The sequence below is a fragment of the Serratia sp. AXJ-M genome, assembly GCF_046531865.1.
GTDB classification, from domain to species: Bacteria; Pseudomonadota; Gammaproteobacteria; order Enterobacterales; family Enterobacteriaceae; genus Serratia; species Serratia liquefaciens.
In genome coordinates this window covers 4711077-4768747 of sequence record NZ_CP059394.1, presented here as the reverse complement: position 1 = coordinate 4768747, position 57671 = coordinate 4711077, and the positions used below count along the sequence as shown (strand labels likewise).

Below are 57671 nucleotides of genomic sequence, written 5' to 3'. Positions count from 1 at the left end.
CAGAACAGAACCTTGATTTGCACATCGTGGTCGCGCAAGGTGCGCGGCGTGTAATCAAAAGGAACTAACGCTGATTTGGCGTCATGCGCGGCATAGGCGTGCGTAATGTTCATGGTAACTCCAGTCATCAGTGTATGGGGGGAACGGCTTCCGGCAGTAGGGTGCCGGTGGACGTGGCCTGAGCACGGCAAAGGGCCACAGAGGGAACATTGATGATAAAAGCTGAGAGCAGGGAGGGAAATGCCTGAAAATGTCTAAATCTTGCCTGTTTCTGTTCAATTTGACCGAAACGGGTAAGCGTGCGGGCCGCTACAGTAACGACCCGCCTGGCAGGGGATTATTTCTTCTTCAGTAACGGCTTAAGGAAGCGCGCGGTGTGCGACGTTTCGCAATTAGCCACGGTTTCCGGCGTGCCGGCAACCAGGATCTCACCGCCGCCGCTGCCACCTTCCGGCCCCAGGTCGACAATCCAGTCCGCGGTTTTAATCACGTCCAGGTTGTGCTCAATCACCACGATGGTATTGCCCTGATCGCGCAGTTGATGCAGCACCGCCAGCAGTTGCTGAATATCGGCGAAGTGCAGCCCGGTGGTCGGCTCATCCAGGATGTACAGCGTTTGACCGGTACCGCGTTTTGACAGCTCACGAGCCAGCTTGACGCGCTGCGCTTCCCCGCCGGACAGCGTGGTCGCCGACTGGCCGAGACGGATGTACGACAGGCCGACTTCAATCAAGGTTTGCAACTTACGCGCCAATGCCGGTACCGCGTCGAAGAAATCACGAGCCTCTTCGATGGTCATCTCCAGCACTTCGTGGATGCTTTTGCCTTTGTACTTCACTTCCAGCGTTTCGCGGTTATAGCGTTTGCCTTTGCACTGGTCGCACGGTACATAGATGTCCGGCAGGAAGTGCATTTCCACCTTGATCACACCGTCACCCTGGCAGGCTTCGCAGCGGCCACCCTTGACGTTAAAGCTGAAGCGGCCCGGGTTGTAACCGCGACTGCGCGATTCCGGCACGCCGGCGAACAGCTCACGCACCGGGGTGAAGATGCCGGTGTAGGTCGCCGGGTTGGAACGCGGAGTGCGCCCGATCGGGCTTTGATCGATGTCGATCACCTTGTCGAAGTGCTCCAGACCGGTCACTTCGCGGAACGGCGCCGGTTCGGCAATAGTGGCACCGTTGAGCTGGCGCTGGGCGATCGGGAACAGCGTGTCGTTGATCAGCGTGGATTTGCCGGAGCCGGATACCCCGGTAATGCAGGTAAATAGCCCCACCGGCAGCGTCAGCGTCACGTCCTTCAGGTTGTTACCGCGAGCACCGCTCAATTTCAGCACCTTGGTCGGGTCCGCCGGGACGCGCTGTTCCGGAATGGCAATCTCGCGTTTGCCGCTGAGGAACTGGCCGGTCAAGGACTCAGGCTGCGCCATGATGTCTTCGACGGTGCCTTCCGCCACTACCTGACCGCCGTGCACGCCGGCGCCGGGACCGATGTCGATGACATGGTCGGCGGCGCGGATGGCGTCTTCGTCATGTTCCACCACGATCACCGTGTTACCGAGGTTACGCAGATGGATCAGGGTTTCCAGCAGGCGTTCGTTGTCGCGCTGATGCAGGCCGATTGACGGCTCATCCAGCACGTACATCACGCCCACCAGGCCGGCACCAATCTGGCTGGCCAAACGGATACGCTGCGCTTCACCGCCGGAGAGGGTTTCCGCCGAACGCGACAGCGACAGGTAGTTCAGGCCGACGTTCACCAGGAACTTCAGGCGATCGCCAATCTCTTTCAGCACTTTCTCGGCGATCTTGGCGCGCTGGCCGCTGAGCTTCATGTTCTGGAAGAAGGCCATCGCATGGCCGATGCTCAGATCGGAAATTTCCGGCAGCGTGGTGTCTTCAACGAACACGTTTCGCGCTTCTTCGCGCAGACGGGTGCCGTGGCACGAGGCACAAGGGCGGTTGCTGATAAACTTCGCCAGCTCTTCGCGCACCGCACTGGATTCGGTTTCTTTATAACGGCGCTCCATGTTGTGCAGCACGCCTTCGAACGGATGGCGGCGCACGGTGGTGTCACCGCGATCGTTGATGTATTTGAATTCGATCGATTCTTTACCGGAGCCGCTGAGCACCGCTTTCTGCACGTTGGCGTCCAGGCTGTTGAAAGGCGCTTCAACGTCAAACGCGTAATGCTCTGCCAGCGAACGCAGCATCTGGAAGTAGTAGAAGTTGCGACGATCCCAACCGCGAATGGCACCGCCGGCCAGCGAAAGCTCGGGGTTTTGCACTACGCGTTCCGGATCGAAGAACTGCTGTACGCCCAGACCGTCGCACGTTGGGCAGGCGCCAGCCGGGTTGTTGAACGAAAACAGGCGCGGTTCGAGTTCGCGCATGCTGTAGCCGCAGATAGGGCAGGCGAAGTTGGCAGAAAACAGCAGCTCATCCGCTTTTTCGTCGTCCATATCAGCCACAATGGCGGTGCCGCCGGACAGCTCCAGCGCGGTCTCGAAGGATTCCGCCAGACGCTGCGACAGATCATCACGTACTTTAAAGCGATCGACCACCACTTCGATGGTGTGCTTTTTCTGCAACTCCAGCTTCGGGGGATCGGAAAGATCGCACACTTCGCCGTCGATGCGTGCACGGATATAGCCCTGGCTCGCGAGGTTTTCCAGCGTTTTGGTGTGCTCGCCCTTGCGGTCTTTTACCACCGGGGCCAGCAGCATCAGGCGTTTGCCTTCCGGCTGGCTGAGCACGTTATCCACCATCTGGCTAACGGTCTGCGCCGCCAGTTCGACATGGTGATCCGGGCAACGCGGTTCGCCGACGCGGGCAAACAGCAGACGCAGGTAATCGTGGATCTCGGTGATGGTGCCGACCGTGGATCGCGGGTTATGCGAGGTCGATTTCTGCTCGATGGAAATTGCCGGTGACAGACCTTCAATGTGGTCGACGTCCGGTTTTTCCATCAGCGAAAGGAACTGGCGTGCATAGGCGGAGAGCGATTCGACGTAGCGACGCTGCCCTTCGGCATACAGGGTATCAAAGGCCAGCGAGGACTTGCCTGAACCGGACAGACCGGTGACGACGATCAGCTTGTCACGCGGGATAATCAGGTTGATGTTTTTGAGATTATGGGTTCGAGCACCACGAACTTCGATATTGTCCATTTACACTTCCCGTCTTGATGATACACCGCGCCTGTCTGGGTGATTTACACACGATTATGTGATCGAACGCGCAAAAAACCGGCACAGCCAGTACGAAACGCATAATTATGACACAAAAAAACCTGAATGAATATCCAGTACATGAATGCAAACAGGTCGATCGAAAGGACAATTCCGGAATACAGCACGCAGTAATCAACACGGGTGTCGTTTCAGGCTGAGCGTGTTAAACTTACTCGTTTATACTGTGTAAAAATCAATCATCAGGAGAGTTCTCATGGCCAGCAGAGGCGTAAACAAAGTAATTCTGGTCGGGAATCTGGGCCAAGACCCGGAAGTCCGTTACATGCCGAATGGCGGTGCAGTGGCCAACATTACCCTGGCAACCTCCGAAAGCTGGCGTGACAAGGCGACTGGCGAGCAGAAAGAAAAGACCGAGTGGCACCGCGTTGTGCTGTTCGGCAAGCTGGCTGAAGTGGCGGGCGAATATCTGCGTAAAGGTTCCCAGGTGTACATCGAGGGCGCGCTGCAGACTCGCAAATGGACCGATCAGGCTGGCGTAGAAAAATACACCACCGAAGTTGTGGTTAACGTTGGCGGCACCATGCAGATGCTGGGCGGCCGTCAAGGCGGTGGCGCACCGGCAGGCGGTGGTCAGGCTTCCGGCGGCCAGGGCGGTTGGGGTCAACCTCAGCAGCCACAAGGCGGCAACCAGTTCAGCGGTGGCCAGCAGGCGCGCCCGGCGCAGAACAACGCACCGGCAGCCAGCAGCAATGAACCGCCAATGGACTTCGACGACGATATTCCTTTCTGATATCAGGTTGTCCTAAGCCCAAAAAAAAGCCCCTTTCGGGGCTTTTTGCTTTTCAGAACATTTAAGCCGAAAAACCGCCGTCGATGCTCAGGCTGGCACCGGTGATATAGCCCGCCTCCGGACCGGCGAGGTAAGCGACAAAGCTGGCGATCTCCTCATCTTTACCGTAACGGCTGATGGCCATCATGGCTTTTAACTGTTCGGCGAAATCACCGCTGGCCGGATTCATGTCGGTATCGACCGGGCCGGGTTGCACGTTATTGACGGTGATGCCGCGTGGGCCCAGATCGCGCGCCATGCCTTTGGTCAGACCGACCAGCGCGGATTTGCTCATGGCATAAACTGCGCCGCCGGCAAAGGGCATGCGTTCAGCGTTGGTGCTGCCAATATTGATGATTCGGCCACCGTCATTCATATGGCGCGCCGCTTCCTGGCTGGCGACAAATACGCTGCGCACGTTGACAGCCAGCGTGCGATCCAGATCTTCCAGCGGCAGCTCTTCGGTACTGCCCATCGCAAGCACGCCGGCGTTGTTCACCAGAATGTCCAGATTACCCAGGCTGTTTACTGCCTGGCGTACCGCTTGTTGCAGGGCCGCGGCATCGGCACTGTCGGCCTTGATGGCGAGCGCTTTACCGCCGGTGGCGGTGATTTCGCCCACCAGGGCGTCTGCTTTTTCGGCGGAGGCGACGTAGGTGAAGGCTACGGTGGCGCCTTCACGTGCCAGGCGCTTAACGATGGCGGCACCAATGCCGCGTGAGCCGCCCTGAATAAATGCGACTTTGTTTTGCAGAGGATGTGCTGTTGTCATGGTGCTTCTCCAGAGTGGGGTGAGGTTAAACATCTACCGGATCAGTATCTGGGAAACGCCGGGTTGCCACTAGCCACAAAGAGCTATAATCAGCTTAAACCGTGGGTTTGAAATCAACAGGGGAAACCATGCTGGGCCATCTGGAATGTTTTGTTTGCAGCGCAGAGAACGGCAGCTTTTCTGCGGCCGGACGCAAGCTGGGCATCAGCTCTGCGGCAGTCGGGAAGAACGTGACCAAGCTGGAGACGATCGTCGGGGTAAGGCTTTTCCAGCGCAATACGCGCAAATTGATCCTGACCGAAGAGGGCGAGCGTTTTTTGCAGGAGGTCAGCGGCGGCCTGTTGTCGATCCAGTGCGCATTAAAAGGAGTAAGCAGCGGCGGCGGTGTGGCGGCCGGCACGCTGAAGGTCAGCATGGGGACGGCGTTCGGCCTGCATTTTGTCATGCCGATGCTGCCCGACTTTCTGGCGCGGTACCCGGCAATTGTCCCCGACTGGCATTTCGACAACCGCAAAGTGGATCTGATTGGTGAGCATTTTGATGCTGCAATGGGGGGCGGTATCGAATTGGCGCAGGGCATGATTGCACGTGAACTGGCTCCAGCCCACGGCGTCCTGGTGGCTTCTGCAGCGTATCTGCAGCGCAACACCGCCATCCGGCAGCCGGAACAGTTGATGAATCATGCGGGCATTTTTATCCGCTCACCGCAAACCGGGCGGATCCGTAATCTGCCGCTGCGTAATGCGGAGAATGAACAGCGAGCGCCGTCGATGGAAATCAAAATGACGGTAAATGAACCGGATGCCGCAGCGCAGGCGGCGGAAATGGGGTTGGGGATCGCGCTGATCGCCATGCCGAACGCCTTGCCTTATCTGGAAAGCGGTCGACTGGTGCGGGTATTGTCGGGCTGGTATGTCGATCGCGGCAGCGTGCACCTGTATTTCCCCACCACCAAGTTTCTGCCGACCAAAACCCGAGTGTTTGTTGATTTCATGATCGAACAATTTCGGCTGCAGAAGCTGGCGGCGAGGTTTGATGCTCGCTAGAAACGAGAAAAGCCCCTTGCGGGGCTTTTTTCTTCCGTCAGTTTACTGTCTGACGATCAGTTGAAGATTTCTGCGGTGCCATACAGTTTGTTCTGGCCACCGGCGGAGATGATGCGGTAAGAGCTGGCACCGGATGCAGCGGCTTTGCTGGCCAGTTCATTTTCCAGCGTGCTCAGGTTAGAAGCGCCGCTCACGGACACCACACCGATTTTCTGGGCACCGGCCGCAGGCTGGTTAGCGGGTTGGTCAGCGGCAACGCTGGCGAAAGAAGCGGTAGTCAGCAGCAGAGCGGTAGCAAAAAATTTGATGTTTTTCATGATTCAATCCTCAGGGTATTTTTTAGGTGAGAGGCTGTTGTCTCTCGATGTGTTAGATAATAGGCCGTCATGCCCAAAGAGAAAATCGGAGAGTTTTGAGTATCTCTGTCAAATTTATTGATTTAATTTTGAGCGACAGATGACCTTGTTGGCGGGTGGGATAATTCACCACTACCCTTTAACCAGAAGCCTCGACATATAACGGGTGTGGCAACAGAGTGGAGAAGCCCCATGATTATCGTGCACCATCTAAATAACTCGCGGTCGCAGCGCATCCTGTGGTTTTTGGAAGAATTGGGAGTGCCGTACCAGGTGCAGCGCTATCAGCGCGATCCGCAAACCATGCTGGCGCCTGCGGAGTTGAAAAAGATCCATCCGCTCGGCAAGTCGCCAGTGATTGTCGATGGCGATCTGACGCTGGCAGAGTCCGGCGCCATTATTGAATATCTGCAGGAAGCCTACGATGCGCAGGGGCAGTTTATCCCCACCGACTATCATGCCCGGCAACAGTATCGTTACTGGCTACATTATGCCGAAGGGTCACTGATGCCGCTGTTGGTGATGAAGCTGGTGTTTAGCCGTTTGGGCCAGCCGCCCATTCCCTGGCTGTTACGGCCAGTGGCAGGGGCTATTGGCAAAGGCGTACAGCGGGAGTATCTGGATAAACAGATTGCTCCGCACCGCGACTATCTTGAACAGCACCTGGAAAAAAGCACCTGGTTTGTCGGCAATGAATTCAGCGCAGCGGACATCCAGATGAGTTTTCCGCTGGAAGCGATGGCGGCACGTGGCGCATTGGATGGCTGTCCAAAGCTACGCGACTATCTCCAGCGTATCCATGCGCGGCCGGCCTACCAACGTGCGCTGGAGCAGGGCGGGCCTTATGACCTGCTGAAATGAGCGAGTGGGCTATACTCGATGAGGTCACTCTTCGTCGGAGGTAGCCCATGGCTACGCAAATTTTTGTTAACCTGCCGGTGGGCGATTTGCCCGTATCCATCGAGTTTTTCACTCGTCTTGGTTTCAGCTTTAATCCACAGTTCACCGATGACACCGCCGCCTGCATGGTGGTCAGCGACAGCATCTATGTGATGCTGTTGACCCACGACAAATTCAAAATGTTCACCCCGAACCCGATCAGCGATGCCAGAAAGGCGACCGAAGTGCTGATATGCCTGTCGCAGCCTAACCGGGCAGCGGTGGACGATCTGGTGCGCAAAGCGATCGCCGCCGGCGGCAATACCTATAATCAGCCGCAGGATTATGGCTTTATGTACGGACACGGTTTTCAGGATCTGGACGGACACATCTGGGAACTGATGTACATGGATGAAAAGGCGGCCCAGGCTCAGTAGTCGTTTTGCCCTCCGAAAGGGGGGCCTTCCCATCGGATTTACCTATGAGACAAATATCGTATTTTCGATAATGATTGATCCCAGTGCTTTTCCGCATAAATTGGCGCGATCTTTGGTTGATCAGACGGTATGGAAGGCTGGATAATCGTTTGCCTTGAATAAACCACCATAAATTACCCGCACCATTCACTGTGAGTTAAACGTTTGCCTTTGATGCGACGCCCATTGGCGACGTGAGCAAAGGGCAGAAAAGCAAACGTTACCCTAATGAACATGCGTGGGCGGAATAACAAGCCTCTTTAAACGGGCTGGCAATGAAACACAGGGGACAGCAACATGTCGAATTCTCAAGCGAATAACGCCGTTAAACCAAAAGGCGGGCTTGATGGTTATTTTAATATTTCTGCGCGCGGCAGCACCGTGCGTCAGGAAGTGGTGGCGGGGCTAACCACCTTCCTGGCGATGGTGTACTCGGTGATCGTGGTACCGAGCATGCTGGGCAAAGCCGGCTTCCCGCCTACGGCGGTGTTTGTCGCCACCTGCCTGGTGGCGGGGCTCGGTTCGTTGCTGATGGGGTTATGGGCCAATTTGCCGATGGCCATCGGCTGTGCGATTTCCCTGACCGCTTTCACGGCGTTCAGTCTGGTGCTGGGCCAACACATCAGCATTCCGGTGGCGTTGGGGGCGGTATTCCTGATGGGGGTGCTTTTTACCATTATTTCGGTAACCGGTATTCGCGCCTGGATCCTGCGTAATTTGCCGATGGGCGTCGCTCATGGTACCGGCATCGGTATTGGTCTGTTCCTGTTGCTGATCGCCGCTAACGGCGTTGGCCTGGTGGTGAAAAACCCACTGGACGGCCTGCCGGTGGCTTTGGGCGCATTCACTTCGTTCCCGGTAGTGATGACGCTGCTCGGGCTGGCGGTGATTTTCGGGCTGGAAAAACTGCGCGTTCCCGGCGGTATCCTGCTGGTGATCATCACTATTTCGGTGGTGGGGTTGGTGTTTGACCCGGCGGTGAAATACCAGGGCTTATTCGCGATGCCAAGCCTGGCGGATGCCAACGGCAATTCGTTGATTTTCAGCCTGGATATCATGGGCGCATTGCAGCCGGTGGTCTTGCCGAGCGTGCTGGCGCTGGTGATGACCGCGGTATTTGACGCTACCGGTACTATCCGTGCGGTGGCCGGTCAGGCCAACCTGCTGGATAAAGACGGGCAAATCATCAACGGCGGCAAGGCGCTGACTTCGGACTCCCTGAGCAGCATTTTCTCTGGTCTGGTCGGTGCGGCCCCGGCGGCGGTGTATATCGAATCCGCAGCGGGCACGGCTGCGGGCGGTAAAACCGGTCTGACAGCAACCGTAGTCGGTTTGCTGTTCCTGCTGATCCTGTTCCTGTCGCCGTTGTCTTATCTGGTGCCGGTTTACGCGACCGCACCGGCGCTGATGTACGTTGGCCTGCTGATGCTGAGCAACGTCACCAAGCTGGACTTCAATGATTTTGTCGATGCCATGTCCGGCCTGCTGTGCGCCGTGTTTATCGTGCTGACCTGCAATATCGTCACCGGTATCATGCTGGGCTTCAGCTCATTGGTGATTGGCCGCATCTTCTCCGGCGAATGGCGTCGGCTGAATATCGGCACCGTGCTGATCGCCGTGGCGCTGGTGGCATTCTATGCCGGCGGCTGGGCAATCTAACCGCTATGTCGTTTCCCCCGTCGCTCTGGCGGGGGATGTTTGCCCTCATACCCTATTCAGATAAATCTCCTTCTGCCGATGCTGCATTTTGAAAGGCACAACAAGCTTTAACCGCCGTAAAAAAAGTGATCTACTATCGGGTATACATCAGAGATGTAGTCTGAACCCAAGAGTCTAAGGAAAGCATGGAAATCTTTTTTACAATCCTCATTTTAATCCTGGTGGTCTCCCTGTCCGGGGTGGTGACGCGCATGTTGCCGTTCCAGGTGCCGCTGCCGTTAATGCAAATCGGTATCGGGGCCCTGTTGGCCTGGCCGCATTTCGGGTTGCACGTCGACTTTGACCCTGAACTGTTCCTGGTGCTGTTTATCCCGCCGCTGCTGTTTGCCGATGGCTGGAAAACCCCGACGCGGGAGTTTTTGCACCACGGTCGTGAAATTCTTGGCCTGGCGCTGGTATTGGTGCTGATCACCGTGGTCGGCGTCGGTTATCTGATTTACGCCATGGTGCCGGGCATTCCTCTGGTGGCGGCGTTTGCGCTGGCGGCGGTGCTGTCGCCAACGGATGCCGTGGCGCTGTCCGGCATCGTCGGTAAAGGGCGTATTCCGAAGCCGATCATGGGCGTGCTGGAAGGCGAGGCGCTGATGAACGACGCGTCCGGCCTGGTCTCACTCAAATTCGCTATCGCGGTGGCGATGGGCACCATGGTGTTTACCGTGGGCGGCGCGACCCTTGAGTTTCTCAAGGTGGCGATCGGCGGCCTGCTGGCCGGTGTAGCGGTCACCTGGCTCTACAGTAAATCTTTGCGGATCATGAGCCGCTGGAGCGGCGATGACCCGGCGACGCAGATAGTCTTCCTGCTGCTGTTACCTTTTGCTTCTTACCTGATTGCCGAACACATTGGCGTGTCCGGCATCCTGGCGGCGGTGGCAGCGGGGATGACCATCAGCCAGTCCGGCGTGATCCGCAACGCGCCGCTGGCGATGCGCCTGCGCGCCAACAGCGTCTGGGCGATGCTGGAGTTTGTGTTCAACGGCATGGTATTCATCATGTTGGGCCTGCAGCTGCCGGGGATCCTGGAAACCTCCATCCTGCAGGCGGAGCTGGATCCGACCATTCAGACCTGGTACCTGTTTGCCGACGTAGCGATTATCTACGCGGCGCTGCTGGTATTGCGTTTTACCTGGCTGTGGCTGATGAAAAACGCCAGCCGTCGCTTTATGAAAAAACGGCCGTTGCAGTTCGGCGATTACACCACCCGCGAACTGTGGGTAGCGTCGTTTGCCGGGGTACGCGGGGCGATTACGCTGGCCGGTGTGCTATCAATTCCGCTGTTGCTGAGTGACGGCACCGCCTTCCCGGCGCGTTACCAGTTGGTGTTTATCGCCGCTGGGGTGATCCTGCTTTCATTGATTGCCGGCGTACTGGCGCTGCCGCTGTTGCTGCGCGGCGTTCAGGTGGCGGATAAGAGCGTCAGCAAAAGCGAAGAGCGGATGGCAATCGCCATGGCGGCTGAAGTGGCGATCGAAAGCATCAACAAAATGGAAGAGCGGTTGGCGGTTGATACCGAGGAAAACCTCGATCCGCAGGTGCTGAAAGAGATCAGTTCGCGAGTGGTGGGGACGCTGCGGCGCCGTATCACCACCAAGGACGATATCGAGAATGCGCTGATGCTGGAGAACCTCGAGCGACGTTTCCGCCTGACGGCGCTACGCGCTGAGCGTGGGGAGCTATATCACCTGCGCGCTACGCAAAAAATCAGCAACGAGACGCTGCAGAAGCTGTTGCACGATCTCGACCTGCTGGAAGCGCTGTTGATAGAGCGAGAAGGATAATACTCACGGGGCCGCATATGCGGCCCTGATTTGATGACAAACACCCGAAAAGCGTGGTTTTCGGGTGTTTGGGGTAAAACTGAAGACATCATCCTTTGTTTTTATCAGCACACAATCCATGACTTTTAAGTACAAAGGAATTATCAGCAGTCTGGGGCCGCATATGCGGCCCTTGTTATTTGTGGTGACTGGTACTGGCTGCGGGCCAGTAGTCGCGGCAGCAGGCTATCCAGGCCTGTGCACTGTGCGACAGGTAGCTGCCCTGCCGCCAGATCAACCCGACTTTCCATTCCATACGGGGTTCCAGCGGCAGCCAGATCAGGTTTTCCTTATCCAGCCATTGGCAGACCGGCTCCGGCAGGGTGGCGATGCCGACCCCGGCCTGTACCATCGAAGCCAAAAAATCCCACTGTCCGCTGCGCACCGCAATCTGTGGCTCAAACCCGGCGTGACGGAACGCTTTCATCAGCATTTTGTACAGCGCGAAGTCCTCGTTATAAAGCAGGATCGGCCAGTTAGCCAACTCGGTGATATTGATGCTGGTGCGATTAAGCCAGTGTGGCGTGCGCGGCGCAACCACGCACATGGGGTGGACGAGTAACGGCAGGAAGGTCAGTGGTTGATCCGAATCGACCGGCAGTATGGTCATCGCCAGATCCAGCTCGCCGGACATCACCGCCTGCTCCACCGACAGCCCACCCAGCTCGGAGATTTTCAGTTCGATGCCAGGGTAGGTTTGGCGGAATTGACGGATCAGATCGGCAATCTGCCGGCCGACCATGGGGGGAATACCCAGCCGCAGCACGCCTTTTTTAACCGAACTGATGTCTTCCAGCTCCGCCTCCAATTGGCGGAACTCATCAATGATCGCCAGCCCGCGCTGGTATACCGCTTGCCCGCTGTCGGTCAGGTGCAGTTTGCGGCCTTCGCGGATCAGCAGCGTGCATTCCAGTTCTTCTTCCAAATGGCGCAGCATCTTGCTGATGGTCGGTTGGGTGACGAACAGTTTCTCCGCCGCGCGGGTAAAGCTTTGCTGGCGCACCACTTCCACGAAGTAGCGCAGGGTGCGGACATCCACGTTGGATTCTCCTGGGGGAAGTACCGTCGGGAAACTATTCCCTGATGGCATGATGTCGATAATTTTAATTCATTTCAGGCGAGGTTTCCTGGCTGCGTATACTGTAAACCGTGAATTTTTTGTTTAAGGCCTTCCCCCATGTTATTGGCGTTCCGCCACGCTGCTCCCTCTTTGTTGAACCGGCTGCAGGTGCCGATCCAGGTTGCTTTATATGCAGTGTTATTTTTGATTGCTGACCGATTGGTGCAGCAGTTCCATCTGCCGCTGCCCGCCAACATTGTTGGCATGTTGATGTTGTTGGCGCTGATCCTGTTGCGCATTCTGCCGCTGAACTGGGTCAAGGCCGGTTCGCGCTGGTTGCTGGCCGAGATGCTGCTGTTCTTTGTTCCAGCGGTGGTGGCCGTGGTGAACTATGCCCAGCTGTTAATGGTGGAGGGCTGGAAAATTTTCCTGGTGATTGCCATCAGCACCATGCTAACGCTGGGCGCGACCGGATTGGTGGTCGATCGCGTCTATAGACTGGAAGTCTGGCTGCAACGGCGTAAACAACGCGATGAATGATTTTATCCTTAGCCTCGCCTGCTTTCTGGCAACCCTGGTGTTGTACTTCGCCAATAAAAAACTCTACCGGCGCCGTCGTACCCTGCTGCTGATGCCATTGGTGTTGACGCCGATGATCCTGGTGCTGCTGCTGGTGGTGACCCATATTTCCTACCAAGACTACATCGGTGAAACGCACTGGCTGCTATGGCTATTGGGGCCGGCGACCATCGCCTTCGCGGTGCCGGTCTACGAAAATCTGCATATCATTCGTCGCCATTGGTTATCGCTCAGCGCCGGGGTGCTAACGGCGGTGTTGGTGGCGGTTTACAGCTCGGTGTGGCTGGCTCGCCTGCTGACCTTGCCGGAAGAAGTGCAACGCAGCCTGGCGGTGCGATCCATCACCACGCCGTTTGCACTGGAGGCCGCCAAACAGATGGGCGGCCAGCCGGATCTGGTGGCGCTGTTCGTGGTGATCACCGGAGTATTCGGTATGGCGGTGGGGGACATCCTGTTTCTGCGGCTGTCAGTGCGCAGCAGTCTGGCGAAAGGGGCCGGGCTGGGGGCTTCGTCGCACGGCGCCGGTACCGCGAAAGCCTATGAGATGGGGCAGGAAGAAGGCGTCGTCTCCAGCCTGGTGATGATGCTGGCGGGGATTATCACGGTGATTGCCGCCCCACTGATAGGGCAACTGATGTGGTGAGCCTGCGGCACAAGCGCCGCAGGCGGGGGAACGTTAACGGATACCGGTCGATGCGGCGGGCGCTCGCGTAGACTCGCGCAGAACACGACCGATTTCCTCATGGCTGAAAATAATAGAGTGGTGGTTACAAGCCAGAGGCTGTATCTGCAAAGACGGGCTGATGGATGACAGCCCGTTGTCGGCAATCGCCAGCAGCTCGCGCCCATCCCCTTGGTCGCTCATACTCAAATTCACGTCTTCCGTGGCTTTGAATAGCGTGATCCGTGCGTGCCTCAATGGCGCACTGAGCCTTTCCTTATTCAAAGATAACTCCGTAGGCTCCGCCCGTAGCGCTCTGGCGGCGGCCTCGCCATCAATGCCCAGCATCGCCAGCATGGCCGCCAGCAGGCCCGGTTCGCTGCGGAGCTGGAAGGCGGTTTGGTAGAAGGTATCCAGCAGGAAGACCTGCACGTCACTAAAGCCGCGACTTTCAAGCTGCGCCGCCATTTCAAGCGCAATCAGCCCCCCTAGCGACCACCCCAAAAGGCGCACGGGGCGGCTGGGAGCCAGTTTCATATGGCCGAGATAATATGATGCCAATTCGCGTAATGACGTGATGGGCGTTGGCATAAACAGGTTGTAATTGTTAATGCCAAAGGCGTTAAACTCACCCTCCAGCGAACTGGCCAGATCGTGGTAAATATCGCAGCCGGTGACCGCAGGATGAACCATCCAGATATCGTTGGCGGCCTGGGTGCGGTTAAGCCGCAGTACCTGCTTGAAGGCCAGGCTGGTTTGGTTCAGTCGCGCCAACAGCTGTTGTAGCGGTGCTGCCGTAATCGGTGCATCAATGTCAGAGTCCTTCTCGCTGGCCAGTGCTTGCGCTTGGGCGCGTAACGACGGATGAGCGAACAGCGTTTTTATCACCACCGGGTAGCCACGGCGTTTCAGTTTGACCAGCAGTTGAATGGCATGCAGCGAGTGGCCGCCGAGCTCAAAGAAATCATCGTCCAGGCCAATTTGCGCAACGCCCAGCAGTTCGGACCAGAGTTCGGCAAGCTGTTTTTCCAACGCAGTTTGGGGCGCTTCATAGCGCAGTGAAACTTGCGTAACCGGTGCGGGGGCAGGCAGGGCTTTGCGATCCAGCTTCCCATTAGGCGAGAGGGGTAATGCTTTCAGCCTGACAAAGCTGGAGGGCACCATAAAATCGGGTAACTGCTGTTGCAACTGCTGACGCCACTGTGTCGAATGGACATTCTCGTCCGGTGCCACCACGTAGGCTATCAGCCGTTTTCCGCCCTGTCCGTCTTCCTTTGCCAGTATTGCAGCATCTTCCACACCTGTGCACTGCCGCAGTTGCTGTTCGATTTCACCCAATTCAATACGTACCCCATGGATCTTGACCTGGAAATCATTTCTGCCAAGGTACTCAATGTTGCCATCCGGCAGCCAGCGGGCGAGATCGCCGGTTTTATACAAACGTGCATCGGACTCGGGGCTAAAGGGGTCGGCAATAAAACGCTCGGCGTTCAATTCCGGGCGGTTAAGGTAACCGCGGGCGACCTGGATACCGCCGATATGGAGTTCGCCGGCGACGCCGGGTGGCAGCGGCTGTAGCTGATGGTCCAGAATATGGAGCTGCGTATTGGCGATGGGTTTGCCGATCGGCACCAACGGCCGTTCGTCATTGGGCAGACATTGCCAACTCGAAACATCTACTGCGGCCTCCGTCGGTCCGTAGAGGTTGTACAATTGCGCCTGAGGCAACTGTTGCAGGCAGCGTTGCACTGTCGCCAGGGGCAAGGCTTCGCCGCTGCAGAGTATGCGACGCAGGGACGCGCACTGTGTCATTTCGCCATGCCGCAGGAATAATTGCAGCATCGAAGGGACAAAATGCAGCGTGGTGACGCGGTTTTGTGCGATGCAGGCGCTCAGATAGTCGGGGTCCTGATGGCCGCCGGGTTTGGCAATGACCAGTTGCGCACCCACCATCAGCGGCCAGAAGAATTCCCAAACTGAAACGTCGAAACTGAACGGCGTTTTTTGCAGTATCACGTCGTCATGCGTCAGAGGATAGGCTTGCTGCGTCCAAAGCAGGCGGTTGATCACGCCCCGATGTTCATTCATCACGCCCTTGGGTTTTCCTGTCGAGCCTGAGGTATAAATCACATAAGCCAGGCTGCGTTGCGGATCGGATGCCAAAGGGGCAAGGTTTTCCGTGGCTCCCTGTTGCCAGCGATGACTATCATGCTGCAGGTGCAGACGCGGAATAACGACGTCATGGATCGAATGCAGCGCCTGCTCACCGGCCTCGTCAATCAGCACGAATTTCGCGCCGCAATCCTGCAGCATATGGCGCAAGCGATCCTGCGGGTAGTCAGGATCGATTGGCACATAGGCGGCCCCCGATTTTAAAATGGCATACAGCGCCATCACCATCTCCGGGCTGCGGTTGACGCAAACCGCGATGCGATCGTCCGGCTGTATCCCTTGCTGACGCAAGAATCCGGCAAACTGGTTCGCCTGCTGATTCAACTGCAGATAGCTTACCTGTTGTTGCTCATAGCACAGTGCCGGGGCGTTAGGCGTGCGCAGAACCTGTTGCTCTAAAAATTGATGAATGCCCTGCGGCATGGCCCAGGATTGCTGCGTATGATTCCATTCGCCAAAAATCTGTTGCCGTTCAACGGGCAGTAACAGCGGCAATTGACCCAGGGGCAGGTCAGGATCGCCTTCTAACAGGCTATCGAGCATTTGCAGGATGCGGCTGGCGATACGTTCACCGTCTTTATCGCTAAACCAGGCTTGGTTGAGGTTGAACTCCAGCAGCGGATCGTCACTCGGGTGGTAATGGCGCAGATAGATACCCAATGGCAGCTGTTCATAGCCATGATGGATGTTTTCTACCTTGAACTGGCTTCCCTCCAGCTCGATATCGGTTGGGAAGGCCTCAAGCGAAAAGCTGATATCAAACAGCTGGCGTCTTCCCTGTTGATGCAGGTTCAACTGACGGTTCAGTTCGGCAATGGGAAAGCGCTGGTGGCGATAGCATCTGCGCAGCTCGCTGCCCACTTGTCGCAGCAGGTGGTGAAAGGGCTGCTGCAGATCCACGTCGATATTGAGTGGGATCATGGAGGAGAACATGCCCAGCGTTTGTTTATGATCCTGAGTGCTGCGGTTATGCACCGGGACGCCCAGGGTGACATTATCCATCTGCCAAATTCGGGCGAACCAACTTGCCAACAGAGCCACCATAAAATGCATGGCCGAACCGCCGTGCTGAGCTGCATATTGCTCCAACCGCAGGAAACGTTCACGCGGTAAACGCTTGATGATTTGACTGCTGGGATAGGCTTGCTGCTCTGTGTAATGTGGTCGCCGCTCCAGCACAGAAGCTGGTGCCGTTGCAAAACGTTCCAGCCACCAGTCACGGTCGCGTTGATAACGTAACGACTGGAGATAAGCCTGATCGCTAACGACGAAATCCCCGTAGTGTGACTTGCTGGCCTCACTTTTATCCCCAGCTTTTAATTGCTTATAGCGATCCATGATCATACGGCTTAATAAAGAGATCGAGGTGCCATCGGCAATCAGATGGTGCGAGGCCAATAACCATAGCGTAGTTGAATCATCGATTTTGGTTAAATGGCAGCGCCAGAGCAGGTCTTCATAGAGTTGATAAGGTTGGATAAACATGTCACGCAGATGGTTCTGCGCCAGGCTGGCGGCATCTTCTTGCTGCGAAAAGTCGGTGTAGTGAAGTTCAATGGATCTTTGAGAAAGAGGTTGCTGAATGATGCCTTGCGGTGTTTCCTTCAGGGTGGTTTGCAATGCATCATGCCGTTGCTGAACCTGTTGGATGGCTTCTTTAAACAGAGGGAAAGAGATCTCCCGCTCCACTCGCCATAAACACCCCACATTATAGAGAGGAATATCAGGATTTAATGTCTGGTCGAGCCATACGGCCTGTTGTACCGTCGTGAGAGAATAAGCGGACACGGAACCACCTCCATAAAAATAGGAAAGAGTCGACTTAAATAGGTGCGTAGTCGGTAAGTACTCGAACATTATAAGAGGTGATGGTAAATTCGCCCAATTTCACATTAACTATTTTAAATTGTTTGTTTGAATAATTTAAATTGGATTTGTTTGCGATTGAATTGTTTTGTGTTTAATTTATTTCTTTGTGTATCGTTAGTAACGATATAAATAGATATTTTCAATTGTTTGACGAGAAAAAATAAGGGGGGTTATCAAGGGGGTTTCTGAGGTCTTGATGGGTTTTTTATGTGTAATGTATTGATCTTAATTGGTTTATTTTTATTGTGTTGTCGGCGTTTTTTTTCTGAAAAATTTATGAGGGGATGTTGTCGTTGTAATGATGGCTTCATTTACTTCTGATCTCCTATCAAAAATGACAATAATTTATTGCTATTCTTGCTACTTCAGATTTATCGCCAGGTTCTCCGCGAGTACAATTTTTGCATCAAACTGCAGGGTTTCTAATGATATATTATTTAGTAATAAATAAGAGCATTATCAGATTATTGTCGGGTCGGCGTGTGAAAATATGGCATGCGCATGACGGAACAATTAATTTGGAATGAATTAAGTTTCTTTATCACAAACCAGCTTACGCTATCTTATTTTCCTGGCCCTGTTTGGAATTAAGGCAAGGAGGGCCATTATGCCATGACCCTCCCAGGGGCTATCAGGCCGTTGCCGCGGTCCTGATCAGTTCCACCACCAGTGGCGAAAGCTCGTTTCGCAATGCCGCACGTTCGGACTGAAACAGCGTGGCCGCGTAAAAACGGTGTCCCGGTAGCTCCACCGAGCGAACGTCACCTTCACCGTCGTGGCCGCTGATTATCAGCGGGTGCCGTTGCAGATCGGCGACAAACTCCGGGTTGACGCCAAAGTTGCAGTGGTAGCCTTCGTGCGTTTCCAGCTTGCCGTAGACACGGGCTGCCAGCGTATTGGATTGGAAAATAATGACCCCGCTTTTTTCAACCAGCGAACAGCTCAGGGGAGCTATTACCAACCGACCCCCGCTGTCGGTTTCCGCATGCCCGGCATCGTGCCAGCCCATCACGTTACGGGCGTACTCTACGATCGCATATTGGAAACCACCGCAAGAGCCCAGGAAGGGAACGTTTTGCTCGCGCGCATGGCGGATAGCCATAAAGGCACCATCGTCATGATTATACGGGCTGCCGGGTACCACCCAGATGGCATCGTAGTCCTGCAGAACCGACGTGTCGGTAATGGTTTCTGTGGGCAGCCAGTGGGATTGAATGTCGACGTTAAGATGGGAGGCGGTGAGCTGGAGAGCAATGGGGATGGCCTGGTGAGAAATGGCCTGAGGTTGGTAGTCACCGACCAGAGCAATACGGACTTGAGCTTTCATCATTTCCTTTTCCTGTGCGGGTAAAAAAGGAGGTTACAGCAAAGATCGGCGCTCATCCGCAATTTTTTAAATCCGGCGCACAAAAAAGCCCGGCATTGGCCGGGCTCAGACTGTGGAGGGAATTCTGTGTGACTAAAATCATGATGATGATTCGGTTAAAAACAAAGGATTATGCCTTCGGTTTCCCCCAAACATCCGAAAATCCCATTTTTCGGGTGTTTGCCACTAAACTAAGCCCGGCATTGGCCGGGCTGATAAATATGGTTTTTGGGCTCAGTACAATGACGGAGCCCCGATTGGCCGGGTTTTAAAGCGACGATGCAGCCACATGTATTGCTCAGGTGCGCGCATGATCTCTTTTTCCACCACTTTATTCATGTAAGCCGCCGCGGCAATCTCATCGCCGATAGGATAATTTTCCAGCGCAGGTTGGATCAGCAGGTCATAACCCCGACCTTTTTCGCGGCGGATCAGAACCACCGGCACCAGCGCCGGCTTGGCCATGCGCGCCAGCATAAAGGTACCGCTGGTGGTGGCAGCCTGATCGACGGCGAACAGTGGAGCGAACACGCTACCGCGTGGGCCGTAGTCTTGGTCCGGGGCGAACCATACGGCCTCGCCGCGCTTGAGGGCATGAACCATGCCGCGCAGATCTTTGCGATCGAGCATCGCCTTGTTGGAACGCATGCGACCTTTGGTCTGCGCCCATTCCATCGCTTTATTGTTATGTGGGCGGTACATCGCCATCATTGGCTGACACAGGCCCATGGCACGGCCACCCAACTCCAGCGACATAAAGTGCACGCCAATCACCAACACACCGCGCTGGTTCTGCTGCGCCATTTTCAGGTGGTTGATGCCGGAAACGTTGAACCAACGTTTGACGCGCTTATCTGACCAGAACCAGGCCATGCCGGTTTCCAGCAGGCCCATGCCGAGGGATTCGAAGTTGCCGACCACTTTACGCTCGCGCTGAGCCTCGTCCATATCCGGGAAGCACAGTTCCAGGTTGCGGCGGGTGATGGAAACGCGGCGCTTCAGAAAGCGCATCGAGGTGCGGCCCATCCACACGCCGAGCTTGTGCAGCACCGGGTAGGGGAGTTGGACCAACAGGAATAAGCAGGCCAGGCCGAACCAGGTAAACCAGTAGCGCGGATGCAGCAGGGCCGATTTGAATTTTTGCGGACGCTTCATATGAACTCATTTATGCGTTTAAGGGGGCAGCAACCTGTAACGCATAAAGATCCACTCAATTGCGATACAACCACTCAGACACCCAGATACCACTATGGTTTAGCCAGATTCCATAATTGACTAAATCTTTACACTCGAAGGGCGGTTCGCGCTGCTATCAGGCTTCGGGAGGAGGGCTGTAGGCCAGCGAAGGCGGTCCAAGACGGGGCATTTTACCACACAACATCAGGGGGAGGATCCGAATATTCCGATTCCCATGGGAAGAGAACGACGCATTTTCGTTGGTTTGCTTTTGTGCAAAACATGCGAGAGAAGATCAAAAAATAAGCATGTAAATGCGCGGAAATACGGTGGGATATAAAGTTTGATCTTTGTTTTATATCATGGCGAAGTCAGTTCATATGCATTATGCGTTTGTGGATTTTTTCCCCTGCAACAGAAGGTGTTAGTACTATTGATTTTTAATGGTCATCTTTTCTCAAAATTTTGTTTTTATTGTTTTTTTTATTAAAATAAAATCAGAGGGAAACTTTTTGATACAGGGTGATACATTTCATTTTATTTTAATGCCCATTTAAAATTCTCAGCCAGTAAAATTGCGTCTGTGGATTCTTGCACTGGATTTTTATCTCAAGAGGGAATATTGTTTTTGGCGTAGTGCTGGTGGTCAAAATGAAATTTTCAAAAACTCAGTGGGATCGCTCACTGCTACTGCATTGGTAAAACGCCAACTTGTACTCTGACTAGACCCAATCTCGATAAATACCCTATCCAAACTCCTGATAACGCCTGGGGATTATTTCCTGGCGAAAATAGCCATCTGATCAATGAAAACTAATGTGCTTATTCAGCTTTGTTCCTAAGAACAATGGCTGCGGATGGCTATTTCCATTCGCCTGATAAGCAATGGATTGGTTTTCCATCACAAGCAATGAAATGAATAAGGGGCAGAAATGTACTCATGGTATCTCATTTGCTATCGTTCCAGATTACATGCGAAGGTTATTGATGAAATAGAACGTATTGGTGTTGAATGTTATATGCCAATGAAAACCAGGTTAACATTACGTGCCGATCGGAAAAATTCGTTTAGAACTCACACCACTCCATTGTTCCCCGGTTATTTATTTGTGCGATTCTCACCAGAGATCACTCATACCACTTTAATTGCTAAGCAAAGTAGCGTGCAGGGGTTTGTTCGTCTTGGAAGAGAGATTTGCACCGTCCCTCAAAATATTATTGATGCTATCAGACGTCTTTCTTTTCGATTAGAGAATAAGGATGAAAGATTAAGCTATATAGAATGTAAAAATGTTTCTCCTGGCATGTTGAAAGAGATAGAGAAAATAATAAAGGTGGAAAAGCCAGAGGTTAGAACACAAACATTATTGCAATATCTCTCTTATTCAATACAACATCCAACGGCTTTATTGGCAAGCGGTTAATGAACCTCATGGGCATGGCTTGAAATGCCACCTGATATTGGCAGGTGTTATCTCTGGCGCTGTTTTAACCCCGCAATGCTTGAAGTTGCTTCAGGGTTGATGAATGTGTTTATCACCTTGATGCAATGCTCATTATTTGGGGTTTTATTCAATAATAAGGAGTTCTCTAATGAGCGTAAGAACAAGGTTTGCGCCCAGCCCAACGGGTTTTTTACACGTAGGCGGGGCAAGAACAGCTCTCTATTCCTGGCTTTATGCACGCCATAATCACGGCAAATTTATTCTGCGTATTGAAGATACCGACGTGGAACGGGAAAAGGAGGGTGCAGTCGACGCCATCCTGGACTCGATGAAGTGGTTGGGTATGTATTGGGACGAAGGCCCCTTCTACCAGACTAAACGCCTGGAGCGTTACAACGAGGTGGTCGATCAACTGTTGGCGTCTGGGCAGGCCTACCGCTGCTACTGCAGCGAGGAGCGCTTGAATGCACTCAAGGCTCAGCAGGAAAAGAACAAAGAGAACTTCATTTACGACCGCCACTGTCTGCATCATCTGGGGCACGATCCCAGCCTGCCTCACGTGGTGCGTTTGAAAAGCCCACAGCAGGGTATTGTGGCCTGGGACGACATGATCCGCGGACGTATTGAATTCAGCAACAGCGAGTTTGATGACTTTATTATTCGCCGCACCGACGGTTGGCCAACGTATAATTTTTGTGTGGTGGTCGATGATATCGACATGCAGATGACGCATATCATCCGCGCCGAAGAACATATCAATAATACACCGAAGCAAATTTATGTTTACCGGGCGTTGGGGCTGGAGCCGCCTGTGTTTGCTCATGTTTCGCCAATACTCGGGGATGACGGTAAAAAACTCTCCAAGCGCCACGGTGCAGCCAACGTTATGCAATACCAAGAGGAAGGTTTTTTACCTGAGGCATTGCGTAACTATTTAGTGCGTTTGGGGTGGGGGCATCAGGATAAGGAAATTTTCTCTTTGGATGAGATGATCTCTCTTTTCGATATTAACAATGTCAGCAACTCACCGAGCGCGTTCAATACAGAGAAATTACTGTGGCTCAACAAGCATTATATCGCTGCCGCTACGGCCGAACATTTATTACCCGATTTGCAATGGCAACTCCAACGGCTGGCTATCAGTACGGAGGACGGCCCACCGCTGGAACGGGTTGTCATGCTGTTAAAAACCCGAGCCAGAACGATGAAGGAAATGGCGGAAGCCTGCCGTAGTTATTACGGTGAATATCAGTGTAACAACCAGGAAACTTACCAGCAGTTGCTTGCCTCGGCACATCCGACGGTTTTCTGTGAAATCTATCAGCGCTTCTCCGCGATAAACGACTGGCAAAGTGCCGAGATTAACCAAGTGATTGGCGATATTTCCAAGGAATTCGGCACGTCGTTAAAAGACATCAATATGCCGTTGCGATTATTTATTCTCGGGGCGAAAGATACACCATCGTTAAATGATTGTCTGGCCGTATTGGGAAAAGAAAAAACGTTGAATCGCTTACATGCGGCAATAGAGAATATGTCGTGTAAATAGCAGGTAATAGGGCCGGCCATCGTAAGATTAATCACGATGGTCGGAATGTATAAGGCTGGGATGACAACCAATATTAATTCCTTAAGGAGGTAAGTCGAAGCGTAATTATTAGCGGTTTCCACGGCAACTTTCATGAAAACACATCAAATAAAAAGAGGTGATTTATTATGACTAATCAATATATGCCTATCTATTCCACTGAGGTGGCTCAACACACTTTATCTGAGGGAAAGATCCCAGAATCATCCAGCTGCCCGAGTTCTGTTTTGAATTTGATTAAAGATCGTTTAATGCTAGACGGCAATGAAAAACAGAATTTGGCGACGTTCTGCACCACCTGGTCAGAGCCCGAAGTCGACGAACTGATGAAGCTGGGATCGGTAAAAAACCTGATTGATAAAGAGTTGTACCCAGAAACGGCAAAAATTGAAGTGTGCTGTACAAAAATGCTGGCGGGGTTGTGGCATGCGCCAGACGTGAATAATTCGATTGGTACTTCCTGCGTGGGGTCCAGCGAAGCGGCAATGTTGGGCGGTTTGGCGTTGAAACGCAACTGGCAGCAAAAACGCAAGGCAAAAGGGCTGGACACTTCCAAGCCAAACTTGGTCACTGGCCCGGTACAAATTTGCTGGAAAAAATTCTGCACCTATTTTGAGATCGAGCACCGCGAGGTGCCCATCCGCGAAGGCGCCCTGTGCGCCCACCCCGACGACATGGTTAATTACATCGATGAAAATACCATCGGTGTGGTGCCGACTTTCGGGACGACCTTTACGCTGGTGTACGAAGACGTGCTTGGCCTGTCCAATGCGCTGGACAAGCTACAGAAAGAGCGTGGCCTGGATATTCCGATCCACGTTGATGCGGCATCCGGCAGCTTTATTGCGCCTTTCGTCGAAGAGCAAAGCCACATCGTTTGGGACTTCCGTCTGCCGCGCGTAAAATCCATCAACTCTTCCGGCCATAAATACGGCCTGGCCCCGCTGGGTCTGGGTTGGGTGGTATGGCGTGAAAAACAAGACTTGCCTGACGACCTGGTGTTCTACGTTAACTATCTCGGCGGCAACATGGCGACTTTCGCCCTCAACTTCAGCCGTCCCGGCGGTTCCGTCATTGCTCAGTACTACCAACTGCTGCGTCTGGGCAAAGAAGGTTATTCCGAGATCCAGCAGACCTGTGTGGATACCGGCAAGTTCCTGGCGCATAAATTGGCCGACTTCCCAGAATTTGAAATGCTGTACAGCAGCGAAGGGGGGTTGCCTGGCGTGGTCTTTACCCTGAAAGACGATGTAAAAGGCTTCACCCTGTATGATTTGCAAAACCAGGTGAAACAGCGCGGCTGGCAAACGGCGGCATATCCGCTACCGAGCAACCGTCAAAACACCATCATCATGCGCGTTCTGATCCGCTACGGCGTCAGCACCACATTGATGAACCTGCTGGCGCAGGACATTCGCAACATTGTTGACCAGCTAAAGGCCAACGCCACTACCCATGAGTCCGTGCTCTGCTGAGCGCTTCCTGACGGCATTCACGCCGTATCCCAATGGGGACGTCAAACACACTGACGTCAGTGCTCAGCGTGCCGGCAGGCCCCGTTGCTGCCGATGTTCTGAGCTACTCCCGTCTTTGCTTTGACAGACCTTCTTACTGAGCGTCCGGGCACCTAATGCTGGTGCCTGGGCGCTTTGTCTCGCAAAGGTGAATAATGAGCACTCAAACAACGACCTCGGGCAAAATGAAGTTCGGGACGATAGTCCTGTTCGGCATTAACTGCCTGCTGGGGGCAGGGATCTTCATCACCCCCGGCAAAGCTTATTCTGAACTCGGTATGAACCTGTTTCCGGTACTGGTGGTCTGTGCCGTTCTGGCGCTGATCATGGCATTGGCTTTTGCCGAAATGGCCGGGATTTTTACTAAAACCGGCGGGGTGTACGTTTACGTAAGCGCCACTTTTGGTCCTTTCCTGGGATTTAACATTGGCTTTATGCGTTTTCTTGCCGCCTGCGTAGCATTGGCAGTACAGGTGGCCGCATTGCCGGGGATCATTACGACCGCGTTAGGTATCCATTTGGCGCCAGCCAACTCGGCGATGATCAGTATCGCTTTTGCCTGCGTGCTTTGCGGTATCAACCTGATCTCGGTAAAAGTGATGTCGGTGTTTACCCGCGTGAGCAGTTGGCTGGTATTGGCGGCATTAATCAGTTGCATCCTGGTCTCTTTCAGCCATTTCGACCTGGCTAATTTTACCGATGTGCCAGGGTTGGTGGCACAGTCGACCGGGGTTGAAGTGCCCGCGTTTGGCCATTTGACCTCGGCAGAATTTTCAGGCGGCTTCCTGCTGTTGTTTTACGCGATGGTGGGTTTCGAGAATATTGGCGTGGCCTCGCAAGATATGGAAAACCCTACTCGCGATATCCCAAGGGCGATCATTCTGGTGCTGTTATCGGTCACGGCGCTCTATTTCCTGCTGTTTGCTTCCATTATCGGGTCTATGGGGGGCGAGCATCTGGCGTTTTCCGATAACTCCGTGGCGGACAGCGTGGGGATGGTTCTGGGCAATGGCGCTCGTGCGATCATGTCCTTAGGGTCGGTGGTTGCCCTGTTTGGTATCGGTCTGGCCATGTGCTTTGCCGGGCCGCGAAATCTGGTGCCGCTGGCGGTGGATGGCTTTCTGCCAGAGTCAGCCGGTGCCAATAACAAACGCGGCGTACCGGCCAAGTCGATCATTGCGATGCTGGTGGTGACTATCATCTTTATCGTCTTGGCGAATGCGATGTCGAAAGAGTCCTTTGTACTGCTGGTGGAGGTCGCAACGGTTTGTCGTCTGCTGCAGTATCTGGCGGTGATTGTCGGTATCTTTGTGGTGCGCAAGAAAAAGATGCAAGGGACTTACCGCATGCCGTGGTTCAAGGTACTGGTGCCTATTTGCGTATTGGTTTGCCTCTATCTCGGTTCATGCACCCCGCCAACCGTGCTGTTGATTACGCTTGGGTTGATAGTGATTTCCCTGCTGGTGTACTTCCTGTACGCGCAACCGCGAGCAAAACGGATGGATGAGTCGGGAGATGACGGCCACCACCACGGCCATCATCACGCGGTTTAATAAGGCTTAATAAACACAAAGGCGCTGCTCCTGAGGGAAAAGCGCCTTTTTTGCGTTCTGATGGGACGGCCCACAAGAAAAAGGCGCCGCCTCTTGCGAGGTTGCGCCTTTTCAACATGCCAACTGACTAGTATCAGTTCATGCCGTATTTTTTCAATTTCTTACGCAGCGTACCGCGGTTGATGCCCATCATCAGGGCTGCACGGGTCTGGTTGCCACGGGTGTATTGCATCACCATGTCCAACAGTGGCTGTTCAACTTCAGCCAATACCAGCTCATACAGATCGTTAACGTCTTGACCATTCAGTTGAGCAAAATAGTTCTTCAGTGCTTGTTTAACCGAGTCACGCAGAGGCTTTTGAGTCACTTGATCCTGTGAGTTCACGGTTGAAACGGTCAGTACGTCAGAATTTACGCGTTGTTCGAACATAGTTCTGTCAGCTCTTTTTTGTTACGCAAGATTTTCGAAATATGCCTCCAACGCCTCCAGCTGTTCGCTGGCATCCTCTATGGCGTTGAATGTGCGCCGAAACTGGTCATTCGGGGCGTGCTCCTGGAGATACCAGGATACGTGCTTACGAGCAATCCGGAATCCCTTGCCTTGGCCGTAAAAGCCGTGCAATTCCCGAATATGCCCTATCAACAAACGCTTAACCTCGCCAAGTGGCAGAGGGGGCAGCAGTTCCCCAGTGTCCAGATAATGCTGGATTTCCCGGAAGATCCAGGGTCTCCCCTGAGCAGCGCGGCCTATCATCAGGGCATCAGCCCCAGTGTAGTCGAGCACTGCTCTGGCTTTATGCGGGTCAGTAATGTCACCATTCGCGATAATCGGAATGGAAACATTCTGCTTAACTGCCCGAATGCTGTCGTACTCCGCGTTGCCGTTGAACAGGCAGGCGCGGGTTCGGCCATGAATAGTCAGGGCCTGTATACCACAGTCTTCGGCCAGTTGGGCAATCTCTACACAGTTACGGTGTTCTGGCGCCCAGCCAGTGCGGATCTTAAGCGTTACCGGCACATCCACGGCGTTAACCACCGCGTGGAGGATCTGTTTAACCAGATCCGGGTACTGCAGCAAAGCAGACCCTGCAAGTTTCCGGTTCACTTTCTTGGCCGGGCAACCCATATTGATGTCGATGATCTGTGCACCGCCGGCCACGTTAATACGCGCCGCGGCGGCCATATCATCCGGATCGCATCCGGCAATCTGCACGGAGCGGATCCCTGGTTCATCGCTATGGACCATACGCAGACGCGACTTATCCGTCCGCCACACCTCCGGATTGGAGGAGAGCATTTCGGATACAGCCATCCCAGCACCCATTGCATGACATAGGGTCCTAAATGGGCGATCTGTAATGCCGGCCATCGGGGCCGCAATCAGGCAATTTGTAAGCTGGTGGTGTCCAATGCGCATAGACAAAGAGTAACCATACTGTGTCCGCAAGGGCGCGTATATTACGCATTTTTGCGCTGAGATGAAAGGCCAAACTTTGACCAATTGGCCGCTATTCGCCATTAAAAATGCGGTTTGTCGGGATTCATAAAAATATTATATATACTTAACAATGGCTTGCCTGATTTTGGTTAATTAGTGCGCTATAAAATATTCCCAATACAACAGGATTTTATCTGTAATGAGTCTCGATTCAGCTCGAGAACGGCAGTGATTTAAGTCGTTTGTCAGGGTTTTTCATTGAGAATGGGCTGAATTATGCTGAAATCGCGTGGTGAAGGCTTAGGCAGAAAATATTCAGGGTCACGTGAATTTGGCATGGCGTTTCAAAGGCGCGGGGTGCCGACGTCGCGTAGACAGGAAAACAAAAAACCACCGCCACGGGCTACGTTGGCGGTGGTTTTTATCAGGGCAGTAAGGGGATTACTTGCGCTGACCGGTGATGCGGCACCACTCTTCACGCTCTGCGACCGGATCCAGCGTGAATTTCTCTTCATAGGCTTGCGCCACGCTTGCCGCCTGTGTTGCCAGCACGCCGGACAGGCCCAGATAACCGCCGGACTTCGGCAGACAGCCGATCAAGGGGGCCAGCTCACGCAATGGGCCCGCCAGGATGTTGGCGACGACCACGTCGGCCTGCAGATCGGCAGGCTGGTCTTTTGGCAGATACAGCTCCAAACGCTCTGAAACGCCGTTACGCTGCGCGTTGTCGCGGCTGGCCTGAATGGCCTGGGGATCGATATCGATGCCGATAGCGCGCGCTGCACCGAGCTTCAACGCGGCAATTGCCAGGATGCCGGAACCACAGCCGAAGTCGATAATGGTTTTACCGGCCAGATCGAGGCCGTCTAGCCATTGAAGGCACAGTGCAGTCGTTGGGTGAGTGCCGGTACCAAATGCCAGGCCCGGGTCCAGCATGACGTTGACCGCGTTCGGGTCGGGCACGTCGCGCCAGCTTGGGCAGATCCACAGACGTTCGCCGAAGCGCATCGGGTGGAAGTTGTCCATCCACTCGCGCTCCCAGTCCTTGTCTTCCAGCTGTTCAATTTTATGGCGGAAGCCGGCGCCGAGCAGCGGGTGCTGTTCCAGCATGGCGACCACGTCGGCCATGTCGGTTTCGGCATCGTACAACCCGATCACATCAGTGTCGCCCCACAGCAGGGTCTCGCCCGGCAGCGGTTCGAACACCGGATTGTCGTGGGTGTCCTGGAAGGTGACCGATACGGCGCCGCTTTCAACCAGCGCGTCGCTCAGGTCTTCCGCCTGGCTGCCGGTGGTGTTCAGTTTTAGTTGGATCCAAGGCATAACAATTCTCTTTAAGAGGCTAATGATGACGCCACTCGGCGCTTTTCGCCAATGACGTTACCGATATAAAACGCCAGCAGGCTAAGCAGCAGCGAAGGCACGATAGGGTGCAACCCCGCTAGCTGCAGATTGAAGCTGGCCAATAGCGTATAGCATACCGCACCCGTCACCATTGAGCTAAGTGCTCCCTGCGCATTGGCGCGTTCCCAGTACAGGCCCAGCACCAGTGGCCACAGGAATACCGCTTCCAGGCCGCCAAATGCCAGCAGGTTCAGCCAGATGATCATTTCCGGTGGCCGCCAGGCTGCCAACAGCACCAGCAAGCCCAAAATCAACGTGGTCAGGCTGGAGAAGCGTTTGATCAGGCGCTCGTTCTGCATGTGCTGTGGGCGTACGCCAAGGTAGAGATCTTTGATGATGGTGGCGGAAGATTGCAGCAATTGGGCGTTAATGGTCGACATGATTGCCGCCATCGGCGCCGCCAGGAAAATACCGGCGGCATAAGGCGGCAGCACGGTGATCATCAGCGTCGGGATCACCTGATCGGGGATCTTCAGGTCCGGCAATACCGCACGGCCCAGCGCGCCAGCCAGATGCATGCCAAACATCAGCACCGCGACCACCATGGTGCCGAGGATGATCCCGCGATGCACCGCCTTGCTGTCCTTGTAGGAGATGCAGCGCACCGCCGTGTGCGGCAGGCCAATCACGCCAAAGCACACCAGGATCCAGAACGATGCCATAAACGGCAGGCTGAGGATCTGTTCACCGCCCTGCGGTGATACCAGCGCGGGGTCAATCTGTTGCAGCTTATCCACGGCGCTGTGCAGGCCGCCGGCGGCGTGAATCACCGCAACCAGCAGCAGCACGGTGCCGATCAGCATCACCAGCCCCTGCATGGCGTCATTGAGCACGCTGGCGCGGAAGCCGCCAAAGGCGGTATACAGCGCGATGCTGATACCGAAGATCAGCAAACCGGTGTCGTAAGGAATACCGGCGGCGGTTTCCAGCAGGCGCGCGCCGCCGATAAACTGCACCGTCATGGCACCCAGGAACGCCACCAGCAGGCTGAGGCTGGCCAGCCAGACCAACAGACGACTTTGATAGCGGCCGTAAAGCATATCGTTCAGGGTAATGGCGTTGTAGCGGCGAGCCAGAATGGCAAACTTCTTGCCCAGCACGCCGAGTGAAAGCCAAACCGCCGGCAGTTGGATCATCGCCAACAGCACCCAGCCAAGGCCGTATTTATAGGCGGCGCCGGGGCCCCCGATAAAGGAACTGGCACTGATATAGGTGGCGGTCAAGGTCATGGCCAGTACGAAGCCGCCCATCGATCGGTTGCCCAGAAAATATTCGCTGAGGAAGTTGCCGCTCTGGCGTCGGCTATAGGCGTAAACTGACAGCCCGAACACCAGCACCAGATAGGCGACCAGCGGCAGAATGACTTCAGTTTGCATCGCCGTCCTCCAGCGAAATATCACGGAATATGCCGCGTACCATTAGCCAACACAGGCCGATGAACAGCAGCGGAACCAACAGGCAGGCCATTTCGAACCAGTGCGGCAGACCGGTAATACCGGATGCGCTGTCCGGCAGATAGGCTGCCAGCGCCCAGGCCAGCAGATAAAGCAGCGTCAGGCCCAGTGCCCAGCGCGCCTCGCGGTGAGCTTGAATAAAACGTGTGTCCATCCGTTTCTCCAATATACCCGTCATACTTGAAGCTGCCTCTGTGTTGGCTGCGCTCACTTACCCGAATCACTTACTACAGTAAGCTCATCGGGATGCGCTCCTTTGCCGCCTTGATGCAACTCCAATTATTTAGGGTATACAACTATTATGGATTTGATCATCCATTGAGTGACCCAAAGCAGTAAAGAAAAAGGCCGGTGATTAACCGGCCTTCTGTCAGGCGATGCGAATAGCCTGCCTTAGGTTTCCTGCAGACCGAGCTTTTTCTCCAGATAGTGGATGTTGGTGCCACCGTGCTGGAAGTTTTCGTCGCTCATGATCCGCTGTTGCAGTTCAACGTTGGTTTTGATGCCATCGATGATCAGCTCAGCCAGGGCGTTCTTCATGCGGGCAATCGCCACGTCACGGTTTTCACCGTAGGTGATCAGTTTGCCGATCATGGAATCATAGTACGGCGGTACGGTATAACCGGCGTAAATATGAGATTCCCAACGCACGCCGAAACCGCCTGGCGCGTGGAAACGGGTGATCTTGCCTGGGCTAGGCAGGAAGGTGTTCGGGTCTTCGGCGTTGATACGGCATTCTACCGCGTGGCCGTGAACCTTCACTTCTTCCTGTTTGATCGACAAAGGCTGACCGGCAGCGATACGCAGCTGCTCTTTGATCAGATCCACGCCGGTGATCATCTCGGTAACCGGATGCTCAACCTGAATACGGGTGTTCATTTCGATGAAATAGAACTCGCCGTTTTCATACAGGAACTCGAAAGTGCCCGCGCCGCGGTAACCGATTTCCACACAGGCCTTCGAGCAACGCTCGCCGATATAACGGCGCATTTCGCTGGTGATGCCCGGTGCCGGAGCCTCTTCAACCACTTTCTGGTGGCGGCGCTGCATGGAGCAGTCGCGCTCGGCCAGATAGATGGCGTTACCCTGACCGTCCGCCAACACCTGAATTTCGATATGGCGTGGGTTTTCCAGGTATTTTTCCATGTAAACCATGTCGTTGTTGAAAGCCGCTTTGGCCTCCGCCTTGGTCATGGAAATGGATTGCTCGAGGTCTTTGTCGCTGCGCACTACGCGCATGCCACGACCGCCGCCGCCGCCGGATGCCTTGATGATAACCGGGTAGCCGATGCGCTTGGCGAAGGCACGGTTTTTATCCATGTCGTCGGTCAGCGGGCCATCAGAGCCAGGTACGCAAGGCACGCCTGCTTTCTTCATGGCATTGATGGCAGAAACCTTGTCGCCCATCAGGCGGATAGTTTCGGCTCTCGGGCCAATGAAGATAAAGCCGGAGCGTTCGATCTGCTCGGCGAAATCGGCGTTTTCAGACAGGAAGCCGTAGCCCGGGTGGATCGCCACTGCGCCGGTGATTTCAGCCGCAGAGATGATTGCCGGGATATTCAGGTAACTTTTTACCGATGGCGCAGGACCGATACACACGGTCTCGTCAGCCAGCAGTACGTGTTTCAGATCGCGATCGGCTGTCGAGTGCACGGCAACGGTTTTGATGCCCAGCTCTTTACAAGCACGCAGGATACGAAGCGCGATCTCGCCACGGTTGGCGATAACAATTTTATCAAGCATGTTCGCCTCGTTATTCGATGACGACCAGTGGCTCGTCAAATTCTACCGGTTGGCCGTTCTCTACCAGGATGGCTTTCACCACGCCGGATTTGTCCGCTTCGATCTGGTTCATCATTTTCATTGCTTCAACGATGCACAGAGTGTCGCCGGCGTTCACTTTCTGGCCGACTTCGATGAAGGCTTTCGCATCCGGGCTTGGCGTGCGGTAGAAAGTACCGACCATTGGGGAACGAACGACGTGGCCACTCATGGCCGCTGGTGCTGCAGGCGTTTCGGCTGGCGCGCTGGCAACGGCGGTAGCCAGTGCTGGCTGCGGCTGTGCTGGCATTGCGTATGCCTGTGGCATCATTGGGTAAGCCTGCGCTGGAGCAGCGCGGCTGATGCGAACTGACTCTTCGCCTTCAGAAATTTCCAGTTCAGAAATACCTGATTCTTCAACCAGTTCGATCAGTTTCTTGATTTTACGAATATCCATGAGTGTGATTCCGTACTCTTTTGCGTAGCAATTAGTGGGTTTTCGACAGACGGTTAACCGCTGCCTGTAAAGCAAATGTGTAGCCATCCGCGCCGAGGCCGCAAATCACGCCTACCGCAATATCGGAAAGGTAAGAGTGATGGCGGAAAGGCTCTCGGGCATGCACGTTGGAGAGGTGGATCTCGATAAACGGGATCTGCACCGCCAGCAATGCATCACGCAGCGCCACGCTGGTATGCGTGAACGCGGCAGGGTTAATCAGAATAAAATCTGTGTTGCCGCGCGCCTGATGTATGCGATCGATCAGCGCATGTTCGGCGTTAGACTGCAGATGGCTCAGGGTAATATCCAGTGCGGATGCCTGGTTTTCCAATCCGTTAACAATCTCTGTTAACGTCGTGCTGCCGTACTTCTCCGGCTCACGCGTCCCCAGCAGATTCAGATTGGGGCCGTTCAGAAGCAAAATGTGAAACTTATCCGCCATTGTGCTGGTATCTCCGGCAATAAAACCATCATCGTAGAAAATAACCCGACGTCACAGATTTGTCACCTGTTAAGGGGAAAATTCACCCTGAGAACAGGAACAAGGTCGGGCATTATAACGATATCGTAGCAATTCGCAGCTAAATACTGGTCTTATCAGCGAAGATATTCAACCCTAAATCAGTAAACTGGCCAGGGCGATATTGCATTATGAGGGGTAGAACACAGAAAAGTTCCGGCTTTTAACGCCACCAATTGCGGAATTTCTTGTATCGCAGCGCCAGTAGCGCGACGGCCAGCAGAGCATAAATGAAGGGCTGCGGCGAAAAGGTTTTTACCGACCACAGGTAGTGAATCGGTGCCAGAATCGCCACCAGATAGACCAGATTATGCAACGTCTGCCATTTGGCCCCCAGTTTGCGCATCGCCCACAGCGTGGAGGTTGCGGCCAGCGCCAGCAGGATCAGCCAACTGACAATGCCGAGCGTCAGGTAAGGGCGGGTGACAAGTTCACGCCCCAGCAGGCCGATATTGCTCAGCCCCAGCTCCAGCGTCGAATAGCTTATCAGATGCAGCGTGCCCCAGGCAAAACACCATAGTCCCACCAGACGACGACAGCGAATCAGCAGCGGTTGCCGGGCATAGCGCGCCAGTGGCGCAATCATCAAGGTCGCCAGCAACAGTTTCAACGTCATTCTGCCGGTAAAGTGTTGAATGTCTTTGGCCGGATCGGCGCTGAACCAACCCTGGTCCACCGACAGCACCAGCCAGAGAAAAGGCAGGAATGCCGCCAGATAAATGGCGACCTTAATCCACTTGATATGAGCCGGAGTTAAACGCACCTAAAAATTCTCCCTTAGATCCAGGCCGCGGTACAGCGACGCTACCTGTTCGCCATAGCCGTTAAACAGCAGCGTGGGTTGGCGTTTAACGTCCAGAATGCCGCCGGAGCCGATAAAGCGTTCGGTGGCCTGTGACCAGCGTGGGTGATCGACGTTCGGGTTTACGTTGGCATAGAAGCCGTACTCATTCGGCGCAGATTCATTCCAGGTGGTGGGCGGCTGATCGCGCACCAGACGGATATGGACTATCGACTTAATGCCTTTAAAGCCGTATTTCCAGGGGGTGATCAACCGCAGCGGCGCACCGTTTTGCGGCGGCAGCGTTTTGCCGTATACGCCGACGGTCAGCAGGGCCAATGGGTTCATGGCCTCATCGAGACGCAGCCCTTCAACATAAGGGTATTTCAGCCCGCCGCCGATAAAACGATCCTTCTGGCCCGGCATCTGCTCCGGATCGTACAGCGTTTGGAAAGCGACGTAGCGGGCATTGCTGTTCGGCTCCGCCAGCTTGATCAGCTTACCCAGCTCAAAGCCAATCCAGGGCACGACCATCGACCAGGCCTCCACGCAGCGCATACGGTAGATGCGTTGTTCCAGCGGGAAGCGTTTGATCAAGTCATCGATGTCCAACGTGATCGGTTTGGCGACCTCGCCGTCGATACGCACTTTCCAGCCTTCGGTTTTCAGGCCGCCGGCATTCGCGGCAGGATCGGCTTTATCCAGACCGAATTCGTAGAAGTTGTTGTAACCGGTGACTTTGTCTTCCGGCGTCATGTCCAGTTGCGCCTGCCAGGCCGCAGGCTTGCTGAATGACAGCGGTTTACCGGCGGGGGCCTTGGGCCGATCGTTGCCTTTGAACCATGACAGCAAACCGGCCTGCGTATTAAGCGGCAAGGCCAGCGACGCGGCGGTGATACCCAACGCCTGCAGCACTTTGCGCCGCTGATGGAACACGCTCTCGGGCGTGACATCGGCTTCGGTCAATTTAGGGGGCTTTCTCATGGTGTGTTCTCCGCGTTTCATCCCCGCCGCCTTTCAGGTGCGGGTACTCAAACCTGCTCCCGTCAGAGTGACTGTAGGAGGTAACCTTCTGAGCCCGATTAACGCGGACGCAGCATGCAACGCCCCTACAGTATGCTGGGGTATCTGTGTTGTAAGCATGGCGTGAAATCAGGCTATATGCGAGAGGGCGCGGGAAAATATGAAATTTCGCAGGCGAATGTTCCCCCCGTTGCCGGGGGGCGATTTAAGCTTTAGCGGATTTTAACCAGAGTGCGTCCGGTCACTTGATGATTCAGCAGCGCGGCGGCGGTGGCCGGTGCCTGTTCCAAAGTGATTTCCTGGGTGGCCTGTTGGTAGAAACTGTCCGGCAAAATACCGGCTAGCCGTTCCCAGGCGGTTTGGCGGCGATGCAGCGGCGTATGAACCGAGTCCACGCCCTGCAGGCGAACGTTGCGCAGGATAAACGGCATCACCGTGGTGGGCAGGTGATAGCCACCGGCCAGGCCACAGGCGGCGACCGTGCCGTTATAATTCATCTGTGACAGGACTCGCGCCAGCAGCGTGTCGCCAACGGTATCGACCGCCCCGGCCCACAGTTGCTTTTCCAGCGGACGCGGGGCTTCCAGGTAGCCGTCGCGCGACAGGACTTCTTTGGCGCCCAGCGCTTTCAGATACTCGGTATTGCTCTCGCGGCCGCTGATGGCGGTGACGTGATAGCCCAATGCCGCCAGAATCGCGATGGCCGTGCTGCCCACGCCGCCGCTGGCACCGGTAACCAGAATATCGCCGTCATCCGGGTGTACGCCGCCTTCTTCCAGCGCCATCACGCACAGCATGGCGGTAAAGCCGGCGGTACCCAGGATCATCGCTTTGCGTTCATCCAGCCCGTTCGGCAGCGGCACCAGCCATTCGCCTGAGACTCGTGCCTGTTCGGCCAGGCCACCCCAGTGGTTTTCACCCACGCCCCAACCGGTGAGCACCACGCTTTGGCCTTCTTTAAAACGATCGTCGCGGCTTTCGCGTACCGTACCGGCGAAATCGATGCCTGGCACCATCGGGAAGTTACGCACGATCTTGCCTTTGCCGGTGATCGCCAACGCATCTTTATAGTTAAGGCTGGACCAGTTGACGTCCACCAGGACATCGCCGTCGGGCAGCAGATCGCTGCTGATATCCTTGATGTGAGCCAGAGTTTGATCGCCTTGTTGTTCCAATAACAGTGCACGCATGTCACTCTTCCTCTTGTTTGCATTTTTGCCATGGATGGCTGAACCAGATTTAATTGACTATATGCATATAAGAAATTTATGTCCTGATAAAAGACAAAAAAGGGTGATTGAAGGTTTTCTTCGTTGTCGAGGCTTGGTAGCTTGGGTGGCGTGAACCGACAACGGGTATCGCCGGAGCGGTACCCGCTATTCATTAAAAAAATCAGGATATTGTGTTGGATTCATTTGAGCGGATTCGGGGCCTTTATACTTCCAAAGGTGAAAACTCACGTAACCATACCGGACAAGGCACAGGGATGCGATTCACCACCAAACTCTCTGCATTGATCACCTTGCTTGTTGCTTTGGCGATGTTTTTGATGCTGATGGGCTGCTCATACAGCTTCTTTTACGTCACTCAGGAGCGTCTGGATCGCCGCTTCGAGTCGCTGATGACCTCACTCGACCAAGCGATGCTGCGCGAATCCCCAGAGGAACAGAAACGCTGGTTGCCGTTGGTGATGCGTCCACTGGGTATTGTGGCGGTCAGCGTGGATACCAGCCACAGTAACCTCCTTTCCTATAAATTGCCGACGCTCAACAAACAGCCCTGGGATCCGCTCAACGGTTACAGGCAGGTGACTTTGCCGCTGATGCAGCATCCCGGCGCGGCACTGCAAATTACTTATATCGATCCTTTCGCCAGCGACGTACGCTCGTTGCAATCTACTGCCGCCGTGACGCTTTCGATCGTTGTGATGGTGTTGATCTTGCTGTTTAGCCTGCGCTGGCTTCGCGATCAGGCCGACGGAGAGGATCGGCTGGAACGCCGTGCACGACGCATTCTCAACGGCGAAAGAGAGAGCGTGATGCAGGGCGATATGCGCGAATGGCCGGCGAACGTCAGTGGCGCGCTCGATCGCTTGCTGGCAGATTTGGCGGAAGCGCGCGAGGAACGCAATCGGGTCGATACCTTGATCCGCGCCTTTGCCGCTCAGGATGCCAAAACCGGCCTGAATAACCGCCTGTTCTTCGACAACCAGCTAACCACCCAACTGGAAGAAGAGGGCTCGCACGGTATTGTGATGATGGTGCGACTGCCCGATTTTGACACGCTGCGGGAAATTCACGGCAACGGCGCGGTGCAGGAACTGATGTACTCGCTGGTCAATCTGCTGTCGACCTTCGTGATGCGCTATCCGGCGGCGCTGCTGGCGCGTTATTTCCACAGCGACTTCACCGTCCTGCTGCCGCACCGTACGCTGAAAGAGGCGGACGGCATTGCTTCACAGCTGGTCCACGCGATTGACGCCTTGCCTTCAACGGCGCTTATCGATCGTGAAGCATTCCTGCACATTGGCATCGTGGCGTACCGCAGCGGACAAACCACCGAGCAGGTGATCGATTACGCGGAGCAGGCAACGCGCCATGCTACGTTGCAAGGCGAAAACGGCTGGTATGTTTATGACAGCCAGGTGCCGGAAAAAGGGCGCGGCAGCGTCAAGTGGCGCACCCTGCTGGAACAGGTGCTGGCGCGGGGAGGCCCGCGTTTGTATCAGAAACCGGCGGTGACGGTAGAAGGGGAAGTGCATCACCGTGAGATCATGAGCCGGATCTACGATGGCACCCAGGAACTGCTGCCATCGGAGTATATGCCTCTGGTACGGCAGTTAGGGCTGGCGGAAAGCTACGATCGTCAACATCTGAGCCGTATTCTTCCTTTACTGACGCTGTGGCCCGAAGAAACATTGGCTTTTACGCTGAGCGTAGACTCACTGTTGCAGCGTAGTTTCCAGCGTTGGCTGCGTGATAGCCTGTTACAGTGTGAAAAAAGTCATCGTCGGCGAATTCTGATTGAACTTGCAGAGGCAGACGTGTGTCAACATATCGACCGTTTACGTCCGGTACTGAAGTTACTGTCAGGGCTGGGCTGTCGTCTGGCGGTGTCCCAGGCCGGGTTAACCGTGGTAAGTACCTCCTATATCAAGTCCTTACCGGTGGAATTGGTTAAGCTCCATCCGGGTCTGGTGCGGAGTATTGATAAGCGTGATGAAAATCAGCTGTTCGTTCAAAGCCTGACCGGCGCCTGTGAAGGCACCAGCACTCAGGTTTTCGCCGCCAGCGTGCGGACGCGTAATGAGTGGCAGACGCTGAAAGAGCGGGGGATCCTCGGTGGACAGGGCGACTTTTTCGCGTCGCCGGAACCGATAGACGTCGGGCGTAAAAAATATTCGCGTCGTTATCGTGTTTAACCTGAATACCGAACAAAAATTAACGTAGAATGAGCGCCAATTCATCTGGGCTTTTTTCTCTGTCATTTTGGGATAACCCCCAAACTGCCTGCGACAATGACGCCTATTTGATATAGGCTCTTGTCAGTCCTTTTCTGTTGAACGTTGGTAGGTGCTTACCACCAGCGGCAATCAGGGAATATGTTAGATTTTATGAGCTGTGTTACGCCGTTTCGTGCGCTGACAGGGTGGTAAACTGAGCCTTTGTTCAGGGAATTCAGGCCTCATCCAATTTCCGTGCATTCGAGCAGAAACAATACAGACTATTTTTCACCGAAGTAGAACGTTTTTGCGCCTTGTCGCTGCTTCGTGTGGTTGGTAAAGTAGGCGGATTTTATTTTCCGCCCCCAGCTTGCAGGATTATCCTTTAGTTATGTTTAAGAAATTTCGTGGCATGTTTTCCAATGACTTGTCCATCGACTTGGGTACCGCCAATACCCTGATTTATGTTAAAGGGCAAGGCATTGTACTGAACGAACCGTCGGTGGTTGCCATTCGCCAGGATCGTGCCGGTTCACCCAAGAGCGTTGCGGCCGTGGGTCATGAGGCTAAACAAATGCTGGGGCGTACGCCCGGCAACATCGCGGCTATTCGTCCGATGAAAGACGGCGTGATCGCCGATTTCTTCGTGACCGAAAAAATGCTGCAGCACTTTATTAAACAGGTTCACAGCAACAGCTTCATGCGGCCAAGCCCGCGCGTGCTGGTGTGTGTGCCGGTTGGCGCAACTCAAGTTGAGCGCCGCGCCATCCGCGAATCTGCCCAAGGGGCCGGTGCGCGTGAGGTGTTTCTGATTGAAGAACCTATGGCTGCCGCAATCGGTGCCGGCCTGCCGGTTTCTGAAGCGACAGGTTCCATGGTGGTGGATATCGGTGGCGGTACCACTGAAGTGGCGGTGATCTCACTGAACGGTGTGGTCTACTCTTCTTCTGTACGTATCGGTGGTGACCGTTTCGACGAAGCTATCATTAATTACGTGCGTCGTAACTACGGCTCACTGATCGGTGAAGCAACTGCCGAACGTATCAAGCATGGCATCGGTTCCGCTTATCCGGGCGATGAAGTGCATGAAATCGAAGTTCGCGGCCGTAACCTGGCTGAGGGCGTGCCACGTGGCTTTACCCTGAATTCCAATGAAATCCTTGAAGCGCTGCAGGAGCCGTTGACCGGCATCGTCAGTGCGGTGATGGTGGCGCTGGAACAGTGTCCGCCAGAGCTGGCTTCCGACATTTCCGAACGCGGCATGGTGTTGACCGGCGGTGGCGCATTGCTGCGCAACCTGGATCGCCTGCTGATGGAAGAAACCGGCATTCCGGTGGTCGTGGCAGAAGATCCGCTGACCTGCGTAGCCCGCGGCGGTGGCAAGGCGTTGGAAATGATCGACATGCATGGCGGCGATTTGTTCAGCGAAGAATAGTCAGCCCCAAGAAGGAGGAATCGTATCGGGTGAATGCGCAAAGCGAAAATCAGGTACGGTTCCTCTTTCTGTTGTCGAGGAACACGCATAATTTATGAAGCCGATTTTTAGCAGGGGGCCTTCCCTGCAACTACGACTTTTTTTGGCGGTGATCGTGGCCATTGGCCTGATCGTTGCCGATAGCCGTCTCGGTACGTTCGTGAAAATACGTAACTACATGGACACGGCCGTCAGCCCTTTCTATTTTTTGGCCAATGGGCCACGTAAAGTTTTGGACAGCGTTTCAGAAACGCTGGCTACCCGCCAACAGCTGGAGCTGGAAAACCGGGCTCTGCGGCAGGAACTGCTGCTGAAAAACAGCGATATTCTTCTTCTTGGCCAATTCAAGCAGGAAAACGCCCGCTTGCGTGAGCTGTTAGGCTCGCCGCTGCGCCAGGACGAACACAAAATGGTCACCCAGGTGATCTCTACCGGCTCGGATCCTTACAGCGATCAGGTAGTGATCGACAAAGGATCGGATAACGGCGTTTATGAAGGCCAGCCGGTCATCAGTGATAAAGGCGTAGTGGGCCAGGTGGTGGCGGTGGCTAAAGTCACCAGCCGCGTGCTACTGATCTGCGATGCTTCACATGCGCTGCCAATTCAGGTGCTGCGCAACGATATCCGGGTGATTGCTGCAGGCAGCGGCTGTGCCGACGATTTACAGCTTGAACATCTGCCGAACAATACCGATATCCGCGTGGGTGATGTGCTTGTCACATCCGGCCTTGGCGGCCGCTTCCCTGAAGGCTATCCGGTGGCGGTGGTGTCCTCGGTAAAAGTGGATAATCAGCGCGCCTATACCGTGATTCAGGCTCGACCAACCGCAGGGCTACAGCGCTTGCGCTATCTGCTGCTACTGTGGGGGGCCGATCGTAACGGCGACATGCCGTTGCCGCCCGATGAAGTTCATCGCGTCGCCAATGAGCGTCTGATGCAGATGATGCCGCAGGTTCTGCCGCCGGCTGATGCGGTGGGGCCGCAACTGCCTCTGCCTGCTCCGGCAACCGGGGCCGCGGTACAAACCGCTGCTCCTGCCGCGGGAGTCACGCAATGAATCGTTACCGCAGCAACGGGCGCTGGATAATCTGGCTGTCATTCCTGGTGGCGCTGGTGCTGCAAATCATGCCGTGGCCGGAACAGATCTACATGTTCCGTCCCTCCTGGCTGGCTTTGATCCTGATCTACTGGGTGATGGCGTTGCCTCATCGGGTTAACGTCGGCACCGGCTTCGTGCTGGGGCTGATTATGGATCTGATCCTCGGTTCCACGCTGGGCGTACGCGCACTGGCGTTAGGTATTATTGCCTATCTGGTGGCGTTCAAATTCCAACTGTTCCGCAATATGGCGCTCTGGCAACAGGCGCTGATCGTCGTGCTGCTGTCACTGGCGATGGACGTTGTGGTGTTCTGGGCCGAGTTTTTAGTGATCAACGTTTCTTTCCGCCCAGAGGTGTTCTGGAGTAGTGTGGTAAACGGCATCCTGTGGCCATGGTTGTTCCTGTTGATGCGAAAAATTCGCCGTCAGTTCGCCGTACAGTAAGGGTATAACAATGACTTCGCTTTATCTGGCCTCCGGCTCTCCCCGTCGACATGAATTACTGACCCTGTTGGGCGTCCCCTTTGAAGTTATCCTGACGGATACCGAAGAGCAGCGGCAGGAAGGGGAATCCGCGGAAGCCTATGTGCGCCGTCTGGCGCAGGATAAGGCCAAAGCCGGCGTGGCGCTGGCACCGCAGGCGTGGCCGGTGCTGGGTGCCGATACCATAGTGGTGCTCAATGGCCGGGTGTTGGAAAAACCTCAGGACGAGACGCACGCGGCGCAAATGCTGGCGGCGCTGTCGGGTAAACAGCATCAGGTGATGACTGCGGTGGCGATCGCCGATCGCCATGACGTTCTGTGCCAACTGGTGGTGACGGACGTGACATTCCGCAACCTGTCACAGCAGGATATCTGCGACTATATTGCTACGGGCGAGCCGATGGATAAAGCGGGCGCCTACGGAATTCAAGGAAAGGGTGGTTGTTTCGTCAGAACGATAACCGGGAGTTATCATGCGGTGATGGGCCTGCCGTTAGTCGAAACACATGAGCTGCTCAGTAATTTTGTCGCATTACGTGATGTAAGAACCGGTTGATGGGCGCTGCCATTATCGACCGGCTCTGAGGAGAAGGCATGACAGCTGAGCTACTGGTTAATATCACACCGTCTGAAACGCGGGTTGCCTATATTGATGGCGGCATCCTGCAAGAGATCCATATCGAACGCGAATCCAAGCGCGGCATCGTCGGCAATATTTATAAAGGGCGCGTAAGCCGCGTGTTGCCGGGCATGCAGGCGGCATTCGTCGATATCGGCCTGGATAAAGCGGCCTTCCTGCACGCTTCCGATATCATGCCGCACACGGAATGTGTCGCCGGCGATGAGCAGAAAAATTTCCACGTGCGTGACATTGCCGAACTGGTGCGCCAGGGACAGGATCTGATGGTCCAGGTGGTGAAAGATCCGCTCGGTACCAAGGGCGCACGCCTGACCACCGACATCACTTTGCCTTCGCGTTACCTGGTGTTTATGCCGGGGGCGGCGCACGTTGGCGTTTCGCAGCGTATAGAAAGTGAAGCCGAGCGCGATCGCCTGAAAAAAGCGGTGGCCGGTTACTGTGATGAGCTGGGCGGCTTTATCATCCGCACCGCGGCTGAAGGCATTGGCGAAGAAGAGTTGGCGCAGGACGCCGCTTTCCTCAAACGCCTGTGGACCAAGGTGATGGAGCGTAAAAAACGCAACCAGACCAAATACAAATTATACGGTGAGTTGGCGTTGGCGCAGCGCATTTTGCGTGACTTCGCCGGCGCGGCGCTGGACCGGATCCGCGTGGATTCCCGCCTGACCCACGATCTGCTGGTGGAGTTTACCGGTGAGTACATTCCGGATATCACCGCCAAGCTGGAGCTGTACACCGGCAGCCAGCCAATCTTCGATCTGTACGACGTCGAAAACGAGATACAGCGTGCGCTGGAGCGCAAGGTCGAGCTGAAGTCCGGCGGTTATCTGATCATCGATCAGACCGAGGCGATGACGACCGTGGATATCAATACCGGCGCCTTTGTCGGCCACCGCAATCTCGACGAAACCATCTTCAACACCAATATCGAAGCGACCCAGGCCATTGCCCGCCAACTGCGGCTGCGCAACTTGGGCGGCATTATCATCATTGACTTCATTGACATGAACAATGAGGAGCACCGTCGCCGGGTGTTGCATTCGCTGGAGCTGGCGCTGAGTAAAGATCGGGTAAAAACCACGATCAACGGCTTCTCTCAGCTAGGCTTAGTGGAAATGACGCGTAAACGTACGCGGGAAAGCATTGAACATGTGCTGTGTAACGATTGTCCTACCTGTCAGGGACGCGGCACGGTGAAAACAGTGGAAACCGTGTGCTACGAAATTTTGCGTGAAATTGTGCGCGTGCACCATGCTTATGATTCAGATCGTTTCCTGGTTTACGCCTCTGCGGCGGTGGGTGAGGCGCTGAAAAGCGAAGAGTCCCATGCGCTGGCCGAAGTGGAAATCTTTGTGGGCAAGCAGGTGAAGGTACAAATCGAACCTTTATACAGCCAGGAACAATTTGACGTTGTCATGATGTAGTTCGCCCGTTGGTGGCTAAAGTCAGACATGAGTGGGGCTCAGCATACTGAGCCCCATCGTGCATAGATATTCCCGTTGCCAGGCAGCGGAAGCAAGGAGAACTGCGTGAGGCGACTGCCTGGGATTTTGTTAGCTACAGGCGCCACTCTGATTGTCATCGTGGCGTTGCTGATCAGCGGGCTGCGTCTGGCGCTGCCTGAACTGAACAACTATCGCCCTCAATTGCTGGCAAAGGTTGAAAGCCTCTCCGGCGTGCCCGTACAGGTCGATTTCATCCAGGGCAGTTGGGAAACTTTTGGCCCACAGCTTGAAATGCGCAACGTGCGCGCCACGCTGCCCAAAAGCAATCTGAAGATTGAACGCGTGACCTTGGCGCTGGACGTGTGGCAATCGCTGCTGCATTTGCGCTGGCAGTTCCGCGATCTTACCTTTCACCAACTCCAGTTCGATCTTAACACCACGCTGGGCGGCGATGAGCACCAGGGTAGCACCATCGAACCGGGTAAAATCACCGATTTGCTGCTGCATCAGCTGGATCATTTCGACCTGCGCGACAGCCGCATCTCATTCCTGACGCCCGCCGGTGCACGTGCTGAATTCGAAATCCCGCAGTTGACCTGGCTGAACGGCCGCGATCGTCACCGGGCAGAAGGACAGATCAGCCTGTCGACGCTGAACGGTCAGCATGGCGTGGTGCAACTGCGCATGGATCTGCGTGATAACCAAGGGCTATTGAATACCGGCACTGTCTATATGCAGGCCGACAATATCGATATGAAGCCCTGGTTCACCCGTTGGCTGCGTGCCAATACCGGGCTGGAAAGCGCAGACTTCAGTCTGGCGGCCTGGCTGCAGATCCAAAATGGTGAAATCGCCACCGGCAGTGCATTACTGAAACAGGGGGCGGCCAACTGGAACGTGGGGACTCAAGCTCATCGGCTCGACGTGGACAACCTGGCGCTGACGCTCAGCCGTCAGGGTACCGGCTGGCAGGTGGACGTTCCGCAGTTGAACCTGGCCACCGACGGCCAGGCCTGGCCACAGGGTAAGCTGTCTGCGCTGTGGTTGCCGGAAAACACCGAGTTCCTGGGCCCAGGGCAAACCGAAGAGCTGCGCGTGCGCGCCACTGACATTCAGCTTGAGCGCCTGGCCGCGCTACTGCCGACCTTCTCTTTCCTCAGCCCGGACGTGCTGGATCGCTGGAACGATCTGCAGCCGCAAGGCAAGGTCAACGCGCTGGCGTTGGATATCCCGCTGAAACAACCGGAAAAAACGCGTTTCCAGGCCCTCTGGCAGGACGTCAGCTGGCAGCACTGGAAACTGTTGCCCGGCGTGAATCACTTCTCCGGCGCACTGAGTGGCGGTGTGGAAAATGGTCGTCTGCAGCTTGATCTCAAAAACAGCACCTTGCCGTATGGCGATATGTTCCGGGCACCTCTGGAAATCAGCAGCGCGCGAGGGGCTCTGACCTGGCAGAACAATGACCAGGGCTGGGAACTGGCGAGCCAAAACCTGGATGTGAAAGCCAAATCGCTGTGGGTTAACGGTGACTTCCGCTATCAGCAGCCGGCCAAAGGCGAGCCGTGGCTGAATATTCTGGCGGGTATCCGTCTGTACGATGGCGCGGACGCCTGGCGCTACTTCCCTGAGCCCCTGATGGGCAAGCATCTGGTGGATTACCTCAGCGGCGCCATCCAGGGTGGGCAGGTGGATAACGCCACGCTGATCTACAACGGCGATCCGCAGCATTTCCCATACCGCAAAAACGAAGGTCAGTTTGAGGTGTTTGTCCCGCTGCGTCATTCCACCTTCCAGTTCCAACCGGATTGGCCGGCGTTGACCGATCTGGCTATCGATCTCGACTTCGCCAATGAAGGGCTGTGGATGAATGCTCCGCAAACCAAATTGGGTAAAGTCGATGGCAAAAATGTCAGCGCCGTCATTCCGGACTACCTGAAAGAGCGTTTGTTGGTGGATGCCGAGGTCGCGGGCCAGGGGGGGGAAATCCATGACTATTTCAAACAGACTCCGCTGCACGATTCATTGGGCTCGGCCCTGGACGAACTGCAGATTGGTGGTAATGTCAGTGGGCGCTTACACCTCGATATTCCCTTGAACGGCGAGCTGGTGCGCGCCACCGGTGAAGTTGCACTGAACAATAACTCACTGTTGGTGAAGCCTATCGATAGTGAGCTGCAAAAGGTCAGCGGCAAGTTCCGTTTTGATAACGGCAACCTGAGCAGCGATACCCTGTCTGCCAATTGGTTTGGACAGCCGGTGGCGGTGGATTTCAACACTCAGGAAGGGAAAAACGATTACAAGGTCAACGTTGGCCTGAAAGCTGACTGGCAGCCGGGCAAATTCCCTGGCATCCCGCAGGAAGTGAGCGATGCACTGAGCGGCAGCACCCCTTGGCAAGGCCAAGTGGCTATTGTCTTGCCTCATCAGGGCGCGGCCAGCTATGACATTGGCGTTGATGCGGATCTTAAGAAAGTAAGTAGTCACTTACCTTCGCCATTAGATAAAACGGCGGGTGAGCCATTGCCGCTGAGCGTAAAAGTGAAAGGTGGCCTGAATGGATTCATGCTGACCGGCAGTGCTGGCAAACAAAACAAATTCAACAGCGAATGGACCTTCGCCAAACAGCAGGTCACGCTGGCACGGGCGGCCTGGCAGACCGCTGGTAGTGGAACCCCACCGTTACCGAACGGAAAATCGCTGACGCTTAACCTGCCGCCGCTGGACGGTGAGAAATGGCTGGGCCTGATGGCACCGGCGCTGAAACAAAGTGGCGGTATGGGCAAGGTGGGCGGATTTAACTTCCCGACCACCGTCGCACTAAAAACGCCACAGCTGCTGCTAGGCGGTCAGGCGTGGCATAAGCTGACGCTGTCGGCAGAGAAGCAGCTGGGGGCCACGCTGGTCAGCGCCAAGGGCGATGAGGTTGATGGCAGTTTACGGGTGGCGGACCGGGGGCCGTGGCGCGCCGATATCAATTATCTCTATTACAACCCGCAGTTTGACGCGGCTAAGAGCACTCCGACGGCGACTGCAGCTGCGCAGGTGGCCGCAGACAAGGTTTCCTTCCGCGACTGGCCGTCGCTGATGCTGCGCTGTAAGTCGTGCTGGGTGATGGGGCAGAACCTCGGCAAGGTTGAGGCGGATTTGACCAATCAGGGGGATACCCTCCTGCTGACGCACGGGTTAGTCGATACCGGCAAAGGGCGCATGACCGCCAGCGGTTTGTGGAAACAGAATGCCCAGGAAGAACGCAGCTCGCTGAAAGGTAAACTGCTGGGTGCCAAAATTGATGAAACTGCGGCTTTCTTTGGCATCACCACGCCGCTGAAAGGTGCACCTTATGACGTCGATTTCGATCTCTACTGGCGCGGCCAGCCGTGGAAACCGCAGTTGAATACCCTGAGTGGCGCGCTGAAAATCAATATGGGCAAGGGCGAAATCGACAGCATGGGCGGCGGTCGTGCCGGCCAGCTGTTGCGTCTGGTGAGCTTCGATGCCCTGTTACGCAAGCTGCAGTTCGATTTCAGCGATACCTTCGGCAAAGGCTTCTACTTTGACTCCATCCGCAGCACCTCGTGGTTGAAAGATGGCATAATGCATACCGATAACCTTTTGGTTGACGGGCTGGCAGCGGATATTGCCATGAGCGGGCAAATTGACCTGGCGCGTCGGCAGATTGATATGGAAGCGGTGGTGGCGCCGGAAATTTCAGCCACCGTCGGCGTGGCGACGGCATTCGTGATTAACCCGATTGTCGGTGCTGCGGTGTTTGCCGCGTCCAAAGTGCTGGGGCCGCTGTGGAACAAGATTTCGCTGATTCGTTACCATATCGGCGGCAGCCTGGATCAGCCGAAGATCAATGAGGTGTTGCGTAAGCCAAAGGAGGATAAGGCGTCATGAGAAATGCTAACGTTGCGTTGTTACAGTTGTGCAGTGGCGATCGGGTGCGTGACAACCTGGCCCAGATTGAACAGCAGATTAAGCAGCTCAATGCCGGGGTAAAACTGGTAATGACGCCGGAGAATGCGCTGCTGTTCGCCAACTCTGCGGCCTATCGTGAGCATGCGGAGCAACAGGGCGACGGGCCGTTGCAAAACGCGGTGCGTGAAATGGCGCGACGCTATGGCGTGTGGTTGCTGGTCGGTTCCATGCCGCTGGTCAGCCGCGAAAATCCTGCGCTTATCACTACCAGCAGCCTGCTGTTTGACGATCAGGGCGAGATCCGGGCGCGTTACGACAAACTGCACATGTTCGACGTGGACATTAACGACTCCCACGGCCATTATCGTGAGTCGGACACCTATCAACATGGCCAACAGCTCACGGTAGTGGATACCCCGGTCGGTCGGCTTGGCATGACCATCTGCTACGATTTGCGCTTCCCGGCGCTGTTCCAGGCGTTGCGAGCGCAGGGCGCTGAACTGATTTCCGTGCCTGCAGCCTTTACCCGCGTGACCGGCGAAGCGCACTGGGAAATACTGCTGCGCGCAAGGGCGATTGAAAACCAGTGTGTGATCCTGGCGCCGGCGCAGGTCGGCAGCCATGGCCCGACTCGCCGCACCTGGGGTCACTCGCTGGCGGTAGACGGTTGGGGCAAGGTGCTGGCCGAAAACGCGGATGCGGTCTCGGCGTTGAAAGTGCGGGTTGACACTACCGGCCTCAAAACGATTCGTGAGCAGATGCCGGTGTTGCAACACAACAGATTCCAGATGTCGCTGACGGCGCCGTTTGAAAAAAACTCCTCCATTAAAGAGTGAAAAAATTATGAGCCTGACGTTTGTCAGTGAGCAGTTACTTGCTGCGAATAAGTTGAGCCACCAAGACCTGTTTTCCGTCCTGGGGCAACTGGCAGAACGCCGCCTCGATTATGCCGATCTCTATTTCCAGTCGAGCTACCATGAAGCCTGGGTGATTGAAGACGGCATTATCAAGGATGGTTCTTACAATATCGACCAAGGGGTCGGGGTACGCGCCGTCAGCGGCGAAAAAACCGGCTTCGCCTATGCCGATCAGATCACCCTGAACGCTTTGCAGCAGAGCGCTCAGGCGGCGCGCAGCATCGTACGTGACAAGGGCAACGGCCAGGTACATACCCTGGGCGAAATCAGCCATAAGGCGCTGTACCCGCTGCTTGATCCGCTGCAAAGCCTGCCGCGTGAAGAAAAAATTGCCTTGCTGCATCGCGTTGATAAGGTGGCCCGCGCTACCGATAAGCGCGTACAGGAAGTCAGCGCCAGTATCACCGGCGTATATGAGCAGATCCTGGTCGCGGCTACCGACGGCACCCTGGCGGCGGACGTGCGCCCCTTGGTGCGTTTGTCCGTCAGCGTGCTGGTGGAACAAGACGGCAAGCGTGAGCGCGGCTCCAGCGGCGGCGGCGGTCGTTTTGGCTATGATTATTTCCTGGAAATCGTCGAGGGTGACGTTCGCGCCGATGCCTACGCCAAAGAGGCGGTGCGCATGGCGTTGATCAACCTGTCTGCCGTTGCGGCGCCGGCGGGCAATATGCCGGTGGTGTTGGGCGCAGGCTGGCCAGGCGTACTGCTGCATGAGGCGGTAGGCCACGGCCTGGAAGGTGACTTCAACCGTCGCGGTACGTCGGTGTTCAGCGGTCAGATGGGCCAACTGGTGGCCTCCGAGCTTTGCACCGTGGTGGATGACGGTACTCTGCAAGGGCGTCGTGGGTCACTGGCTATCGATGACGAAGGCGTACCGGGTCAGTACAATGTGCTGATTGAGAACGGCATCCTGAAAGGCTACATGCAGGACAAGCTCAATGCGCGCCTGATGGGCGTTGCACCGACCGGTAACGGCCGCCGCGAGTCTTATGCGCACCTGCCAATGCCGCGCATGACCAATACCTACATGCTGGCGGGTAAGTCGACGCCGGAAGAGATCATCGCCAGCGTCGAGTACGGGCTGTATGCGCCTAACTTCGGCGGCGGTCAGGTGGACATCACTTCGGGCAAGTTCGTGTTCTCCACCACCGAAGCCTATTTGATTGAAAATGGCCGCATCACCAAACCGGTGAAAGGCGCTACGCTGATTGGCTCCGGTATCGAGGCGATGCAGCAGATTTCAATGGTCGGCAACGATCTGGCGCTGGATAAAGGCGTTGGTGTATGTGGCAAAGAGGGGCAAAGCCTGCCGGTGGGCGTCGGCCAACCGACCCTGAAGCTGGACACCCTGACCGTTGGCGGTACCGCGTAACCGTCTCCTGGGGCCGGATCCCGGCCCCTATCAAACGCCATTTTGCGGCCTGCATCGCATTAACGGCAATGAGTTGGCTTTGCTTAAATTAAGAGCGATTCACTGTTTTTCCCGGCCTCCGTAAATCAATAAATTAGATTTAACTATTTGAAGCTATTTTCTGCGGTTTTCCCTAAGAGCTTTCTGTATCGATTGCCTTGATTGCCTCTCCAGCTAATGATTCACAGCTTGTTACATTCTTCCTTCCGTCGTTAAAATGCTGAAAAAACACACGGATGATCTTCTGAATGGATTCAGTGACTCAACGGCTTTCGACAGCTTTGCTGTGCATTTTCTTTTCCTCCGCGGCGTGCGCTAACCTGCTTAGCCCGGCAGATCGTGACACCATTCAACAACAGCAGCGCGAATTGCTGGAGCAAAACCAGCAGCAGCGGCAGGAGCTGCAACGTAGCCTGACGCCGGCCTTGCCGCCCCCTGCATCACCCAACGCCAACGCTGGCGGACCTTGTTTTAGCATCACCCATATCCGGCTGGAAGGCGCGGATCATCTGCCCGCCAGTGCACAACGTAAACTCACGCAGCCTTATCTGCAGCAATGTCTGAATCTGGGCCAAGTCCAGACGCTGGTGCAGCAAATCTCCGATTGGTATATCAACCGTGGCTATATCACCAGCCGCGCATTCCTGACCGAACAGGATCTGTCGCGCGGCGAGCTGCGGTTGCTGGTGCTGGAGGGCAAGCTGGAGAACGTTCTGCTGGAGCAACGAGACGATCGCATGCTGAAAATGGCCTTCCCGGGCCTGCAGGGCAATATTCTTAATCTGCGTGATATCGAACAGGGCATGGAACAGATCAACCGACTGCGTCAGCAGCCGGTACAGATAGAAATTCTGCCGGGTAGCCGGCCGGGTTACTCGGTGGTCAATCTGAGCGCCAAACCTGAGTTTCCTCTGACGCTGGGGGCAGGGTTCGACAACAGCGGGCAAAAAAGTACCGGTGCCGGTCAGATCAACGGATCGCTGACCGGCAATAACCTGCTGGGGCTGGCGGATCAATGGTTTGTCGCCGGTGCCCGCAGCAGCGATTTCGTCAACGATCACAATGCGCGCAGCGTGCAGGCCGGCCTCAGCTTGCCTTACGGCTACTGGACGCTGGATTACAACTATTCCTACAGCGACTACCTGGCTACCCTCAACAACCAGGGCTTTGACTGGCGTTCCAGCGGTGACAGCCAGATCCATCGGCTGGGCGTTTCGCGGGTGTTGTTCCGTGACGGCGAAATGAAAACCGGCCTGTCGCTGGGGGTCACGCACCGCATCAATCGCAATTATCTCAATGACACCCGGCTGGAAAGCAGCAGCCGCAAACTGACCAGCGTGACGCTGGGTGTTAGCCACAGCCAAAAGCTGTTGGGCGGTTTCGCCACCCTGAACCCGGCTTACAGCCGCGGGGTGCCGTGGCTAGGGGCAGAGAACGACAGCGGCAAAATCAAGGAAGCCCCCCGCGCCGAATTTCATAAACTTTCGCTTTCCGGCAGCTACTACCTGCCGCTGGCGCAAGATTGGACTTATCTCACCAGCCTGTACAGCCAGTGGAGCAATCACCGCTTATACGGCAGCGAACGTCTGACCATCGGTGGTGAGAGCTCGGTACGTGGTTTCAAGGAGCAGTATCTTTCCGGTGACAAGGGCGGCTACTGGCGTAATGAAGTTAACCGGGCGCTGGTGACCTTGCCGTATGTCGGCAGTGTTAACGCCCTGGTGGCGGTGGACGGCGGCTATCTGCACCGTGACGCGCTGGATGCCAATGCCTCGGGGACGCTGTGGGGCGGCGCCCTGGGCCTGGGGAGCCGTAGCCGCTATTTCAGCAGTCAACTGACCGTCGGCTGGCCACTGGCTTACCCGGATGGAATGAAGCCGGATCGTGTTTCGGTCTATTACCGGGTCAATATCGTAATTTAACGCTAACGCACAGGAAGGTTTCAAGGATGAAACATAATGATAATCAAAACCTTAATACCACGCAGCGCCTGCTGAGTTATACCCTGTGCACATTGCTGGCAGGGCAACCGTTGCTGCCTGTACTGGCCGAGGGCATTAACGTAGCCGAAGGCAATACCCGAGTGGATCAGGCCGCCAATGGTGTGCCGGTGATCAATATTGCCACGCCGAACCAGGCCGGTATTTCGCATAACAAATACAACGATTTCAACGTTGGCAAAGAGGGGACGATCCTCAACAACGCCACTGGCCAGCTCAATCAGAGCCAGCTTGGCGGGCTGATCCAGAACAACCCCAACCTGCAGGCCGGCGGGGAAGCGCAGGGCATCATCAATGAGGTGGTGGCACCGAACCCCTCACAGCTGCGCGGTTACCTGGAGGTCGCGGGCAAGCAGGCCAGCGTGATGGTTGCCAACCCCTATGGCATCACCTGCGACGGCTGCGGCTTTATCAATACCCCCAACGCGACGCTGACGACCGGCAAGCCGGTGCTGGGTGCTGACGGCAAGCTGCAGGCGCTGGAAGTCACCCAAGGGGCAATCACCATTCAGGGTAACGGGCTGGACGCCGGCAAGAGCGAAAAATTTGCCTTGATCGCCCGCGCAACCGAGATTAACGCGCAACTGCACGCCAAGGACCTCAGCATCACGCTCGGGGCCAACCGGGTAGATGCTACCGGCAAGGCCACGGCGATTGCAGGCAGCGGCGACGCGCCCAAGGTGGCGATTGATACTGGTGCGCTTGGTGGCATGTACGCCAACCGCATCCACCTGGTCTCCAGTGAAAAAGGCGTTGGGGTCAACCTCGGCAACCTCAACGCGCGTGAGGGCGATATTCAATTGGATGCCAATGGGCAACTGCGGCTGAATAATACGCTGGCAGAGGGGAGCCTGAATGCTACGGCGGCAGGAATGACGCTGAGCGGCAACCATAAGGCCGCCCAGGCGATGAACCTGAACAGCCGGGGTGAACTGGCCCTGGACAAGGCCGTGTTGAACGCCAAAGGCGATATGCAGCTTAGCGCCGCAGGCAAATTGCAGGCGGGCAAAGCCAGTACTGACGGCAAACTGCAGTTGACCGCAGACACCCTGAGCAGCGCTAAAGACAGCAGCCTGACTGCCGAAGGCGACATCAATATGACGCTTAACGGTGACGGCGACTGGCAGGGCGTTCTGACCGCCGGGCGCGATCTGCACCTGCAAGCCAATAACCTCAGCAGCAGCGGCCAGCTGGCCGCCAACCGCGACAGCCACATTCAGACACAGGGCCTGGACAACAGCGGGCGGATACAGGCACAGGGCACGCAGACGCTGATCGGCGAACGGCTTGATAACCGAGGGCAGTTGCAAGCGGGCGGTGTTCAGCGGATTACGGCTAAAAGCGTCGGTAACCAAGGGGCCATCGGGGCCAGGCAGCAGCTTGAGCTGCGCGTGCGCGACAAGCTTAACGTGGCAGGTTCCCTGTCTGCAGATGGCCCCTTAACCGTACAGGCCGGGGAATTCTTGCTGGCGGGCCGCGCCAGCGGCAAACAGGGCATCACCCTCAACGGCGGCATACTGAGCACAGCTGCAGGCTCATCGCTGCTGAGTGATAGCGATATTGTCATTCAGGCTAATGACGTGCGGTTGGGCGGGCTGCTTTCCAGCGAACTCGCCCTGACGATGGACAGCCAGAATTTGTCGACTACCACAGGCGCCCGCACCCAGGCCAAACAGGGCATGGCGTTAAAAATTACGCAGGATGCGCAGTTGGCGGGCGTGTTTAACACCTTGGGGAATTTGAACTTTTCCGCTGCGACGGCCGATAACAGCGGCCAAATCAATGCACTTAACATTGACTGGCGCGGTGGTTCACTGCGCCAGCGAGGGCATCTGCAGGCCGATAATGGCTTCACGCTGAAGGTAAATCGGCTCGATCAACAAGGCGAACTGCTGGCCGGCAAACGGCTGACGGTGAATGGCACTACCTTGGTCAACAGTGGGCAGATCGGCGCCTCCGGGGTGGAGCTGAGCTTTAGTGAAAAGGTGGACAACCAGGGCAAGCTGGTGGCGGACAATACGCTGACGTTAAAGGCTCCAACGTTGAACAATACCGGCACCCTCGCGGCAAACAGCATGAAGCTCACGGCGCAAGACGTGGAGAACAGTGGGCTGATACAGGCCAAGGGGCTGGCGGAGATTACAGCGAAAGATCTGCAAAACCGCGTGGCAGGGCGAGTGCTGGCCGGGGGGGCGTTGGCGCTGCAGGGGGAACGGTTGAATAACGCCGGTAAGCTACAGGGACAGAACATTGATATCGGCGTACAAGGTTGGGCCAACACTGGCAGCACCCTGGGGGAAAATGGGCTGACGGCAACGGTTGAACAGACGTTGCACAACAGTGGGCAAGTGCTGAGCCAGGGGCCACTGAAACTGACGGCTGCTACGCTGAATAATGACGGCAAGGTATTGAGCGAAGGCGCATTACAGCTTTCGGCCGACAGCATCAGCAATCAGGGGGAAGCGCAGGGTGCGGCGACCACCGTCACGGCCAACACGGTGAACAACAGCGGCAATCTGATTGGTCTACGGCAGTTGGCGTTGCAGTTGCAAAAGGATCTGAACAACACAGTAAGCGGCAAGTTGCTCAGCGAAGGGGAATTGACGGTAGGGGCGGCGACCGTCGATAACGACGGAGTATGGCAGGGCGACAGCATTAGGCTGGCGGCTCAGCAGTTGGATCATAAAGGCGTGTTGCAGGCGGGCACGGGAGGGATCCATTTGGATCTCAGTGACAGCCTCAAGACGGAAACCAGCAGCAAGATCTTCTCCAGTGGGAAAATGGATCTGACGGCGCAGACCTTGAACAATCAGGGCCATGTACAGGCGGGCGAGTTGACGTTAAAAGCCGCTGAACTGACCAACACCGGCAGGCTGCAGGGGCAGAAAAATCTGGAGGCCAAGCTGAGCGGCATATTCCATAACCTGGCTGGTGGCACGGTGCGCAGCCTGGGAACCCTGCGGGTAGAGGCGGCAGAGCTAAACAACGCTGGGGATCTGCAGGGAGATGGCGGCAGCGTATTGCGGTTGGATCGCCAGTTGATCAACTCAGGCAAAATGATCGTCGGCGGCGCACTGGATCTTCAAGCGCCTTCGCTGAATAACCTCGGCTGGCTGCAGGCCAACAGCCTGACGCTCAGGGGCACCCGGTTGGATAACAGCGGCACATTGAGCGGTATCGGCGATACCCGGTTTACGCTCGATGTTCTGAATAATATGGGAACCCTGCAGGGCGGCAATTTAACGCTGCAGACAGGCAGCCTGGATAATACCGGCACGCTATTGGCGACAAGCCAGATGAGCGTTAACGCGCGGCAGATTGATAACCACCAGAACGGCAAGCTGTTCAGCGGTGGCGATGCGACATTGGTGAGCAGCCTGCTGAATCAGTACGGTCAACTGGTGGCGCTGGGCAATATTACGCTGACGTTAAAGGAAGCCTTCACCCAGAATGGCACCTTGGCGGCAGGTAAAAAGCTGACCCTGAGCAGCGACGGTGATGTTGTGCTGCTGGGTACCCTTCAGGGCCAGAGCATCGATGTGCGTAGCGCTGGCCAACTGACCCATGCCGGTACCCTGCGCGGCGGAAGCGGCGACGTGCGGATCGAAGCCGCCGGCATCACGCAAAACAGCACCGCCAGTCTGCAGTCGGGGGGCTGGGTACAGTTGCTGAGCCGTGGCGATATCAACAATAACGGGTTTATCGGTACCGCCGGCAATTTGCTGCTGAGCGCGGCTAACCATTTGCTCAACACCGGCATGTTGTACGGCGGTGGCGATGTGCAACTGTTGGCGGAACGTATCACTAACCAGCGTGGCGACGTCCTGGCGGGCAACAACCTGTGGATGCAAAAAGACGCGGCCGGCAATGCCAGCAGTGAGATCGTCAACACCTCCGGCACCATCGAGACCGAAAATGGCAATATTCAGATCAACACCGCGCATTTGCTCAATCAGCGTGATGGCTGGTCGGTGAGCACCGAAAAGCAGACGACGGCGAAAGATCCGCTGTGGAATGGTCAGACGCTGGTCAATATGAAACTGGGGGATTTGGCTGAAAGCGAGCTCGGTTATTACATCAAAACGGTGCGCACCGGCGGCAGCATGGGGCATGGCAACGGTTCCGTTGATGATTACTATTATTTAGCGCCTAAAGCGCCTGCCGTTGATAAAAAGATCCTGGTTGAATCATCCAGCGTAACCGTCACTGCGAACGGGGGCGCTGGGCGAATTGCCGCAGGAAAGGACATTGTCGGCACCATTACGCGTTTTGACAATATTGCCAGCGACATGCTGGCCAATGGTGATATTTCGCTGAGTGGCGGCTCGCTGAATAATGAGAGCACCCAGGCAGGAAGCCAGAATAAATACCTGAATTACCGTTATGACGGCGAAATCGCACAGTATGATTTCGACAAGCACCGCTCGTTGGCTGACTTCAAAAAGAGCGGCCATTACATCCGTGATAACGTCAATACCCCCATTCAGTACCGCTTAACCGGACAGCCAGAGTACCAGAACGAAAACACCGCTGTTTATCGCAGCGTGATCCAGGCCGGTGGTGCCGTTAACGTCCATTTTACCGACGATATCAGCAACAGCATGGTGACACCGAACGCCGGCAGCCTGAGCCATACCCTGGCTAGACCAACATTGGACAGCCTGCAGCAGCCGGAGGCTATCAGCGGTGTTCAACAGCAGGATCTGGCGGCGGATCAGAGCGTTGCCTTCGGTTCAGCGGAGTGGAAAGACAACCTGCAGGCGGCCCTGGGCTCGCTGGGGAATAACGCCGTAGCCTTGGCGGACTACCCACTGCCGGGCGGGGATAGCGGCCGTTTTGTCGTCAGCGCGGATCCCAATAGCCCATACCTGATCACCACCAACCCGAAACTGGACGGCCTGGGGCAGTTGGATAACAGCCTGTTCAACGATCTCTACGCCATGCTGGGCCAACAGCCGGGTGCCGCTCCGCGTGAAAACGACCGCCGTTTTACCGATGAAAAACAGTTTATCGGTTCGGCCTACTTCCTCGATCGACTGCGACTTAATCCGGACTACGACTATCGGTTCCTGGGGGATGCGGCGTTCGATACCCGCTATATCAGCAACGCCATGCTCAGCCAGACCGGCAAGCGCTATCTCAACGGTATCGGCTCCGATTTGGCGCAGATGCAGCAGTTGATCGACAACGCCGCACAAGTGCAGAGCGGCCTGAACTTGCAGTTTGGCGTTAGCCTGACGCCGGGCCAGGTTGCGCAGTTGGATAAAAGCATCGTCTGGTGGGAGAAGGTAACGATTAACGGCCAGACGGTGTTGGCGCCAAAACTCTATTTGGCCAAAGGTGACGCAGCCCAGCTCAATGGCAGCGTGATCACCGGCAATATCGTTAACCTGAACGGCGGCAGTATTCGTAATGACGGCAGCTCGCTACAAGGTGGTGAACGGCTCAACGTTAATAGTAAAACGGGTATCAGCAACCTTAACCAGGGGCTGTTCGACGCCGACGGCAATTTGCAGCTCAGCGCCATTGGCGATATCAGCAATATCGGCTCGACCATCAGCGGCAAGCGGGTCGTGATTGAAAGTCTGGATGGCAGCATTATCAATAAAACTCAGGCTCGCCAGTGGGATGCCACAGGGACTCAGGGCGGCCAGACGTTGTCGCTGTCGCGTACCGAAGTTGGCGATACTGCTGTCATTAGCGCAGAAGATGCGTTGATCATGCGTGCCGACAAAAATATCGATGTTATCGGCGCGAGGATCGCCTCTGATGGCACGATGAATCTGCAGGCGACGGGTGATATCAACCTGCTTGTCAATCACACGGAATCCATTGATAAAACCAGTAATAGCGAGCGCATCAGCAGCGGTGCCGATCGCAGCATCATCACCAG

At 55.5% G+C, this 57671-nt stretch carries 42 protein-coding genes (2 of these 42 cut by a window edge); 23 read left to right on the top strand and 19 right to left on the bottom strand.

Annotated features, from left to right (window positions below):
• Positions 1-113 carry the start of an NAD(P)-dependent alcohol dehydrogenase gene (locus H0S68_RS22210; protein WP_020837152.1) on the bottom strand. The gene continues 940 nt to the left of window position 1, outside the view, so only the first 113 of its 1053 coding nucleotides appear in the window; the start codon lies at positions 111-113; the stop codon falls past the left edge of the window.
• Between the two features lie 224 nt (positions 114-337).
• A complete protein-coding gene (gene uvrA / locus H0S68_RS22205; protein ID WP_142816294.1) occupies positions 338-3169 on the bottom strand; it encodes an excinuclease ABC subunit UvrA in 2832 nt (943 codons plus the stop codon).
• A gap of 277 nt (positions 3170-3446) precedes the next feature.
• Between uvrA and ssb1 the strand changes: the two genes are divergently transcribed.
• Positions 3447-3983: a single-stranded DNA-binding protein SSB1 gene (gene ssb1, locus H0S68_RS22200; RefSeq protein ID WP_020837150.1), complete on the top strand. Its 537-nt coding sequence runs from the start codon at positions 3447-3449 to the stop codon at positions 3981-3983.
• A gap of 61 nt (positions 3984-4044) precedes the next feature.
• Here ssb1 and H0S68_RS22195 read toward each other — a convergent pair whose 3' ends face one another.
• Complete coding sequence (locus H0S68_RS22195; RefSeq protein WP_410529027.1) at positions 4045-4794, bottom strand: 3-oxoacyl-ACP reductase family protein; 750 nt, start codon at positions 4792-4794, stop codon at positions 4045-4047.
• A gap of 128 nt (positions 4795-4922) precedes the next feature.
• Here H0S68_RS22195 and H0S68_RS22190 point away from each other — a divergent pair, with 128 nt between their 5' ends.
• Positions 4923-5840, top strand: a complete 918-nt coding sequence (locus tag H0S68_RS22190; protein ID WP_130015865.1) for a LysR family transcriptional regulator — start codon at positions 4923-4925, stop codon at positions 5838-5840.
• A gap of 56 nt (positions 5841-5896) precedes the next feature.
• On the opposite strand, the gene bhsA is transcribed toward H0S68_RS22190, so the two are convergent.
• Positions 5897-6157 (bottom strand): multiple stress resistance protein BhsA, encoded by a 261-nt coding sequence (gene bhsA / locus H0S68_RS22185; RefSeq protein WP_020837147.1) that lies wholly within the window; start codon positions 6155-6157, stop codon positions 5897-5899.
• A gap of 231 nt (positions 6158-6388) precedes the next feature.
• Between bhsA and H0S68_RS22180 the strand changes: the two genes are divergently transcribed.
• The 4 genes from H0S68_RS22180 (at position 6389) to H0S68_RS22165 (ending at position 11045) form a co-directional block, all read left to right on the top strand.
• Positions 6389-7057, top strand: a complete 669-nt coding sequence (locus tag H0S68_RS22180) for a glutathione S-transferase family protein (RefSeq protein WP_128864510.1) — start codon at positions 6389-6391, stop codon at positions 7055-7057.
• 47 nt (positions 7058-7104) lie between these two features.
• Positions 7105-7512 (top strand): VOC family protein, encoded by a 408-nt coding sequence (locus H0S68_RS22175; protein WP_020837145.1) that lies wholly within the window; start codon positions 7105-7107, stop codon positions 7510-7512.
• 336 nt (positions 7513-7848) lie between these two features.
• Positions 7849-9210, top strand: coding sequence for an NCS2 family permease (locus tag H0S68_RS22170; RefSeq protein WP_020837144.1), 1362 nt, complete (start codon positions 7849-7851; stop codon positions 9208-9210).
• Between the two features lie 185 nt (positions 9211-9395).
• The gene (locus tag H0S68_RS22165; RefSeq protein ID WP_020837143.1) at positions 9396-11045 is read left to right on the top strand and encodes a Na+/H+ antiporter; all 1650 of its coding nucleotides are present in this window, start codon (positions 9396-9398) and stop codon (positions 11043-11045) included.
• Between the two features lie 175 nt (positions 11046-11220).
• Here the strand turns inward: H0S68_RS22165 and H0S68_RS22160 are convergent, their stop codons facing one another.
• Positions 11221-12123 carry a LysR substrate-binding domain-containing protein gene (locus H0S68_RS22160; protein ID WP_410529026.1) on the bottom strand — a complete coding sequence of 301 codons (903 nt, stop codon included), beginning with the start codon at positions 12121-12123 and terminating at the stop codon, positions 11221-11223.
• A gap of 138 nt (positions 12124-12261) precedes the next feature.
• Here H0S68_RS22160 and H0S68_RS22155 point away from each other — a divergent pair, with 138 nt between their 5' ends.
• Together H0S68_RS22155 and H0S68_RS22150 are read left to right on the top strand one after the other, a co-directional pair.
• Entirely contained in the window at positions 12262-12684 is a 423-nt protein-coding gene (locus H0S68_RS22155; RefSeq protein WP_115060649.1) for a CidA/LrgA family protein, read from the top strand.
• Entirely contained in the window at positions 12677-13366 is a 690-nt protein-coding gene (locus H0S68_RS22150) for an LrgB family protein (RefSeq protein WP_020837140.1), read from the top strand. The genes H0S68_RS22155 and H0S68_RS22150 overlap by 8 nt, the downstream gene beginning before the upstream one ends.
• Before the next feature lie 33 nt (positions 13367-13399).
• Here the strand turns inward: H0S68_RS22150 and H0S68_RS22145 are convergent, their stop codons facing one another.
• The 3 genes from H0S68_RS22145 to lpxP all read right to left on the bottom strand — a co-directional run bounded on the left by H0S68_RS22145 (position 13400) and on the right by lpxP (position 19946).
• Entirely contained in the window at positions 13400-17344 is a 3945-nt protein-coding gene (locus H0S68_RS22145; RefSeq protein ID WP_410529025.1) for a non-ribosomal peptide synthetase, read from the bottom strand.
• A gap of 712 nt (positions 17345-18056) precedes the next feature.
• On the bottom strand, positions 18057-18752 hold the full coding sequence (locus H0S68_RS22140) for a CTP synthase (protein ID WP_410529477.1): 696 nt from the start codon (positions 18750-18752) through the stop codon (positions 18057-18059).
• 273 nt (positions 18753-19025) lie between these two features.
• Entirely contained in the window at positions 19026-19946 is a 921-nt protein-coding gene (gene lpxP / locus H0S68_RS22135) for a kdo(2)-lipid IV(A) palmitoleoyltransferase (RefSeq protein WP_128864512.1), read from the bottom strand.
• 953 nt (positions 19947-20899) lie between these two features.
• Between lpxP and H0S68_RS22130 the strand changes: the two genes are divergently transcribed.
• The 4 genes from H0S68_RS22130 (at position 20900) to H0S68_RS22115 (ending at position 26067) form a co-directional block, all read left to right on the top strand.
• The gene (locus H0S68_RS22130) at positions 20900-21391 is read left to right on the top strand and encodes a transcription termination/antitermination NusG family protein (RefSeq protein WP_122080325.1); all 492 of its coding nucleotides are present in this window, start codon (positions 20900-20902) and stop codon (positions 21389-21391) included.
• 169 nt (positions 21392-21560) lie between these two features.
• Positions 21561-22961 carry a glutamate--tRNA ligase gene (gltX, locus tag H0S68_RS22125; RefSeq protein WP_410529024.1) on the top strand — a complete coding sequence of 467 codons (1401 nt, stop codon included), beginning with the start codon at positions 21561-21563 and terminating at the stop codon, positions 22959-22961.
• Between the two features lie 167 nt (positions 22962-23128).
• Positions 23129-24475, top strand: a complete 1347-nt coding sequence (locus H0S68_RS22120; RefSeq protein ID WP_122080323.1) for a glutamate decarboxylase — start codon at positions 23129-23131, stop codon at positions 24473-24475.
• A 194-nt stretch (positions 24476-24669) separates the two neighbouring features.
• Positions 24670-26067: an APC family permease gene (locus H0S68_RS22115; RefSeq protein WP_122080322.1), complete on the top strand. Its 1398-nt coding sequence runs from the start codon at positions 24670-24672 to the stop codon at positions 26065-26067.
• Positions 26068-26200: 133 nt separating this feature from the next.
• On the opposite strand, the gene fis is transcribed toward H0S68_RS22115, so the two are convergent.
• From fis to H0S68_RS22060, 11 genes are all read right to left on the bottom strand, one after another.
• Positions 26201-26497 (bottom strand): DNA-binding transcriptional regulator Fis, encoded by a 297-nt coding sequence (gene fis, locus H0S68_RS22110; protein ID WP_000462905.1) that lies wholly within the window; start codon positions 26495-26497, stop codon positions 26201-26203.
• A 21-nt stretch (positions 26498-26518) separates the two neighbouring features.
• Positions 26519-27484: a tRNA dihydrouridine synthase DusB gene (dusB, locus tag H0S68_RS22105; RefSeq protein WP_044553902.1), complete on the bottom strand. Its 966-nt coding sequence runs from the start codon at positions 27482-27484 to the stop codon at positions 26519-26521.
• Between the two features lie 462 nt (positions 27485-27946).
• On the bottom strand, positions 27947-28828 hold the full coding sequence (gene prmA / locus H0S68_RS22100) for a 50S ribosomal protein L11 methyltransferase (protein WP_046372537.1): 882 nt from the start codon (positions 28826-28828) through the stop codon (positions 27947-27949).
• An 11-nt stretch (positions 28829-28839) separates the two neighbouring features.
• Positions 28840-30285 (bottom strand): sodium/pantothenate symporter, encoded by a 1446-nt coding sequence (gene panF, locus H0S68_RS22095; RefSeq protein ID WP_122080321.1) that lies wholly within the window; start codon positions 30283-30285, stop codon positions 28840-28842.
• On the bottom strand, positions 30275-30517 hold the full coding sequence (locus H0S68_RS22090) for a YhdT family protein (protein ID WP_128864515.1): 243 nt from the start codon (positions 30515-30517) through the stop codon (positions 30275-30277). The genes panF and H0S68_RS22090 overlap by 11 nt, the downstream gene beginning before the upstream one ends.
• A 239-nt stretch (positions 30518-30756) precedes the next feature.
• Positions 30757-32106: an acetyl-CoA carboxylase biotin carboxylase subunit gene (gene accC, locus H0S68_RS22085; RefSeq protein ID WP_020832086.1), complete on the bottom strand. Its 1350-nt coding sequence runs from the start codon at positions 32104-32106 to the stop codon at positions 30757-30759.
• Between the two features lie 10 nt (positions 32107-32116).
• Entirely contained in the window at positions 32117-32581 is a 465-nt protein-coding gene (gene accB / locus H0S68_RS22080; protein WP_020832085.1) for an acetyl-CoA carboxylase biotin carboxyl carrier protein, read from the bottom strand.
• 31 nt (positions 32582-32612) lie between these two features.
• Complete coding sequence (aroQ, locus tag H0S68_RS22075) at positions 32613-33065, bottom strand: type II 3-dehydroquinate dehydratase (RefSeq protein ID WP_020832079.1); 453 nt, start codon at positions 33063-33065, stop codon at positions 32613-32615.
• A gap of 241 nt (positions 33066-33306) precedes the next feature.
• Entirely contained in the window at positions 33307-33906 is a 600-nt protein-coding gene (gene msrQ / locus H0S68_RS22070; RefSeq protein ID WP_020832077.1) for a protein-methionine-sulfoxide reductase heme-binding subunit MsrQ, read from the bottom strand.
• Positions 33907-34908 carry a protein-methionine-sulfoxide reductase catalytic subunit MsrP gene (gene msrP / locus H0S68_RS22065; protein ID WP_410529023.1) on the bottom strand — a complete coding sequence of 334 codons (1002 nt, stop codon included), beginning with the start codon at positions 34906-34908 and terminating at the stop codon, positions 33907-33909.
• A 251-nt stretch (positions 34909-35159) separates the two neighbouring features.
• Positions 35160-36137, bottom strand: coding sequence for an oxidoreductase (locus H0S68_RS22060; protein ID WP_201895968.1), 978 nt, complete (start codon positions 36135-36137; stop codon positions 35160-35162).
• Positions 36138-36433: 296 nt separating this feature from the next.
• Here H0S68_RS22060 and csrD point away from each other — a divergent pair, with 296 nt between their 5' ends.
• The 11 genes from csrD to H0S68_RS22005 all read left to right on the top strand — a co-directional run.
• On the top strand, positions 36434-38368 hold the full coding sequence (gene csrD / locus H0S68_RS22055; protein WP_410529022.1) for an RNase E specificity factor CsrD: 1935 nt from the start codon (positions 36434-36436) through the stop codon (positions 38366-38368).
• 412 nt (positions 38369-38780) lie between these two features.
• A complete protein-coding gene (gene mreB, locus H0S68_RS22050) occupies positions 38781-39824 on the top strand; it encodes a rod shape-determining protein MreB (protein ID WP_012147106.1) in 1044 nt (347 codons plus the stop codon).
• A 94-nt stretch (positions 39825-39918) separates the two neighbouring features.
• Entirely contained in the window at positions 39919-40920 is a 1002-nt protein-coding gene (gene mreC, locus H0S68_RS22045) for a rod shape-determining protein MreC (protein ID WP_041415027.1), read from the top strand.
• Entirely contained in the window at positions 40917-41405 is a 489-nt protein-coding gene (gene mreD / locus H0S68_RS22040) for a rod shape-determining protein MreD (RefSeq protein ID WP_012147104.1), read from the top strand. Before mreC ends, mreD begins: the two co-directional genes overlap by 4 nt.
• Before the next feature lie 10 nt (positions 41406-41415).
• Positions 41416-42000: a Maf family protein gene (locus H0S68_RS22035; protein WP_020832069.1), complete on the top strand. Its 585-nt coding sequence runs from the start codon at positions 41416-41418 to the stop codon at positions 41998-42000.
• Between the two features lie 38 nt (positions 42001-42038).
• Positions 42039-43508, top strand: coding sequence for a ribonuclease G (rng, locus tag H0S68_RS22030; RefSeq protein WP_020832068.1), 1470 nt, complete (start codon positions 42039-42041; stop codon positions 43506-43508).
• A 105-nt stretch (positions 43509-43613) separates the two neighbouring features.
• Positions 43614-47429 carry an AsmA2 domain-containing protein YhdP gene (yhdP, locus tag H0S68_RS22025; protein WP_410529021.1) on the top strand — a complete coding sequence of 1272 codons (3816 nt, stop codon included), beginning with the start codon at positions 43614-43616 and terminating at the stop codon, positions 47427-47429.
• Positions 47426-48286, top strand: coding sequence for a deaminated glutathione amidase (nit1, locus tag H0S68_RS22020; protein WP_020832065.1), 861 nt, complete (start codon positions 47426-47428; stop codon positions 48284-48286). The genes yhdP and nit1 overlap by 4 nt, the downstream gene beginning before the upstream one ends.
• 7 nt (positions 48287-48293) lie before the next feature.
• Positions 48294-49739 (top strand): metalloprotease TldD, encoded by a 1446-nt coding sequence (gene tldD / locus H0S68_RS22015; RefSeq protein WP_046372542.1) that lies wholly within the window; start codon positions 48294-48296, stop codon positions 49737-49739.
• 287 nt (positions 49740-50026) lie between these two features.
• Positions 50027-51700, top strand: coding sequence for a ShlB/FhaC/HecB family hemolysin secretion/activation protein (locus H0S68_RS22010; protein ID WP_130015858.1), 1674 nt, complete (start codon positions 50027-50029; stop codon positions 51698-51700).
• Positions 51701-51726: 26 nt separating this feature from the next.
• Positions 51727-57671, top strand: the 5' portion of a protein-coding gene (locus H0S68_RS22005) for a hemagglutinin repeat-containing protein (protein ID WP_410529020.1). It continues 3520 nt past the right edge of the window; 5945 of the gene's 9465 nt are visible here — the first part of the coding sequence; it begins with the start codon at positions 51727-51729; its stop codon lies beyond the right edge, outside the window.

Coding starts and splice junctions, on each gene's coding strand:
- uvrA (WP_142816294.1), bottom strand. CDS start 3,169: ATGGACAATATCGAAGTTCGTGGTGCTCGAACCCATAATCTCAAAAAC.
- ssb1 (WP_020837150.1), top strand. CDS start 3,447: ATGGCCAGCAGAGGCGTAAACAAAGTAATTCTGGTCGGGAATCTGGGC.
- H0S68_RS22195 (WP_410529027.1), bottom strand. CDS start 4,794: ATGACAACAGCACATCCTCTGCAAAACAAAGTCGCATTTATTCAGGGC.
- H0S68_RS22190 (WP_130015865.1), top strand. CDS start 4,923: ATGCTGGGCCATCTGGAATGTTTTGTTTGCAGCGCAGAGAACGGCAGC.
- bhsA (WP_020837147.1), bottom strand. CDS start 6,157: ATGAAAAACATCAAATTTTTTGCTACCGCTCTGCTGCTGACTACCGCT.
- H0S68_RS22180 (WP_128864510.1), top strand. CDS start 6,389: ATGATTATCGTGCACCATCTAAATAACTCGCGGTCGCAGCGCATCCTG.
- H0S68_RS22175 (WP_020837145.1), top strand. CDS start 7,105: ATGGCTACGCAAATTTTTGTTAACCTGCCGGTGGGCGATTTGCCCGTA.
- H0S68_RS22170 (WP_020837144.1), top strand. CDS start 7,849: ATGTCGAATTCTCAAGCGAATAACGCCGTTAAACCAAAAGGCGGGCTT.
- H0S68_RS22165 (WP_020837143.1), top strand. CDS start 9,396: ATGGAAATCTTTTTTACAATCCTCATTTTAATCCTGGTGGTCTCCCTG.
- H0S68_RS22155 (WP_115060649.1), top strand. CDS start 12,262: ATGTTATTGGCGTTCCGCCACGCTGCTCCCTCTTTGTTGAACCGGCTG.
- H0S68_RS22150 (WP_020837140.1), top strand. CDS start 12,677: ATGAATGATTTTATCCTTAGCCTCGCCTGCTTTCTGGCAACCCTGGTG.
- H0S68_RS22140 (WP_410529477.1), bottom strand. CDS start 18,752: ATGAAAGCTCAAGTCCGTATTGCTCTGGTCGGTGACTACCAACCTCAG.
- lpxP (WP_128864512.1), bottom strand. CDS start 19,946: ATGAAGCGTCCGCAAAAATTCAAATCGGCCCTGCTGCATCCGCGCTAC.
- H0S68_RS22130 (WP_122080325.1), top strand. CDS start 20,900: ATGTACTCATGGTATCTCATTTGCTATCGTTCCAGATTACATGCGAAG.
- gltX (WP_410529024.1), top strand. CDS start 21,561: ATGAGCGTAAGAACAAGGTTTGCGCCCAGCCCAACGGGTTTTTTACAC.
- H0S68_RS22120 (WP_122080323.1), top strand. CDS start 23,129: ATGACTAATCAATATATGCCTATCTATTCCACTGAGGTGGCTCAACAC.
- H0S68_RS22115 (WP_122080322.1), top strand. CDS start 24,670: ATGAGCACTCAAACAACGACCTCGGGCAAAATGAAGTTCGGGACGATA.
- fis (WP_000462905.1), bottom strand. CDS start 26,497: ATGTTCGAACAACGCGTAAATTCTGACGTACTGACCGTTTCAACCGTG.
- dusB (WP_044553902.1), bottom strand. CDS start 27,484: ATGCGCATTGGACACCACCAGCTTACAAATTGCCTGATTGCGGCCCCG.
- prmA (WP_046372537.1), bottom strand. CDS start 28,828: ATGCCTTGGATCCAACTAAAACTGAACACCACCGGCAGCCAGGCGGAA.
- panF (WP_122080321.1), bottom strand. CDS start 30,285: ATGCAAACTGAAGTCATTCTGCCGCTGGTCGCCTATCTGGTGCTGGTG.
- H0S68_RS22090 (WP_128864515.1), bottom strand. CDS start 30,517: ATGGACACACGTTTTATTCAAGCTCACCGCGAGGCGCGCTGGGCACTG.
- accC (WP_020832086.1), bottom strand. CDS start 32,106: ATGCTTGATAAAATTGTTATCGCCAACCGTGGCGAGATCGCGCTTCGT.
- accB (WP_020832085.1), bottom strand. CDS start 32,581: ATGGATATTCGTAAAATCAAGAAACTGATCGAACTGGTTGAAGAATCA.
- aroQ (WP_020832079.1), bottom strand. CDS start 33,065: ATGGCGGATAAGTTTCACATTTTGCTTCTGAACGGCCCCAATCTGAAT.
- msrP (WP_410529023.1), bottom strand. CDS start 34,908: ATGAGAAAGCCCCCTAAATTGACCGAAGCCGATGTCACGCCCGAGAGC.
- H0S68_RS22060 (WP_201895968.1), bottom strand. CDS start 36,137: ATGCGTGCACTGTTATTGGAACAACAAGGCGATCAAACTCTGGCTCAC.
- csrD (WP_410529022.1), top strand. CDS start 36,434: ATGCGATTCACCACCAAACTCTCTGCATTGATCACCTTGCTTGTTGCT.
- mreB (WP_012147106.1), top strand. CDS start 38,781: ATGTTTAAGAAATTTCGTGGCATGTTTTCCAATGACTTGTCCATCGAC.
- mreC (WP_041415027.1), top strand. CDS start 39,919: ATGAAGCCGATTTTTAGCAGGGGGCCTTCCCTGCAACTACGACTTTTT.
- mreD (WP_012147104.1), top strand. CDS start 40,917: ATGAATCGTTACCGCAGCAACGGGCGCTGGATAATCTGGCTGTCATTC.
- H0S68_RS22035 (WP_020832069.1), top strand. CDS start 41,416: ATGACTTCGCTTTATCTGGCCTCCGGCTCTCCCCGTCGACATGAATTA.
- rng (WP_020832068.1), top strand. CDS start 42,039: ATGACAGCTGAGCTACTGGTTAATATCACACCGTCTGAAACGCGGGTT.
- nit1 (WP_020832065.1), top strand. CDS start 47,426: ATGAGAAATGCTAACGTTGCGTTGTTACAGTTGTGCAGTGGCGATCGG.
- tldD (WP_046372542.1), top strand. CDS start 48,294: ATGAGCCTGACGTTTGTCAGTGAGCAGTTACTTGCTGCGAATAAGTTG.
- H0S68_RS22010 (WP_130015858.1), top strand. CDS start 50,027: ATGGATTCAGTGACTCAACGGCTTTCGACAGCTTTGCTGTGCATTTTC.